A 57,671-nucleotide genomic window follows, 5' to 3' on the forward strand; every position below is an offset into this window, starting at 1 on the left:
AAACAAAAAATTGATATAATTTTGTCTTTACAAAGCATTGGTTCTGTTTATTGGTTCGCAAAACAAATTTACTTAACCTCTGCTTTGTGTTTTTTATGCTTTGCAAACTAGCAACTTGAATTAGTTAAGTAATTTATTTTTTTGAATTTTAGACTTAGTTCCATATCCTCCAGTGCCACGCCTTTTGTCTCGGGCATTAAAAACAAAACAAAGAGCAATTGGAAAACCATCATTACTGCAAAGAATGCAAACATATATCCGGCTCCAAATTCAGAGAAAAAAATCGGAACCAAAGAGGGAATAATGGCCGCCAGCACCCAGTGTACCGAACTTCCAAATGCCTGTCCCGATGCCCTTAGCTGATTTGGAAAAATTTCAGAGATGAAAACCCAGATCACAGCACCCTGGCCTATTGCATGAGATGCAATAAACAAAAAGAGAAAAATCGGAACCAGCATTCCTGTCCAGCCGTAAAAAAAGGCAGCAGAAACTAATCCTAAGGAGGCTATATATCCAATTGATCCAATAAACATTAATTTTTTGCGTCCAAGCCTATCGATTAGAAAAACACCAATAAGGGTAAATATCAGATTGATTATTCCAATACCAATACTACTCAGTAAAGCTGTACTCTGTCCAAGACCTGCTTCCTGGAAAATCCTCGGCGCATAGTATAAAAATGCATTTATTCCGGAAAGCTGATTAAATGCTGCCATCAAAAAAGCTAAAATCAAAGGAAATCTGTATTTGTCCGACAAAATAGTCTCTGTCACTTTTACATCTTTATTCGAATTTTTTATATCTGAAATTATCCTCTCAACATCACTATCAGGCTCAATTTGTTTTAATATTTGTGCAGCTTTCACATGATTATTATTAGAGAGCAGCCATCTCGGACTCTCCGGGATATAAAAAATGAGTAACGTATATATTAGTGCAGGAACAACCTGAATCCCCAGCATCCATCTCCACGCATTCTCCCCTGTATCACTCAACACATAATTGGAAAGAAATGCAATCAAAATTCCAAAGACAATATTAAACTGATAAAGGGATACCAGTCTTCCCCTCTCTTTCGATGGTGCAATTTCAGAAATATAGGAAGGAGCCGCTATTGTCGAGGCGCCAATTCCAAGACCGCCGATAAATCTAAAAAAAGCAAATGTCCACGGATCATTGGACAAGGCCGAACCTAGTGCTGAAATGGTAAATAGAATACCTATTATCATCAATGTTTTCTTTCTTCCTAGTTTATTTGTTGGGATGGCTCCAAAAATAGCACCTATTACGGTACCCCATAATGCCATAGCCATAACTACAGAACCGTGAAAAAAATCACTTGAATTCCATAACTCCTGAAGCGTCTTATCTGCACCTGAAATTACTACTGTATCAAAGCCGAATAAGAATCCTGCTAAAGATGCTATCACGGACCATAAAATAATTTTTTTATTCATTTTTTGTTTAGTGTTAATAAATTGTTAGCCAAACATAAATATTGTTTTAAATAAACATAATTGATATTGTTACAAAATGTTTCAATTTTGATAAACCACCATAAAACACTGAAAAAGTGACTGTTATAGATTTATTTTAATTTAAATTTATTTTGCTTATTGGAAAATGTTGCAGGTAAATAAGACTGTGTTACATTTTTTTTCAGTCCTGATATTTTAAAAGTTAAAAAAAAGGATTAAAAAAAAATACATAGTGAATTTTTTAATCCTTTTAATTTAAATATCAATAATTATTATGCCAAATATTTATAAATATGTATACAAACCTATTGATTTAAATACCAGTTTTTGATCTTTTTTTGAGGCTTCAAACGAAACATTGATATCATTGGAAGGCGCAAAAAACAGATTTGTAAATACATATTTCCCATCGTGAGTAAAAACTTCCATTGAATACTTGTCTACGATAATTCTAACTTCAAATTCTCTATCAGATTTGTCCAATTTTACTCTCTGAATTGTTGGGTATTGCTTGCTGTCTACATTTTTACTTGATTTTGCACGCACCAGAACTAGCTCATTGGCCGCTTTATCATACGTGAAGTTAATAACAGACGATCCCTTTCCTTTAATATTAAATTTTAAAAAATCATGTATCTCCGATGGACTGATAACAAATGAAGTTGAAAATGATAAGCTGTCAGACTTAATAAAGCCACTAAACAATGCATTTGCATCCTGAATTCCAATTGCGTTTTTTTCAACAGATTTTTTCTTATAATTGTCAATTTCCTTAACAGGCTCCTGTTTTAAATAAAAATAGCCATCTTGTTTTTGCAGCCTCAAAGTTCGTGGAACAGACATGGATCCTCGCCATCCATAATATGGCACCTTATCTGCGTACTCCCAGTTATTCATCCAGCCCAGCCATTTTCTTTCTTTTGTCTGGTCAGGAGTTCCCTCCCATACCACCGCGGCATAAAAATCTTTTCCGTATTCAATAAAATTTAAAGGTTCTTTGGTCAATGAAGGATTTACTTTAAACGCTTTTCCATCAAAATCACCCAAAAAGTATTGAAGTCCCGAGCCTCCGGCTATGCTGTGCGTGCCTAAATTAACACCCAATACCCAGACAGACTCATTATTATAGTCTAATTGAAACAGATCAGGGCACTCCCAAATACCAGCCGTTACTCCAGCGGGACCAAACTCACTCATCAGGTCCCATTTTTTCAGGTCTTTGGAACTGTAAAACTGGACCTTTTTTTCCTGTGATAATGAAACTGTCATTATCCATTTTTTATCCGCCTGGTACCAAAAAACCTTTGGATCCCTAAAATCTGCTTTTTTTAAATCGATTACTGGATTTTGGTTATACTTTTTAAAAGTTCTTCCCTTATCATTACTATAAGCTATGCTTTGGCTCTGAAATCCTGATTTTGCATCATAAGCGGTATAAATGGCAACTATAGGCGGCTCATTACCGGTCCCGAAACCACTGGTGTTTTGATAGTCTACCACTGCAGACCCAGAGAAAATCATTACCTTATCTTCTTCCTCCAGCGCCACAGGCAGATGCTCCCAAGAGATCAAATCCTTGCTTACAGCATGTCCCCAGCTCATGTGCCCCCATTTTTCCCCATAAGGGTTGTACTGGTAGAACAAATGATACTCCCCTTGATAAAAGAACATTCCATTCGGATCATTAATCCAGTTTTTTTCAGGGGTAAAATGCAGCACAGGCCTTGCAGGAGTACTGATCTCTGAAATTAATTTACTGCTGCTTTGCTGGGCGGTGCAGCTTGTCAGGACAGTCAGCATAGCTGCTGCCCACATTCTAATATGCTTTTTCATCTATTTTACAATTACTTTGGTTTGAAAAATTTCATTATTTATAATCCCTTTTATCAGGTAAACTCCACGCGGCGCCTTTTGTCCATTATCATAATAGCCATCCCACTGCACTGAATTATTATGGGCATCTGTATTAGAAGCTATTATACGAACCACAGCCCCTGTTATATCAACAACGGCCGCATATACGACAGTCTGCTGGATAAGGTCTGGAAATTGAATATTAAAAACAGAATCAGAAGGATTAGGAAATACACTAAAATTCGCCTCTTTATGCTCCTTTGCCATTTTTTGCGTGGAAACAGTGCCTTCTCCTTCAATATTATATATGGTCAAATCTTTAGCCACGGCAGTACCGCCTTGCGCATAAAGTTCAATTGCATCTGAACCTTTCGAAGGAAAAACCCTAGTTGCAAAAGCCAATTGATCGTCGATAAAAACTTCAATTACCGAAGCATCAACGAAAATCCTCCACTTAATATCCTGCTTAGGCATGATATAAGATGTTGCCAGATTTCCTAAAGGAACCCCTGTAAGTTTGGAAGAATTGCTTCTGTTGACCACAAAATTCTGTGTAGTGTAATCATAGTAAATTATGGTTTCTTCTCCATTTGAAACCCCTTTATTTAATATGAATCCAACTTTGGTGGCATCACCCGGATTTACGGTTGCCTCAATTTCATACTGGGTTCCTTTTGCCCCATTTAAAACATCACTCACACCGGTACTGAAGCTAACATTGGTGAATTTTTGTGATCCTTTTCTGAGCACTGTCAGATTCGGATGCGGTTTTTGATAAATTTTATTATTTACCAGCGTCCAGACACGGGGAAGGCTGAAAATATTTGCCCATCCCTGCTCTTTGTGCTTATCGGATGTAACACCGTCAGGAATGATTCCGATAGCAGTCAGGTTTCCATCCTTATCCTGCTGAATGGTAGGTGAAAGCAGCTGATTTATCACATCCAGCCTCTCGGGAGTTCCATTGTCTTTTACAAATTTGCCATTGCTGAAATTCCCAGTCCAGTACAATGCATTTGCATTAGGCAGCTTATTTATCAGTAAAATTGACTTGCTGCCAAAATTATAGTAAACAGGCATTTCCCAAAAATCACCAGTTCCGTCTGATGCAGGGTTTCCTTCCAGCATAGTTCCCTGGTAGGTCCATTGCTGGAAATCATCATTTAAGGCCTTATACAAGAATAGCCCTCCCCTTGCCGTACCGCTACGCAGTCCTGTTCCAATCATCATATACCAGCTTCCACTTTCATTGAAAACAAACGGATCGCGAAAATCAGCATGTGAAACTCCGGCAGGCGCACTGGTAATAATGGGCGATGCATTTTTAGTCCAGTCAATATAAGGAGAGACGGCTGTGGCCAGTCCTATCCCAGCTTTGTTTTTATCAACTCCAGTGTAAAACAAATAGGGTTTTCCCCCAGAAACTACTGCATGACCTGACCAAATACCAACCTCATCAAAACCAGGCTGCGGCCATAAGGCTTGTTTTAATTCTTCCCAGTTAACCAGATCCTCACTTACATAATGCCCCCAATTAATATGCTCCAGATATGGACCATTTATATTTCGCTGGCTGAATATATGGTATTTCCCATCAAGATAAATCATTCCATGAGACTCATTGGTCCATGCTGCACTGGGCATAAGATGATATTTCGGTTTGTTAGTATCATCGGCAAACCTCGCAGTTGGAATACGTAAATCCGGTACCTTTATTTGTTGCTTTTTATAATTGAGCTGGATTTCATCTGCAGTAAGCATTTTGTCCCATACAGAAACCAAATCAACAGCACCGGTAAGTGCATTGGTGTCAAATCCGGCAAGGGTTTTTACTTTTGATTCTTTTCCAATAAAAATTGTAGCGCTTTTATCCCAGGTAATCGCTCCGGCTGCAAAAGACGACGACTCGATTTCTGTCCCGTTCAAATACAATTTTGCCGATCCTTTTTCAGCATCGATATTTACGACAATAAAACTCCACTCCCTTAGCTTTACTTCTTCATCGGATATAATCTGACGAATATCATTTCCAATCTTAAACTGTGCAATTACTCTTCCATGCTGATTGATTCCAAAAGAAACTCCCGAACTGTTAGAAGTATTTAAATTTGAAAAAACAGCAGCAACTGTATGCTCGGTTATGGGGTCTTGATTTTTTCTCTGTACAGGAAAAACTGCCGGTGCGATCCAGCCTGAAACAGAAATATTTTTGGTCGGATAACTAACTGAAGCATTTCCATATGCCCATCCATAGTATCCATTCACTCGCAATGCGTTTCCTTCTAGTCCTGCAATTCTTTCAGCAGAATCTGCAGGTCCTTCAATAACAAAATTTGAGTTTGATTTTGCTTCAGTAGTACTCTGTCCTGAAGTTTCATTAAAGTTAAATTCCATTATCTTCGAGGCAGTATTTGATCCCGGGTCGGGACCTGGATCTGGTTTAGGATCCTGTTTGGATTTACAGCCTATCAGCAGCAGTCCAATTAGTAAATATTTCTTTTTCATATCTTATAATTTTGATAAAAATAGAAAAGCAAAACAACTTAGACTTCTCAAAATGTTACCTTAAGAATAAAAAATAAATAAAATACAAAATACTGAAAATCAACTAAATAAACACGTTTTTTCAATTGATTATTCTAAAAAAGATGAATATATTTAAAAATGATACATTCAAAGAAAACGATTAAGTTCTAAACTCCTTTGGAGACAAATTATATTTATTTTTAAATGATGTAGAGAAGTAATTCGGCGTCGAAAAACCACAGGAATAAGCAATTTCAGAAATAGTTAATGTAGTATTTTTTAGCAATTCCTTAGCTTTTTCCAGTCTAATATTGTTGATATAATCGCTAATGTTGATATTGAGCAGTGCTTTCATTTTTCGATATAGCTGAACTCTTGAAATATTTAAATGTTCTGCTAATTCTTCTACAGAAAATGATGAATTATCCAAATTTTTAGAGATTAGATCGTTGATTTTTTTAATAAAATCCCTGTCCTGCGCGCCAAATCCAAGCTCTTCAACTTTATTGAGATTGTTGGTATAGTAATACCTGATCTTTTCGCGATTAAAAAGCAGTCCTTTTATTGATTCTTTTAAAACTTTTAAATTAAAAGGCTTGGTCAAAAACAAATCAGCATTGGCCTGAAGTGCTTTCACAAATGAGTTGTCATCATCCTGCGCAGTAAGAATAATTGTCGGAATATGAGATGTACGGGTGTCTTTTTTTAATATTTCGCAGATTTCAAAACCGCTGAGTTCAGGCAGATTTAAATCACAGATAATGATATCGGGTATAAGATCCAAAGCCGTTTCAATAGCTTTAGTTCCATTACATTTTATTACGTTGTAATTGGGTTCAAGTTTTAAAGTTATAAAATCAAGCAGATCAACATTATCCTCTATGATTAATATTGTATATTTTTCTTCATCTGATTTTAGTTCTTCACTACTTTGCAGATCAATATCCAAATACTCATAATCATTGCCAGTGACAAAAGCGGACTCATTATTTACAATCGAATTTGGAATTAAATGGTCTTTCCCCAGCTTGAGGGTTATAATAAACTCTGTTCCGTTTTTAGATGAAACCTCAATTTTTCCATGGTGAAGGTCTATAAAATTTTTGGAAAGGCTCAGACCAATACCCGAACTGTTCTTATAATTATTTGATCCCTGATAAAAAGTACTGAATACTTCCTTGATTTCATTATCAGGAATTCCCATTCCTGAATCCTTAATGCTTATTTTAAAAGAATCATCTTCAGAGCTTTTATAAATCGATACATTAATGCTGCCATTATCAGGAGTAAATTTAAATGCATTGGAAAGCAGATTAAAGTAAACCTTGTCCATTAGGTTTTTGTCTATAAAAGCCTCAATTACTTCATGACTTGATTTAAAAGTGTAATTTATGTTCCTTCTGGTGGCTTCACGTGCAAATTCTTTGAAGATCTGTTTTGAAAAGCTCACCACATTGGTGAGTGCTGGGTTAAAATTGAATTTTTTCTCTTCAATTTTTCTATAATCCAGAAGCTGATTAATTAACCTTAAGAGTCTTCTTGAATTATTATGGATCAAATAGAAATCTTTCTTATTCGTTTCCGCAATTATAGATTTGTCAGAAGTTACCGAATCAATAGCGTTCATGATAAGCGTCAATGGAGTTTTGAATTCATGCGACAACCCGGTGAAAAAATTCAGTTTTTCATCATTACTGATTTTTAGCTCATTGGCAAATCTTTCGATTTCGTTTCTTTGGCTTAGAATTTTTTCGTTTGTGTCTTCCAGCAGTTTCTTTTTCCTTAAAATAGTAACAGCTGAATAAACACTATAAATAGCCAGACTTAAAATTACAAGCAGAAAGAAAGTCAGCAGTCTTGTCAGATTATATTGGGTAGTAAAAGCTATTTCCTGCTTTTTAATGGTATTTTGCTGTAATTCAATATCGGTCTGCTGCTGGGTAATTTTATCAAATTGATTGATCATAATATCAGCGTTGAGCGAATCAATTACAATGGTTGTCAATTTATTATATTTAGGCACTTTTTCTCCTTTAAGAATCGCTAGTGCTGTTTTCAACGCTTCACTTCCGCCTGTAGGATATAATATGGATGCCGCCAGAACTCCGTCTTTTACCAAATGAATACCTCCATTAGGCCCGTTCAAGCCATCTACCCCTATAAATTTTATTTTTTCCTCCAATCCTTTTCGGCGGGCTACTTTCCATGCCTGGTTGGCTATATCATCATTAAATGCAAATACATAATTGATGTCCGGGTTCTTCTCCAGAAGCATTTCAAACTCTTTTTCAGGCAGCCCTTTCTTGGTTCCATCCAAACGGCCTACAACCGAAACTCCCGGAAATCTTTTTATCACTTCATTAAAGCCTTGCGTACGTTCTTTTCCCGGGGAAGTATCCAAATCAGCAAAGACTTCTATTACTCTTGCTTTTCGCTTCGAATTTGAAATTAGATATTTGGCTGCCAAACGTCCCACCTCCAAATTATCTGCTCCTAAATAAGTAGTAAACTGATCTGTATTGATTTTTCGATCCACAAGAATTACAGGAATATTTTTCTGATATGCCTTTTCAATAATTGGAGTCAATGAATCGCTTTCCAAAGGTGAAATGATGATGGCATCCATTCCCTCATCAATCATTTTTTGAATCTGCTGAATTTGTTTTTCCGAATTCCTTTCTGCATTATAAATTGTCAAGTCTACATCTGGGTAAAGTGACGCTTCCAATTTCATAGAATAATCCATAGCGACCCTCCACTGATCTCCACTTATGCATTGTGAAAAACCAATTTTTTTTCTATGATTTTGAGCAGTATCTCTATGACAAGATAAACAAGCGAAAAATAAAAGTAGAACGAGAATATTTTTCATCAAATTCAGCATAATGTGAGTCTTTTTAGACAACAAAAAAGTTTTGTAACAAAAATAAACATAAAGAGCAGTAATTTTAAATAATGCAAAAAATTATAACTATAAAATTTGTAATCATTAATTTAAAGCATTCAATAATTACATTATTCATAGTTTAACGGTTCGAAATTAGTTTTTTTTAACCAGAAAAAAATATAAAATTGATTCAATACTGTATGGTTAAGTTACATTGAATAATCAAGGATACCAATAAAAGTAAAGCTTTAGCAAATTAGTAAGATTATTATATCGGATTTCAAAAATAAAGTGACCACAAAATATTAAAAAGCGAATTAATCAGATTTTTAAATTAATATCCATATTAAATAAAAAGGAAACATTAAACTCTACTCTCTTCCGTTTCTTAATCATCCCAAACATTTTTCAATTAGGCAAAAATCAATTAAAGTAGTTAGCTTTATTGTTTGAAAATGCTGAGTGATTTCACTTTGAATAAAATCAAAACAACAGCTAGTAAAAGATGTCAAATTACAAATGAGAAGGATTATGAGCGAGCAAGTAACAAAAGACGATTTAAGACAATTTATCCAAATGATTATTAATGAAATTCGAAATGATCGTAGAAAAGAAGAAGAATTTATCCCTGAGTGGCTGAAAAGTCGCATTGTAAAAAAGTCATTAAGTATTTCTTCAGCCTCCTTGCAGAGTCTGCGGGTTACCGGTAAAGTTAGATGCCGAAAAATACTTGGTTCTTATTACTACAGCAAAACTGATCTGGCAAATCTTTTTAAAGATTAATTAGTTATGGAAATTTTCAATCTTTTCAACTTTTTGAAAATATGCGAGAAAGATATCAGGTTAAACGTATGGCATTTTTCATTGCTTAATGCAATTTTATATTTAGGATTCAAGCAAGGCGAATCCAAAATCATAAGGGTCAGCAGAAGCAGAATTATGTCATTATCACATATAAAAACGTTGCCTACATATCATAAATATTTTAAAGAGCTACAAGCAATGGGATATATAAAATATACCCCATCTTACGATCCTGGATATAAAAGTGAAGTTGAATTATTATTTAAACAAACAGTAAATCACAATTAGAATGCCTCTAATTGTGATTTACTGAATTTGGCATTAATGCCGCTTTTCATTTCATCTAATTATAACAAAACCCATTCAAACTTAATCGAATGGGTTTTTCTTTTTTTTAAAGTCTATTAAATTCTATATCCGCCCGAAACTTCTATTCGCTGCGCATTAATCCATTTGGAATCATCAGAACAAAGAAATGCTACCACGCTTCCAATATCATCCGGCAAACCGACTCTTCCTAAAGCAGTTTCAGAAGCCAGATGCTTATTCAAATCTGAAATATCCCGCACAACACCGCCGCCAAAATCAGTTTCTATAGCCCCAGGAGCAACGGAATTGACTCTTATTTTTCTGCTTCCCAATTCCAAAGCCTGATATCTTGATAATGAATCGACTGCCGCTTTCATGGCGCCATAAACGGAATATCCAGCAAATGAAAACCTTGCCAAACCAGAAGACGTGTTAACGATGCTGCTGCCGTCTTTGAGTAATGGCAATAATTTTTGTGTTAAAAAGTAAGGCCCTTTGAAATGGATATTTGTCATTGTATCCAAAATTTCTTCTGTTGTTGTTTCAAAACTTTGGTTAATTCCGATACCTGCATTGTTTACCAGCGCATCTAATTTTGCAGAAGAAAATTGAGCATTTAAAACATCTTTTACTTCAGTCACAAATTGGTCAAAACCTGAAGTTGCAGTAATGTCCAAAGACAATGCAAACGCTTTTTGTCCAATAGTTTCAATTTCTTTTACCACCTGGTCCGCAAATTCTTTTTTGGTCTGATAGGTAAGGATGATATCAAATCCTTTTTTCGCCAGCTGTAAAGCCGAATCTTTTCCAAGTCCACGGCTTGCGCCTGTTACTAATGCTATTTTATTTTGATTCTTTGACATTTTTTATTGTTTTTAATTTATGTATTTTTAATTAATCCTTTGTTCAGATCTCTGCCGCAAATTTCTTTTTTTACTTTATTACAATGCTGGTCCAATTTCTTTATACTTTAAATATTAGAAGGCCTCAAGGATTTTTTTTTAAATTCTTAATTCTCAAGAAATAAAATGTGCTTCTGAACTTATTGGGATATTCAACACTTTTGAAATTAAGCAATTCTTTTCCGCATCTTTTGAAATGGCCTCAAATTCATCGGCACTAATTCCAGAGACAGAACCGGTGATGGAAAGATGTATTTTTGTTATCTCAAAGCCCTCCATTGATAAAACAGCTTCAGTATTTAATGATGTTGGATTGAGTCCTTTTTGTGTTAATGCATAACTGACAGCCATAGTAAAACATGCTGAATGCGCAGCCACCAGATGTTCCTCTGGATTTGTACCTTTTTCGTCTTCAGAAATACGGGTTTTAAAACTGAACTTCGTTTGGTTCAAGATTTCACTCTGGGTGGTCAATTCACCGCTGCCTTCATTTATGGTTCCTGACCAATATGCTCTTGCTGTACGTTTCATTTGCTGTATGTTATTTTCAAATTTGATTATCAGAATTCTCTAATTGTATCGTTCTGGTTTAATAAAAACTACACAATGGCTATCACTTACTTTTTTTATGATGTTTACAGCTTTTAATTTAAGATGTTTCCCCTGAATTCATTTGGCGTGCTCCCTACCTCTTTTTTAAAAAGACGTGAAAAATAAGTCGTGTTTTCGAAACCAAGCAGGTGAGAAATTTCAGATATATTCAGTTCACCTTCGGTCAGTAAGTTTTTTGCCTCGCCGATCAAAAAAAGATGAATAAGCTCCAGGGCCGTCTTTCCTGTTTCCTGTTTGAGCAAATCTGTTAGATAACGGGAAGATATATTCAGTTTTTCCGCCATGAGAGATACCGTTGGCAATCCAATATTTTTTGTTTTTCTTTCTTCAAAATTAGCAGCAAGCAAAGCGTTAAACTTCGTGACTGTAGAACCAGTAAGCTCTGTACGGTTTATAAACTGCCTTTTATAAAAGCGCTGTGAATATTTAAGCATGGAATCCAGATGACTTACAATAATGGCTTTGCTGAGTTCGTCAGTATTGTTGTTGTACTCTTTTTCAATATTGAAATACAGATTCCAAATAATGTCCTCCTCTGCAGGTGAAAGATGTAAAGCCTCATTAACCTGATAATCAAAATAACTGTATTTCCTGATTTCGTTGTAAAGGACTGTTCCCGGTAAAAAGTCTTCATGAATCATAATTAGAAATCCCTTTTCCTCTAATTCCACATTTTTAAAGACTACTTTCTGCTGGGGCTTTGTAAAGGACATGGAGCCGCGGTCATGATCATATTTTGTTTTACCATACTGCATGCTTCCAGATTTCAATTTTTTAAATCCTATAATATAAAAGTCAGATGAAAACTCCAGAATAGTATTACCGCTGCAGGTGTCCCGCTCACCATATGCGGCACTAAAGAGCGGGTGCTGGGGAGGTTTGATATCGAGCGCTTCATGCAGATCGCTGATTTTTTTGAAATGTATCATTTTTCTTAATTTTAAAAACAGACCAAAAAAAAATTAGATTCTGTTAATTCAAACGTCTATTAACCATGTGCTGCCACCGACACATCCTGCCATGATTCCCATGTTTTCAGTCTTTCTGAGTAAGTGTGCTGCACCCACGGAAAAGCAGTTTTGCCCAACAGTAATCTGAGTGGCGGATTTTCAGAATAAACGAGTTTGACAATAGCTTTGGCAGTGGCTGCAGGGTTACCTGAATCCTGCTCGCCGGCATGCTGATAAAAATCTTTCCGTACACCGTCGTAAGCCGGTATTGATTCGCTGAGTGCAAGGGAAGTGGTCCCGAAGAAATCTGTAGAAAAACCGCTTGGTTCTACTATGGTAACTTTAATGCCAAATCCGCTTACTTCACCCGCGAGTGTTTCAGTAAGGCCTTCAACAGCGAATTTAGCTGCACTATACAGCCCCATTAGTGATACTGTATTCAAACCCAGCGCACTTGAAAGCTGAATGATATGTCCTGATTTTTGCTGGCGCATGATAGGCAGAACTGCCTGAATAGTCCATAATGATCCCAGTACATTGGTTTCAAACTGGGCCCTTACATCCTGCTCCTTTAATTCCTCTACCGCCCCTATGTGTCCAAAACCGGCATTGTTTATTAATACGTCGATGCTGCCAAAGTGCTTTTTTGCAGTTTCTATTGCCTCAAAACTTTCGTTTCGATCAGTAACATCAAGTTTTAGCACCAAAAGAGATGATGAAAATTCTTTGTTAAGCTTGGTTAGTGTTTCAGGATTGCGAACAGCCGCAACCACATTATCGCCGCGTTTTAAAAATGCCTCTGCCCAAATTCTTCCGAATCCACGCGATGCACCTGTTATAAAAATTGTTTTTGCCATGATATTAATTTTAATATTTTGATATGGACAAAGTTCGCACAGATAGTACAGACGGTTATGATACAAAAGTAGGCAATAATGAAACATTTTAACGAAATTGCTGCAGCTCCGGTTTACTGTTTCAAAGAGGGAATATAAAAAAACAAAATCCCATCTCATATATTGAGAGGGATTTTGCAGTGCAGTCATTATAAATTATCTTGACTTAGGATTTTTTTGAAACAATCCTCTATTGTATTCTACTACCTCCGGATGTGATGGATATGAAGGCAGGGCAGAAAGATCAGCTATGGCCTTATCTCTTAATGACGGCGCTGCTTCTTTTACACCATCAGATAGTGCCTGTTTTAATTCTTCTTCATTAAGTTCCGTACAGTAAGCAGGAGTTCCAGGCTGATGTCTCCAAGATTCAGAAAGTCTGCCCGAGTCAACTGCATCGTAACCGGCATCATTAACTAATGAGGCAATTACTTTTTTAGCCTGTGGATCATCACCCGCTACAGCCATTGCTATTCTGTCTTCAGCACCGCTGTTTTTTCCGCCGTTTGCCAGCGTCTCTGCCAACAAATTATTGAAAGCTTTTACAACAGGCCTTCCCAATTGCTCGGATACCCAGATACTTTCTACTTTTCCTTTTTTGATCTCTTCAATATCGGCATCACGGAATGGATAATAATTTGATGTGTCTACCACAATTACATTTTCCGGAACGCCTGCCAGCAAATCTTTAGGCAAAGTTGGTATTGCTATGGTAGGCAATGATAAAATAATGACATCTACATCTTTTACAACATTCTCTAGTGTTGCAGCTTTAACACCCAACTCCTCAGCACGGGCCTCTAATTTATCAGCCTGATCTGTATTATTCACTTTCACTTCATGACCGGCTTCTGCCATTTTTTTTGCGATCGTACCGCCTATTGCACCGGTACCAATTATTCCTATTTTCATATTCTTTTTTTTATTTTATTAAAATTATTATTGTTTACAATTTCTTGACGGTAAGCCGTTTATTGAACGGTTTATATCTACTGCATGATCAACAAAGTCATCCGGATAGTTTCCGGAAACCAAGGTGTCAAAAAATTCCTGTCCCAAATTTTTCATCTTGCTAAATGACAGTTTCTGCTTATCTGTTAAGGTTTCCCTCACCGCAGACTCCCTTGCTTTCTTCAGGTCGCCAAATTGCAGGTCGGTACAATATGCCGGACCGCAGGCCTGCTGTCTCCAGGACTCCTCCAAGGGGCCAGCATCCAGCGGATCAAATCCTGCATCATCAACCAAGCCCATAACTACATCTATCTCTTTTTGAATATCTCCCGAAACTGCGATCGCAATTCGACCGTCACTGTTTTTTGGTTTTCCTTCAGCTAAAAGGCTGTAAGCTCCAATATTGCTGAAAGCTTTCACCACTGTTCTGCCTAACTGCTGCTGTACCCAAACACTGTTAACCATTCCATTTTCAATTTCTTCTATCAGACCATCTCGATGCGGCCAATAATTTGTTGTTTCTACAACGACAACACGTTCTTCAAGCTTACCTTTCAAGCTTTTTGCTAATTCTGGAATTCTCAGCAGTGGAATTGATAAAATCAAAACATCAATACCCATTACAACCTCATCCAAATCAACTGCTTTCGCACCAATATCGTCTGCTGTCTCCTGTATTTCTGATATCCCTTTTGCATCAGCTAAAAATACTGTATGCATGGATTCAGTGAATTTTCTTGCAAGTATTCTGCCGATCAGACCGGCACCTATTATTCCTATTTTCATTTTCTAACATTAAAGATTTTACTTGGCTGTCATACCTCCATCTACTTTATATTCTGAGGCTGTAATGTATGAAGCCTCATCAGAAGCTAAAAAAAGCACTAGATTGGAAACTTCCTTAGGTTCTCCAAAACGCATCATCGGAATAGGTTCTAATGCTTTTGGATTATCAAACGCAGCAGCTGGCGCAATGCCTGTTATAACGCCTCCAGGATGAACTGAATTAACTCTGATTCCTCGGGTAGCATACTCTAGAGCCACCATTTTTGTTAGCCCTGTAACTGCGAATTTGCTTCCAACATAGGCTGCATTGGGCGAACCGGGTGCAACCTGCAGGCCGGAAACAGAGGAAATATTTACAATAGAACCAACTCCAGCTTTGAGCATTGAGGGTATTACAGTTTTCATTCCTAAGAAAGTACCATCCACATTAATAGCCATTACTTTCTTAAATTCATTATATTCCAGATTGGCAGCGTTTGCAAATGCACCTGCAATACCAGCATTGTTAACCAAAATAGTTACGTGTCCAAAATACTTTTCAGCACTTTCCAATACACTCATCCATCCCTCTTCACTTGTTACATCATGCTTTATAAATATGGCATCATCACCTAGTGAGTCTGCCAAATCAGCACCCTCTTTTTCAAGCACATCTGTGATTAAAACTTTTGCTCCGTGCTCAACAAATAATCTTGCGTGAGCCTCGCCCATTCCTCGTGCGCCACCTGTAATGATCGCAACTTTGCCTTCTAATCTTTTCATGTTTCTTTTATTTTATATTTTTACTTAATTTAAATTTTAATCATCCATTCCATTTCAATATGGAAGCTTAAATGGTCATTTAAGATATATCCTTAATAGGTTATGATTCCTATCAAACAACACGGTGATCAATTCCATACTGATCCGGAACTCCAAGGTGTCCGCGTAAAGTTTTGCTTTCATACTCTTTGTGGAAAAGCCCGCGCTCCTGCAACAGCGGAACAACCTGATCCACAAAGGCATCAATTCCATCCGAATTAACATCAGGTGAAATCCAAAATCCATCTGCAGCACCTGCTTCATACCAAGCCTGCATATGATCTGCCGCTTCTACGCCCGGGCCTGCAACTACAGGATGATAATCTATTACACCGTGAGCAAGAATATCAAGAACGGACCAGCCTTGCCTAGCAATTTTCAATGCATTAGAAGAACGAGGATCATAACGAGATAGACGAGCAGTTTCCAACTGCACTTCCGATAGCGGTTCATTTATTAAGGAAGGATCTAGTGAAATACCCAGCATTTTTTGCAGGTAGTCAAATTTTTGCATAAGTGAACTGCCTCCTAACTGTATTCGGCGATCGAGCGCTGTGCGTCTGTCTTTGGCAATAGTGGTCATCAGTCCGGCAATATATTTGATTTCATCCGGATCACGACCGTAACTTTTTGCTGCCGCTCTAAATGCATTACGCTGCGCTCTTGCATCTTCAATTGTAAATGCTGCACCTATTACCACATTAGCAAAGCGCCCTGCCAATTGATGTGCGTTGGGACTGCCGCCTGCGTGAAAGATGATTGGCTGTCCCTGCTCTGACGGCGGAATGTATAAAGGTCCTCTTGAACCCACGTATTTACCCTGTAAGTTGATTGGAAGAATCTGATCTTTCTTTGCGAACTGACCACTCTTTTGGTCGTGTATCCAAGCATCTTTTCCCCAACTACCCCAAAGTGATTGAATGAGTTGTACAGCCTCATGAGCACGTCCATAACGATCTTGGCTCGACGGAATTCTTTTTCCGTAATTGGCCGCAACATCTTCCCCGCTTGATGTAATTGCATTCCATCCTGCCCTGCCATGGCTCATAATGTCCAAGGCCTTAAATTGTCTGGCTAGATTAAAGGGTTCATTAAAAGTGGTTGACCCGGTAGCTACCAATCCAATATATTGAGTTTCTCTGGCAACTGCGGCCAGGGTCATCATCACATCAAGATTGAAAACGGGGGATTCGGTTTCTATATCTGTCATAATTGCACCGGGACCGTCCGGCAAAAATATAAATTGAAATTTTCCACGCTCTGCAGCCTGAGCCTGCTTTACACGGATGTCAAAACTCGTGTAGCTTTCGGAATCAACACCCGGCATACGCCAGGCTCCCGATTGAGATCCGTATCCATTACCAAGATGAAGTCCGATAAGCATTTTTCCTGCAGCATTCATAAATTGAATATTTTTTGATTAATTATATTGCAAAATTAAACAAAATTACTTTCCTTTGTATAGCTATTTCCCAAAGGAAAGTGAAATAAATAATTTATCATGTCGAAAAAGAAACCTTATTGCGAGTGCCTAAATACCGTTAAGCCAGTGCGGGACACACTTGAAGTAATTAATGGAAAATGGAAATTATCCATCATTATTTCTGTAGGTGTAGGAAACAGCCGATTTACTGAAATTCAAGAGAGCATTCCCGGTCTAACTCCCAAAGTTCTTTCAAAAGAACTTAAGGAACTTGAGCAGCATCAGCTGATCAAACGGATTATAACGAACGATTATCCTGTCAAAATATCGTATTGCTTAGAACCGTATGCAGATACCCTGACCCCTATTATTTATGCTATGAAAGATTGGGGATTAAACCATAAGAAGAAAATCTTTCAAGAAAATCCTTCAGAAATTTAATTACTTAGGCCCTACTCTGTTCCACAAAAAAGCTAACTCTATCTATAGAGTTGATACCTTTTCTTCGACTATAATCAAAGCTTTAAATTCTTAAATCGAAATATCAAGTCTATTACTGGAGTTGCTACTTTTTTTGCGACTGTCACAGAGCTTTAATTTCATATTGCGAAATATTCTGTTTTTTTAATATATTTGTGATACAAAAAAAGAATAATACTGCTGTCTGTTAATTCGTTAGTATTAAAATTTTGTGCATGACTTAATATTGAAATAGTAATAATTTGAATTTGGTGCAGAATCGGTGCATTTAGGTTCAAGACATTTATAAAAACGTAGTAAAGACGGGAGTTCAAAACTAATAGTTCGAATCCTGCTCTCCCCACGGAAAGGCCGAAAAGCCGGAAAACATAAAGTTTTCAATCTTTTCAAAAAGCCATAAAAAATGTCTGAAGACCTGCAAATTCAACGATTTGCAGGTTTTTTGTTTTAATACACTTTTGATATTTTATAAAACTGCACAAAAAGTGATCATAGATCAGTTCTTTTAAAATCCGCTCTCGATTAGAAAATTCCAATGGCGAGACCCAAAACCTTCGAGCTGCTCTAGCACGTCGGAGTCCACATCATTAATTCTCTCTCTGAAATGCCTGTGGATATAATCCGAGTTTAAATAACTATTTTTACTGCCCTGCTACGTATTACATAATCATGCGGAAAACAGACTAATGATGAAGAGATTTAAATTCTTAAAAAACAAATATAAAGCTGAGCTGCTTATCGATACAGGCACTTATAGAGACATTCCTTACTATTTTTTTGAGAGTGAGCTCCACGATACCGATTTCTACGAAATTATTTTTTTCTCTAAAGGAAACGGGGTTTTAGAACTTGACCAGCAGCGAATTGAAATTTCAGACCACACCGTGATTTTTATTTCTCCTTTTCAGAAACGAAAATGGTTTTTGGACAAGACTAAAATTGAATGTTCTTTCCTGTTTTTCCAGGACAGCTTCCTCTCCAGTTTCTTTTCTGACAAGCTCTTCACTTTCAGGCTGCAGTATTTCTACAACAAAACCAAACCGCTCTGTATAAAGGTTAATGAGGACTTCTTTTCTCAGCTCTCCAATGTAATCCGCGAACTGCTCGTCGAGATAAAAACATTCCGGTCAGACAGCGAACATATTATAAGAGCATTATTGTACTTTACCTTAATTAAACTCAACCGGGCCTATGCAGCGCATTACCTTCTCTCCTGCGAAACAGAAAACAACAGCATTTCATTTATGTTCAAGAAGATCCTGCAGAATCAAGTCTGCAGGACAAGAAACATCGACCATTATGCCCGACAGCTGGGCATCAGTAGAGTTACACTCAATAAATGCATCAAAAAGCAGTTCGGGGTTACTGTTTCTGAAATGGTAAATGAATTTATACTCTTTGAAATAAAGTCCCTACTGTGTTATACCAGCCTTAATGTAAATGAAATTTCATATCAGCTGCAATTCTCTCAGGCCAATCATCTGACGCGTTTCTTTAAAACGCAGACCGGGACTTCCCCAAAAGAATTCAGGAATGCTTATCAAAATGGTAGTTCTGTTATCTAACGGGTAATTATTCCCGTTGGGCTGTATTGTATTTTTGGAAATGATTTTTTTTTAAAATAAAAAAAACAGCCTATCATGAAAAAGAGCACCAGACTTACCTTAATGTTTACTTTTGTATTGCTGCCATACCTGCTATCGGGGCAGCGGCGGCAAGAGAGCGATCTTGCTACTCTGTACAAAAAAGGAAAGCTAAAACCGGTAAACAGAGAGATCAAAATTGTTTCAAGTGACGGCGGGACTTATCTAAAAATAGCCCAAGGCAAAAACGAAGGTATTGTATGGCTGCCTTTTAAAGATTTTAAAAACGGCACAATTGAAATCCAAATGCGCGGAAAAGACGTTTTTCAGCGGAGTTTTATAGGTATTGCGTTTCACGGTACCGATGACAGCACTTATGATGCTGTCTACTGCCGGCCTTTTAATTTCTCTGCTAAAGATTCCATACGAAGAATTCATGCTGTGCAGTATATTTCCCATCCCTATTTTACCTGGGATAGATTAAGAAAGGAAAGCAATGCGGTTTTCGAGAAAGAAATCATTAATCCTCCAGACCCCGGCAGCTGGTTTTTAATGAAATTAGTAATTGAGGGGACAACTGTGAAAGCCTTTATAAACAATGTAGCCTGTCCTTCGCTTATAGTAAAAAAACTCAGCAATCCATCACCGGGAAAAATAGGACTCTTTACAGCAGACAGCAGCGGAGGAGACTTTAAAAATATCAGAATCAATTATAAAAATTAAAAACACTCCCGGCTCGATGCCGGCAGAACTTTCCTTTATGATAAAGTTCATTTATTAACTGCCCGGCACCTTATGTCAAGGAAGACCAGTCAAAAACGAACTGATAACACACCAATTAAATATCATGATCAAAAGAACACTTTTAATTATCCTTCTTTCTATTTCCTCTTTCGCCGCACAATCACAGAAGGAAAGCTTCAGCATCTGGGGAAGGATTGTAGATAATGGATTCAGTCCTATTGAATCATTTTGCATTAAGGTTTTCGAGTTGAATGCTTTTACAGATCAGAGAAAAAAAATCCAGGATTTTAAAGTCCGCAATAATAATGGGGAATTTTTAATAAAAAACCTTAACGCAAAGACTTATCTTATTGAAATTACAGTTGAAAATTATACCCGGTACAGCATCATAAAAACAGTGGCAGGTAAAAACGAATCTGCGGGAGAAATCGTTTTACAAAATACCTGGTAAAAATTAATGAAGGCGAAACTATCTGATATATTCTTCTCAGAAACAAAAAACATTTTTTAAACCGATCCAGAAAAGTCGCAACCCCGAAGGAAATGTATTTCAACTCAAGAAAAGCAAAAAACCATTACGAATCAAATTATAACTGATATCAGCTACTTATAAAAATACTAAATCAAGATCATGGTTAAATAAAAAAATCTGCATCAAAAGAAGCAGATTTTATATATATTTTTAAAAAAAACCTTAATTATTGGTCACCAAAAGCTTTACTTCCATATTGGATCTTGTCGCATTGGAATAAGGACAGATCTGATGCGCTTTCTGTGTCAATTCCTGAGCCTGTTCAATAGTAACTCCCGGAATATTCACATCGAGCTCTGCTGCAAGACCAAAACCGCCGTCTTCATTCTGCCCGATGCTCACTTGTGCAGTTACAGATGTTTCACCTGTTTCAATTTTAGATTTACTGATAATCAAATTCAGTGCACTGTCAAAACAAGCCGCATATCCTGCTGCGAAAAGCATTTCAGGATTGGGAAAATCATCATTGGTTCCTCCTAAAGCTTTCGGCATTCTTACCTCGAGATTCAAAACTCCGTTTTCGCTTTTTACCTGTCCGTTTCTTCCGCCTTTTGCAGTAACGTTTGTTGTATATAATGTTTTCATTTTATTTTTGAATTTTATTTAAAATTTTCTGAGCCGTTTCTTTTAGCTCCAATAAATCTTCTGTTGTTAAATTTAGTTTTTCCTGCATTTTTGCCGGAATTTCACACGCTTTCTGCTGCAGATTTCTTCCCTTATCAGCTAAAAAAACTTCAACTACCCTTTCATCTTCTTTTTTTCTTTTTCTGATAATAATCTCCTTAACTTCAAGTCTTTTAAGAAGCGGAGTTAAGGTTCCACTATCCAGATACAGTTTTTCGCCAATCTGATTTACTGTCAATCCATCCTTCTCCCAAAGCACCATCATTACAAGATACTGCGAGTAGGTAATATCAATCTCATCGAGAAATGGTCTGTACAAAGCGATAATTTCCTTTGCAATAACGTAAATCGGAAAACAAAGCTGGTTTCCCAATTGGAGCGGGTGGTGATTTTCCATAATCTATTGACAAAAAAGTAAACAACTATTTTCTGATGATAAATTCCTCCATAGGAATTCTTACTTTCTTCATCTGAGAGAGCCAGTCCTTTTCGATGTCTCTATAACCAAGATATAAAAGCGTAACACTTTTCAAACCTAATTCCTTTAGATCCAAAATCTCATCTACTACTTCATTGCTGAAACCTTCAGCTGGAGTAGAATCAATCTTGAGTTCAGCTGCCTGAGCCATTGCAAGAGCCAATGCAATATAGGATTGTCTTGCAGTGTGGGCAAAATGCTGCTCAGGAGTTTGTGCTCCGTAGATTTGCTTAATCTGATCCGTATAACTGCTGAAACGGCCTCTTGGCAATTCTCTTACATCAGTGTGGTGATCGTAAACTTTATCAATTTTCTCATTAGAATAGCTGTCCCATGCTGCAAAAACCAAGACATGAGAACAATCCCTCATAACTTCCGGATTTAAGGCACCTTTCACCATCTTCTCTTTCAATTCCTGATTTTCTATAACAATTACACGAAAAGGCTGTAAACCAGATGAAGTCGGAGCTAATCTTGCAGCTTCTAAAATTTTATCTAAATCTTCTTCAGATACTTTTTTTGTTGAATCATACGCTTTTACGGCATGTCTCCAATTTAAATCTTCTATTAATGACATTGTTTATTGTTTTATAAATTCTAATTCTATTTTTTGACAATGCAAATATACGTATATTTAAATTGTGTACAATTTAATTATGCGAAATTTTTTAAATAAAAAATTGTATTTCTCCAGAATATAAGCCCAGCTTATACTTGGAACTCCTTTGAAAGCAAACCATCAGCAGCAAGAAAATCATAAATTTCATAATGTTTTTTTTAAACTTTCTAAAATGATCATTTCAGCGCCCCTATACTTAAACGCCACCACGATCTATAAGACCACTATAAGCAGCAGCTCTATTAATTCAAAATTTCTTCTATTTTTTTTCTTCTCTCTTGCGAAACATTTTTTTTCATATTTGATCTTCTAAAAAACACGACAAATTCCCGCTTATATCAGCCTCTTTTGCATAACAGCAAAAGAGGTCTTTATTTGAGCTATTTGTTTAGAATTATGATGCAGAACCGCAATTATTCTCATTGGATACAGTGCGGCTGTCTCTTTTGATCTTGCAAATCGCAATAACGAACATACTCCAAATTATAACAATCGAGTATAGCAGTTATTTCACAGATATAAAGCATACAGTGCGAAATTCTTATTATTTTTAAATCCTCGATAAATTCATATTTCAGGCTTGAACTAATCGCTTCAATATCTTCCCTGAGCCAGAACTCATCATATCTGTCTTTAAATTTTACTTTGAAAAAATAGGTGTTATCCCTTGTTTTCATGATTCTATCGAGCTGTTACCTGTAGATATTTTGTCAACGCAGTTTTATACTGGCTTTTAGCTTCAATAAGCTTATCGCAGGTTTCTATCTTTAAAACCTGTGCTTCCAGCAGATCAGAAAGCTGAATCATGCCATTGTTATAGCTTTTCTGACTTACAGCTAAATTTTCCTGAGTCTGCAGAAGCATTGCCTGAATCAAATGGATTTTTTGATCTAATTCCACTATGTCTGTCCATGCCTTTTCCATTTGCAGCAGCAATAGTCCTTTACTTTCCTCCAAGGAGTTTTTAGTAATGGACTCCCGTAATTTAAGCTCATTTAATTTATGTTTTGCGCCCCACCAGTCAGAAATGGGAACGTTCAGCGAAGCATAAGCCATCCCATTGCCGGCTCCGCTTAGACCGCTTTCAAACTGGTCCATGTAATAAGCAGTAACCCCGACTCCCAGACTGGGCATATAATCAGCTCTTTTAAGTTTTGTTTCCAGCCTTGAAGCCTCAGCCGCTTTCTCAAAAAGCTGGTATTCTGCCCGGTTAGCCAGCACCGTGTTATGCGCAACAAAATAATTTCCCGGTTCAGATAGATCGGCCAGACTGCTGCTGAGGCTAATTTCAGGATTGTACTCTGCTCCTATGGTCTGGCAAAGACGCATCAGAGCAAGTTTTCTTTCATTGGCAAGCTGTATTTTACTTACCTGAAGCTCCTGCTGTTTGATTGTTACTTTGAGAAGATCATTTTTAATTATCATACCGCTTTTAAAAGCAGCGCTGACCTGCCTGTACAATGTATCCAAAAACTGTATATAACCTTCAAGTGTTTTTTGTTTTTCCTGTACAATTACAACCTGCCAGTACTGCTGCTCGGCTGTAAGAATGATTTCATCTGCTGTTAAATGCTGCTGTCTCTCTTTTACCTCAACATTGAGGCTTGTAAGATTGTTGGCTGTTTTAATCTTTCCCCCTGCGTAAACAGGCTGCAGAACATTTAAATAACCTAATCCAACCTGATTAAAGAGTCCCATATTAACATCGGGCATGTAAGCAAATTGGGATGCCCCGGCCAGATTGGCTGGGTTACCATCGTATACAGGCAGGTTTCCTCCTTTCATTTTGATCTCCAAAAGAGGATCTATAGCCTTCATCCCAAGAGCCGAAGCAGTAACTTTTGGAAAATAATTGGTAAACATCTCCTGTTTAGATTCCTTTGCGGCTTCAAGCTCAAGGGTGCTGTTTTTTACCTTACTGTTGTTTTTTACAGCCATGCTTTTAATCTGCTCCACTGTAAGCTGTGTCTGGCCATATCCCGAATGCATAATTGCCAGGATCAGCACTAGTATTTGTAAGTTTTTCATTTTTCCTATTTATTTTTTAAGCAGTTACGCTCAAATCTTCATTTTTATAAGTCATCCAATATAACAGCGGGAGCATGGTAAGGATGAATACCATCGATATTAAAGTCCCGAAAAATATTACCGTTCCCATAGGTCCCCAGAGCGGACTCTTGCTGATAATCATAGGTATAACACCCATTGACGCTGCAAGTGATGTAAGAAGTATAGGTCTCATCCTTCTCTTTCCTGCTTCCACGCAGGCTTCAAGCACTGTCATCTTAGCGTGATTGCGCAGCTCTTCAATATAATCATACATGATAATGCCGTTTCTGACAATGATTCCTATCAGACTCACCAGCCCCAGAACTGCTGTCATGCTGAATTCCATATCCATAAGCCAGAGACCAAATGCCGCCCCGAAGAAACTAAAAGATGTTGAGGCAAATACCAGCGAAGCAAGGCTTACTTTTCTAAAATGAAAAACCAGTATAAAGAAAATAATGGTTATTGAGATCAGAAGACCTGCCGCAATTTTTGGAAGCTGGTCATTGGTATCCTCTTTTATGCCGCCATAGGAAACAGCAATATTCCTGCTGTCAATTTCTTTTGACATTTTCTGCACAATCTCTTCCACTTCAGCTTGTGTAACATTCGCTTTATTTCCCCTCTTAAGATCTACATAAACCGACAGGGTACGGACTCCATTTCTGCGCACAATCTGTCCCTCATTCCATCCGTTTGTAACCTTGGCAACTTGCCTAAGGGGAACAGCCGGTGTAAAAAGTCCTGAAATATATTCATTCTCAACATCGGCCCCCTCAGGGTCTTTGCCCTGCCACTTTGATTTAAGCACTACGGGAACTTTGTAATCCCCTTCCCAGACTGTTGTTATAGGAAGGCCGCCAAATCTTGAGGTAAGACCAATTCCCAAAAGTCCTTCATTGATGCCTAATCGGTTTGATTCTACAGGATCTACGCTAATGGAAATATCAGGAAGGATCTCTTCATAATTAGTATAAACCCTTTGGGGTGCATTTAGTTTTTTGATCTCAGCCTCTAGTTTTGCTGCCGCCGCTTTCAAATCTGAAATGCTGTCACCGCTCAGGCGCACCTCAATATCGGCATCCACACCAGCCTGATAATCCAGCTGTTTGAATTTTATATAAGCATTAGGATAACGTCTTGCATATTTTTCAGAATACTCGTCCAGCAGGGCAATCGTAGCTTCACTTGATACCGTATTTACAATGAACTGTGCAAAATTAGATCCTCCGATCTTAGGAGCGTAAGTGGTATGGAACCTGGGTGATCCTGTGCCCATAAAAGTGGTTATAGATCGGATACGCTTATCTTTTGAAAGTACTTGAGCCAGATCTTTTGCTACGGTTTCTGTCTGGGCCAGCGCACTTGCCTGAGGCAGGAATATTTCTACTGCAAATTGATTCCTCTCTGCTGTAGGAAGTATCTTTAAAGGAAGATTAACAAACATTGCGATCCCTAATGCGACGAAAATAATACCAATGACAAAAGTAATTTTTGGAAAAAGAAATACTCTTTTAAGCACGGCATCATAAAAAGACTGGACATAATCCATAAAGGATTTATGGCGCTTTTTACCTGCCGGCGCTGAATGGATTCCTTTTTTGATAAAAAAGTACTGCAAAAAGGGAACAAACAAAACTGCAATAGCAAGAGAAATGGATAAGGTAATTAATATAGTCCATGGAAAAGCACTTAGAAAATCATACATCATCCCGGTAAAAGTGATCAGAAAAGGAAAAAATGTAATTCCAATGGCAAGTGTAGCTGAGAATATTGCTTTGAAATATTCTTTGGCGCTGTCAATGGCCGCCTTTTTTCTATCGATCCCTTCATCAAGTTTTTCCAGATAGCTGTCAACAATAACTATAGAATTATCTACAATCATTCCCAGCACAACAATAAGTGCCGCAAGAGTCACGGTATTGAGTTCAATGCCTACAGCAAACATGATTCCCAGCGAGATAAATATCGTAATTGGAATCGTCGAAGCTGCAACCCCTGCAACGCGTATGGGAAGAAAAACAACTGTTACCAGTATAACAGCGATAATTGCAATAAGCAATTCTTCTAAAAAAGAACTAATAGAAGCATCAACAACTTGAGGCTGATCTGCAATTCGGTAAATCTTAACGTCAGATGGAAGTGTTTTCTCAAAAGCCTTCAATACCTGATCTACATCTGTTCCATATTGGACAATATTATAGCCCGGACGCATTTCAGTTGAAAGGACAAGACACTTTTTACCATTACTTATGGTATAACTGGATGCTTTAGGATATTCCCGCACTACTTTTGCAACATCTTTCAGCCGTATATGATTCCCCTGCGGATCAGAATAAATAATCTGCTCTTCCAAATCACGCTCTGAAGAAAACGGCCGTGCGATATGAATAGGAACTACCATCTCATCATTGTCAATCACACCTGAGGGCCCAATCATTCCCTTTGTCAAAAGCGTCTGGTAAAGACTGTAGAGATTGATGCTGTAACTGGCCACTTTTTCCTTATCCACATAAATGCTCAACTGCTCGTTCTGAACCCCATACCTCCTTAGATTCGATACAGATTCAACCGATCTTAATTTATTTTCCAATGCTTCAAGATATTCTTTAAGCTGGCGGTAAGTTTTGGTATCCGACTCCAAAGCAATTAAAAGCGCAGAGGTATCACCAAAATCATCGTTTGCAATGACAGCAAGTACCCCCGAAGGAAGCTGCATTTTAAAATTGGAAAGACCATGCTTTATTTTAGACCATACTTCATCCTTATTGGCTACCTCGTCGTTTAGCTCGACAAAAATGTATACCATTCCGTCTCTTGACTGGGAATAGGTTTTTGATTTTTTTACTTCCTTATAAGTAAAAAGAAAGTTTTCAAGGGGTTTGGCAAGCTGGTGTTCAACCTCAGCTGATGTTGCCCCGGGATACACTCCAACAACAACACCCTGTCGTATTGTAAAGACAGGAAATTCCTGTTTAGGCATTTTATATAAGGCAAACATCCCAAATAACACCAGGGTAATGATAAGCAGCAATACAATTTTATTGTATTTAACCGCCGCTGCTATAATTCCATTATTTTTATCCATTTGAACTTTTAATTAATTAGTCGCTTTTACGATGGTTCCCTCACTAATATTCTGATATCCGGCAGTAATTAAATTATCTCCTTCTTGAAGACCATCCATTATCTTAACCCCATTTTTGGAAAGGCCTCCAAGCTTTACTTCCTTGTAAACGGCCTTATTCTCTTTATTCATAAGCCACACAAATCTTTTTCCTGAATAGTCGACCTGCACGGCAGTCATCGGTACAATAATGCTGCTAGTTGAAGCAGTACTCCCCAAATAGGTGCGGCACACCATCCCAGGAACAATTCTCCCTGAAGGATTCTTTACAAGCAGCTTTATATCATAGGTATGGGAAACCGGATTGGCCGTAACGCCTTTCTCAATCAGTTTTCCTTCAAAAACTGAATCTCCGAGAGCAGAAATAATCACTTTCGCTTTATTCCCTTCACGCATATCCGAAATTTCGCCCTCAGGTATCGCAGCCTTTATTTTGACATTATCTATGTTCATAATAGTGTAAACCGTGCTACCCGGCATTACATTGGCACCTGTCTCAAATGATTTTCTCCCAACAACACCGCTTTGAGGAGCATAAATTGTGCATTGCTGCAGATTTTTCCTTGCAATTTCTTCACTCGCCCTCGCTTGTTCTAATTTCGTCTTTACATCGACAAACTGAATTTCGGGAAGACTTTTATCCTCATGCATGGAAGAAAGCCGTTTGTAAGCATCCTGAGCCTGCTTCAATGCTGCCACAGATAAATCATGGGCATTTTTTTGACTCGTAATATTAAGTCTGGCCAGCAGCTGCCCCTTTTTCACGTTCTGTCCCTCAGCAGCATACATCTGTTCGATTGTTCCCGGCAGAATAAAACTGACATCTACTGTTTTATCACTTTCAACAGTGCCAATATATTCCCGTGGATATGAATCAGTGTCCGAACTGATGCTCTGAATTCTCACAGGAATTGCATCAGAGAGTTTCTGGCTGTCTTTAGAAGTACAGGAAGAAAGGATCAAGAGCATTGACAATACTCCTAAAAACGGGAATGGTATAAATTTTAACTTGTTCATTTTCTCTTTTATTAGGTTTAAGTATACCGCAAAGATCTTGGATCAGCAGGCATTACCAGAAATCAATTTTTCCTCAATACTGTTCAAAATGTCGCTTTTTACTATCTTTACACCATAAAAAGTTCAATACCTCATGAATAGAGAACAGTATAGTAAAATCTCCATTGACCATTTTGCAAAGCAGCTTCATGTAGATGTGCTGACCGAAACTGAAGGGTTCATTATTTCAAGAAATTCCACGAAGGTTGAAGAACATGCCATTGATTTCAATCATCCTCATATAGTGGAAGGGATAGCTTTGGTTTTTTGTAAAAAAGGGAACGGTAAAATTCGCATAAACCTACTTGAATATGATGTAGCTAAAAATACGCTGCTGCTGATAATGCCCCAGAATATTGTCCAGATAAATGAACAAAGCAAAAACCTAAGGATAGAGTTCCTCTTATTCACATTCGACTTTATTTCAACTATTAAACTTCCCCTGCCAGTGGGAAATATTGTAAAAATAATAGAAGAAAAAGTGTGCTGGCAGTTAGCTCCCAGCCAGTTTAAAGAATTTCTTTTAGTCCACGAGCTGATGGTTAATCAGTATCAAAAACAAGTTTTGTATAGAGAACATATTATTAGAAGTTTTTTGTCTGCACTTCTCTATCAGATATTACAGCTGTATTCTTCGGAAAACAGCAATACTGTTTTAGAATATAAAAACCGTAAAGAAGAAATTCAGATGAAGTTCGCCAGAATGCTTTATGAGCATTATAAAACAGAAAGAAGTGTTCAGTTTTATGCCGAAAAACTGCACTTGACACCTAAATATTTTTCTAAAATAATAATGGAAGTAAATGGAAAATCTGTTCTTGAACTGATCGACGAAATGGTAATTATGGCCGCAAAGGCACTTTTAAAAAGTTCTAACTTAACTGTATCTCAGATTGCCGATGAATTAAATTTTGCCAATCCGTCTTTTTTTGGAACTTACTTTAAAAAAAGAGTCGGATTTACTCCCTTACAGTATAGAGAGCATTAAGATGTAAATTTCATTAAAACCCCAAAACATCAGACTTTTAAAGCTATCAATACAGAATTGACAGAAATGCGCTGTAAAATATAGAAATACAATTCATTAAAAGATTTGAAGCTCAACATCATATCAGGCTTCTTTCCAATAAAATCTGTGGCGTTAGGACCATAGCAGTCAACGTTGCAAAATCTTCTAATGATTCAATACTGCTGATAGCAACAAATAGTCCCGCAGTCCTGCCCTATATGCTGAACTTAAATCAAAGCAGAAGATTTTTAACAGAGCTAAATATTTCAGGGAATTAAGAGGTATAAATCGATTGCAATATTATAATTTGTTATGATTATAACTATACTTTTGCAAAAAAACCTCATTATAACCACATTAATATTGACTGCAAAGCACTTTAGCGGCAGACTTGGCTAATTTTATTGGTGAAGAACTTTCAGTCGCTTTGCTACGCAGAATTGCGCCTTCAAATAACATCATAATCTGAACAGCCAGCAATTCACTTTCTTTAATTTCTGCCTCTGAAAGATACTTTTCAATCAGCGCTATTAGTGATTTAGTATGCACATCACAGGCTGATTCTATTTCTGCTGCCTTGTGCGCATATTCTGTTTTTGCATTCATTGCAAAGCAGCCGTCAAGATTTCCGGCATCCACTAATTCTTCAAGAAAGTCAAAAATCATTAAAGCCTTATCCACTGGATTGTCTAATACAGGTTTTTCTATATAATCAGATATTGCTCCATACATGATTTGGTGGTAATAATTAACCGCTGCAATAATGAGTCCCTCTTTTGATGTAAAGTGTTTGTAAAGTGTTCGTTTGGATATTCCTGTACTATCAACAATGGCATCTACACCAGTGGCATGAAAACCGTTTTTGTAAAAAATGGCATAAGCACTTTTAATCATTTCCTCCCTTTTTTGGGCTTTTGAAACTTGATTTATTTTTTTTTCCATGAATAAAAAAAATTTATTGCAAATGTAAACAGTTTGGTTTACATTTGCAATATGTAAACAGATCTGTTTACTTAAAAAACACATAATTTAAATATTTTCAAAATGAAAGAAAACAATAAAATGGGAACTGCGGTAATAACTGGTGCCTCATCAGGTTTAGGTAAGGTATTTGCAGAAAGACTGGCACAACGTGGTTATGATTTAAAATTAGTAGCGCGTCGTAAGGATAGATTGGATGCACTAGCTGAAAAACTGGAAAACAGTTATGGAATTAAAGTAACCAACTTAGTTGCAGATTTAGGTTTGGATACAGACTTAGAAAAAGTGGCAGAAGAGTTAAGAAATGACAAGAGTATAACATTGCTTATTAACAACGCCGGTACTTCGACACTTACATCAGTTACTAAGACTAGTGTGGAGAAACAAAAAGAGATGGTGAATGTAAATATCACTGCTCTAATGTTATTATCGAATGCTATTTTACCGCAGTTTTTAGAGAAAAACGAAGGGACCTTAATTAATATAGCTTCAGTACTCGGTTTTTATTCCTTACCTATAAGTGCCATATATAGCGGTACTAAAGGTTTTGTTATTCAGTACACCAAAGGGCTTCAGGAAGAAGTAAAAGGAACAAATATCCATATTCAATTGGTAAATCCTGCTACAACTGCAACCGAAATATGGGAGGTTGGTGGTGTTCCTTTATCTGCACTGGAACAGTCAACTATTATGAAAACCGAAGATTGTGTTGATGCCATTCTTGCCGGACTAGATAAAGGCGAATTACTAACGCATCCGTCTGTAAACGACCAGAATCTAATTGACACTTATGAAGATGCCCGTATAAAATTATTGCAAGCTTCACAAACCGGTCAGCCTGCGCAGCGATATACCAAAAATTAGGAATTTAGACCTTTGGTTAATAGGTTCTTGAAAAAAATGTCCTAAAAGAATTAAACAAATTTTAAAATAAAAATGAAAACAATAATTTTAAACGAAGCAGGAAGTGTAGATAATCTGCAATATATAGAAAGTGCAAAACCAACTATTAAGAGTAATGAAGTTTTGGTAAAAACAATTTCATTAAGTGTAAACGTAATTGATTATAAAGTAAGAGCAAATGAAGGCGCATTGAATTGGATTCTTGGTTCAGAAAGACCAGCTGTTATTGGCTGGGATCTGTCAGGAACCGTGGTGGAAGTTGGCGATGAGGTAACCGATTTCAAAATAGGTGATGATGTTTTCGGAATGGCGAATTTTCCAGGAAAAGGAAATGCTTATGCCGAATTTACTGCTGTTCCATCTGCGCATTTAACCTTAAAACCCAAAAATATTTCTCATCAGGAAGCGGCATCGGCTACACTTGCTGCCCTTACGGCCTGGCAGGCTTTGGTAGAAAAAGCCAATGTAAGCAAAGGAGATAAAGTCTTAGTTCACGCAGCATCGGGCGGTGTTGGCCACTATGCTACACAAATTGCAAAACATCTTGGAGCTTATGTAATTGGTACTTCATCAGCAAAAAACAAAGAATTTGTTTTACAAAATGGAGCAGATCAACATATAGATTATACAACAGAAAATTTTCAGGAAACAGTTTCAGATGTCGATTTTGTATTAGATACTGTTGGAGGCGATACGATTCTAAAATCTTTAGATGTTATAAAACAAGGCGGAACAATTGTTTCAATTGTATCCAGCAGTTTTTCTGAAGATCAACTTGAAAAAGCAAAATCAAAAGAGGTCAATTTATCATTTTTGCTTGTACAGTCATCCGGTGAAAATATGCTACAGCTTGCTCAGCTATTGGAAAAAGGCATTATTAAATCACACGTTTCTAAAACATTTAATTTTGACCAGATGCGAGATGCACATTTATATTTAGAAAAAGGCAGAACCGTTGGTAAAATTATAGTCAATCTTTAAGAGCAGATAAAAATAAAAATCCTTATACTTTTTCGCATATATCTTTACAATGGCTTTTAGTCCAAATATTTAAAAGACAAAATCCAGATATATGCGAAATTTAAAAAAAAAAAAAATGAAATGAGCATAACTCAAAATTTGGTCGCTAACACCATTGTTGATGTGCGAATTACATATGACCGATTAAAAACAATAAAAATCAACATATGAAACAACTAATCAATATTTTAGTAGTACTGGCAATTCTTCCTTTATTGGTTTTAGGTGCAGTAAATGTGTTTGCTCCCTTAAATACTTTTGAATTGTATGGCATTAAGCCATTAGGCATAATGACATACAGTACTTTTAGAGGAGCTATTGGCGGTATGCTCATAGGAGGCGGGTTAATAATGCTTATGGGCTTAATTACCAAAAATAAAACCTGGTATCAAGCGTCTTTATTACTAATAAGTGTAATATTGATTTGCAGAATTATCAGCGTAGCATTTGACGGTTACACAAATGATTTATTACCGGCAGGCATAACCGAACTTTACATTATTATTGTAATGTATTTTGCATCAAAACAACCCGGTCATTCTAAAAATTAAGCTCAATTAAATTGATATGTAATAATTTGAATACTGCACAAACAAAAAGAGGCTATCCAAATGCACTGTCCAAAAAAAGTTAGGCACAATTTGGTCGCAATTTTAGGGAAGGAAAAATCAAGCACAATTATGATCCTGGTTTATTGAAAATATTTACTTATTTTTAATTCTTTAATTAATGACCTGGATAATGTTAAATGACAGCACTTTTAAAACAAAATATAGCTAAACATATTTCTCTTTCTGCAAATGAAACAGAACAGTTTTGCAGTTTGTTTGAACAAAAGTTAATTCCAAAAAAGAGCTTTTTACTTAGAGAAGGCGAGATTTGTAAATTTGAAGGCTTTGTCACCAAAGGGTTGTTTCGCGTCTATCATATTGACAAAAATGGTTTTGAGCAAATACTCTATTTTGCTATTGAAAATTGGTGGATTACTGATATTGACAGTTTTACTACCGAAACACCTTCACATCTTTTCATAGAAGCGCTTGAAGACAGCGAAGTGCTTATAATTTCAAAAAAGGATAAAGAGTTTGCCTATGCTAATTTACCTCAAATTGAAAAACTATTTCGGGTTATGACCCAAAAAACACACGTTGCCCTTCAACGAAGAATGATTGATAATTTAAGTAAAACGGCAGAATCCCGTTATATAGAATTTACAGAAAAATACCCACAGCTTGTCCAGCGCCTTTCTAATATCCAAATAGCTGCCTATTTGGGAATTACCAATGTTTTTTTGAGTAATATTCGAAAGAAAATTGCGGTGAAAAAATAAGATTTCCCTTTATTTATTAAACTAGTTTAATGTTTTGATATCGCATATCATTTCATCTTTGCAGTGTTAATTTAAACCAGCAAAAGAAATGAAACACACTATCTCGACAGTATTTATAACAATTTTAATTTTATTTAATATGGAATCACAAGCACAGAGTTTCAAAACAATTGAAACTAAATATTTTAAACTTCAAATTTACAACGCATCAGAAAACAGCTTTGGTGTAGCATCGGTGATCGTATCGGGAAAAACAGATGCTATTTTGATTGACGCCCAATTTACTTTGGCGGATGCCGAAAAAGTTGCGCAGGAAATTAAATCAAGTGGTAAAAAACTAACCTCAATTTATGTTTCCCACGCAGATCCTGATTATTATTTTGGACTGGAAATATTCAAAAAACATTTTCCGAATGTAGTGGCGTATGCATCACCTGGATCAGTAGAAGCAATTAAGGCTACTGCTCAAAAAAAATTGGACGTCTGGGGCGAACGATTGGGTAAAGTCATTACTTCAAATGTTGTCTTGCCGCAGGTTTTAAAAGGTAACAGTATTGAACTGGAAGGTCAGAAATTAGAAATCATTGGTTTGGAAGAATTTCCGAATAAAACTTTTGTATGGATTCCTTCGATCAAAGCAGTTGTGGGCGGAATCAATGTTTTTGGAACGACTTTTAATCTTTGGATGGCGGATGCACAAACTCCAGAAGCCCGTAAAAACTGGATTGCAGTTTTAGATAAAATCTCGGCTTTTAAACCTGAAATTGTAATTCCGGCTCATGCTAATTCCAATTCTCCATTTGATATTGCTGCTGTAAATCATACCAAAAGTTACATTCAATTCTACGAAGAAGCTTTGAAAACCAATAAAACATCAGAAGCCTTAATTAAAGCTTTGAAAACAAAATACCCAACACTTACTTTTGAAACTGCCTTGCAGATCGGTGCAAAAGTAAATACTGGAGAAATGAAATGGTAAAATTAATTATCTACAGCCTGATGATACTTTTTACATTGTCAGGCTGTTCTTTAAACAAAAAGACAATGACAAATCTAAATATCATAAAAAGCACTTACGAAGGAAAAACTTCGGAAGAAAATGGTAAAAATCTTGCTAAATATGCTGCCGAAGATATTTCCTGGACAGAAGCCAAAGGCTTTCCATATGCAGGAACCTACATTGGATTAGAAAATATAACCAAAAACGTTTTCAGCCGATTGGGGAGCGAATGGATAGATTATAAATTTACTCCAGAAGATTACCTTACCAGCGATGATAAAGTCGTTGCTTACGGAACTTATGCAGGGATCTATAAAACTACAGGCAAATCATTCACAGCCAGAGTAGCACACGTTTGGAAATTGAAGGATGGTAAAATTATCAGTTTTGAGCAATTTGTAGATAGTCAGACTGTAAATGATGCTATGAAATAAAGCGTTTTTTTATACCTTGCATTGTTTTAATGAATCATCAGACGAATGCACGCAAAATTAATAGCCTATATCAGCCAATATGCAAACTTACCGCTTACAAGTGAAGAGCAAGCCTTAATTGTTGCAACTTTTCAACCTAAAAAGTTAAGAAAAAAGCAATATTTTCTGCAGGAAGGCGATGTGTGTAAACATGCTGGTTTTATTGTAAAAGGGGCTATGCGCCAATACAGTGTTGATGAAAAAGGTGCAGAACATATTGTACATCTTTTTATAGAAAATTATTGGGCAAACGATCGCGAAAGTTCAACTATGCTTACACCTTCAAAATACAATATTGATGCTTGGGAAGACACCGAACTTCTTATTATTACAAGAGCTGAAATGTTGGATTTGATGGACAAAATACCTGCAATGGCACAGATGATACGTTTAATGGATGAAAGAAATGCCATTGCCAGCCAACGCAGATTAAGTTCTACCATCAGCAACACGGCTGAAAAACGCTATGAAGAATTTGCTGCTCATCATCAACAATTTATTCAACGATTCCCACAGCACATAATTGCTTCATTTTTGGGTATTACGAAAGAAACGTTGAGCAGGATTAGAAAACAAGGAACGAAATAAACTCTGTTTTAAGTTTTAAATTATAGAAACCGTTGACAAATGTCAACGGTTTTTTTTATCATATCTCATTGTTGTAAGGCTTGTCTTTGATGCAACTTTGCCTTATCAAAATCAATTAAAAAATTATAAAAAATAAAACAATGAATAATTTATCAAAAACATCGAAAACAGTTATTTTCCACGAAGCTGGAGCTCCTGAAGTATTAAAAGTAGAACAAATTGAAGTTGCTTATCCTGGTCCTCAGGAAGTAAGAATTCAAGTAAAATCAATAGGTATAAACAGAGCTGATGCCATGTACCGTCAGGGAATGTACATCGAGAATCCTATATTTCCAGCTCAATTAGGCTACGAAGCTGCAGGAATTATCGAAGCAGTTGGTGCTGAAGTTTCGCATTTGGCAGTGGGCGATGTTGTAAATGTTGTTCCTGGTTTTTCTTTACACAACTATGCTTCTTATGGCGAGTATATTAATATGCCAGCTTATGCAATACACAAATATCCATCAAATTTGTCTTTTGACGAAGCAGCATCTGTTTGGACAAGTTATTTAACAATGTATGGTATGGTGGTACATTCGGGACAATTAAAAGCGGGACAATTTGTGGTAATTAATGCTGCTTCGAGTAGTGCAGGATTGGCTGCCATTCAAATGACTAATTATGTTGGAGGAATTGCAATTGCTTTAACTACTTCGGCAAAGAAAAAAGAAGCTTTATTGAAAGCGGGTGCAGCTCATGTAATCGTAACAGCTGAGCAGGATATTGCAGCTGAAGTTTTAAAAATCACAGAAAATGTAGGGGCGCATTTAATTTTAGATCCTGTTGTCGGTACTAAATTCAGTAACCTCTTAAGTTCTGTTGCAGAAAACGGAAAAGTATTTGTTTACGGTGCATTGAGTCACGAACCTGCCAGTTTTCCAGCATTTGATGTTTTGATGAAAACTCCAACTATTAGAGGCTATTCAGCTATTGAAGTGATGGGTAATATGGAAGTCTTAATAGAAGCCATATCTTTTATTGATAAAGGGTTAACCGAAGAAAAACTGAAACCTGCTATCGATAAAGTTTTTAATATTAATGACATCGTTTCTTCTCATTACTATTTGGAATCTAATCAGCAATTTGGAAAAATTGTAGTGAATATATAGAAAATTAAACATAGAGCGTATATCTTTTCTGCCACAAAAAGCTAAGACGGTTTTAATAAAAAGAGGTACGATTTTGTTTTTTTGTTACCTTCCATAAATCGCTAAAAATTTGTCCATTTGAGATTACCGCATCCAAAAGAGGCTGTCCAAAAAGTAAGGACAGTCTTTTTATCTTAGAAATAACACCTAATAGTGATTAAAATACATTTGAGAAAATTCTAAATCATTTATACTTATGATTTAAATCACTACTGATGAACATTTCATTATTTTCTTCGGAAATAATTTCCAAAAATCTTTCATAATGTTTTAAAACATCAGAAATAAGTTCATTCTTCGTAAATAATTGTACGTCGTACCCTTCTCTATCGTCGCCAAAATAAGATTTCGGAAAATAAGTAACATTGTCGTTTACTTCAGGAAGGTTTTGATCCACCAAAAGATAATCCGAAACCACTCTTGATTCATTTTTGACGCCATAAAGGAAATTATTGACGCTATCGTGCTTAATTTCAATTTCTCTTCTTAGAGGATTTTCATAATAATTGATCTTGGCCACAATATTATTATTGGCAAATTCAGATTCTAATTCCTTAAAAGCTTCATGAATTCTAGTATTGATAAATTCGTCAACATATAATTTGTCATGGAAAGAAACAATCTGCTTTAGACGATCTTTCCAGGATGCTCCTGACCAAGGAACAGTGGTACGCGAGAAATCTTTTTCATAATACTTTCTATCTATAGAGAGCGCTTTCATAAGACTTATGATAAAGAGTAGCATTATAATCGAAAACGGAAGCGCTGTAATGAGTGTCATACTCTGCAGAGCTGCCAACCCGCCGGCATTAAGAAGCATTAACGCAAGTACTGCCAGCAATATGCCCCAACCTATTGTCTGCCATTTTGGAGAATTTTCAGCGTTTTTGGTTGCAATACTGTTCATTACAAAAATTCCGCTGTCTGCCGAAGTCACAAAGAATATAATAATGATTGAAATTACAATGAAACTCAACGCTTTGGTCAGTGGAAGATATTCCAAAAAACTAAACATCAAAACATCTGGATTACCCGCTAATGCACTTAGTGACCCATTGGCTGTATGTAAATCAAACCAAACAGCACTACCTCCAAAAACAGACATCCAGATAAAATTAAACAAAGTAGGCAATATCAAAACTGCTCCAACAAACTCTCTAATAGTTCTTCCTTTCGAAATTTTAGCAATAAAAAGCCCCACATATGGCGACCAGGAAATCCACCATGCCCAGTAAAGAATTGTCCAGTCATAAAACCATGGCTGGGAATTTTCTTCGTAAACATGGGTATTAAATGTAAGGCTGAAAAAATTATTTATATAGGTTCCGATTCCTTCTGTAAAACTACCGATAAGATAAACAGTTGGTCCCAGAATCAAGACAAAAAGAAGCAACACTATTACACTTACGATATTGATTCCACTGAGGATTTTAACTCCTTTATCCAATCCGCTTACAGCCGAAAAAATCGACAAAGAAACCAGTACAGCAACAATCAATACCTGATAAAAAAAACTGTTTTCCGGTACTACATTAAGTGTTTGTAGCCCCGAATTAATCTGCACTACACCAAAGCCCAATGTTGTGGTAATTCCAAAAAATGTACTGCAAAGCGCAAAAACATCAATTATGTTTCCCCACTTCCCTTTTATTTTATCTTTCAATAAAGGATAGAAGCAGCTTCTAAGAGAAAGCGGCAAACGGTATCTATAGGTGAAATAAGCCAAAGAAAGCCCAACCACTCCATAAATTGCCCAAGCATGAATTCCCCAATGAAAAAAGGTGTAAAGCTGGGCATTCTGGGCTCTTTGAACAATAGATTTTTCAGCAAAAATTTCATTGGAATAATGCTGTATGGGTTCTGCAACACTGAAATACATTAATCCTATTCCCATTCCTGCTGCAAAAAGCATTGAAATCCAGGAGAAGAAAGAATAATCTGGTTTGCTGTTATTTCTTCCAAGCCGGATATTTCCGTATTTGCTCGTCATCAGATAAATCAAAAACAGCACAAAAATGGTAACAGACCAAACGTAAACCCAGTTCAGATTTACAAAAATAAAATTTTTGACCGTATTGAGAAGTTCTTCTGTAAAATCTGGTGCAACAGCCGAAAGCACACAAATTCCAATTATAAAAATCAAACTGGGTACGGTAACACCCTTGCTGAGTGTTGTTTTTGTTTTGGAGAAATACTGCATATAATTTTTTTATATTTTAAGTTAAACACAAAACAATCTGATATAAACCTTAAATCCCAAAGAAATAGAAAACTAAATGCAAGGCCGTTATAACCAAAATTTTTAAAGGAAAGATGACACAGCTACTCAAAAACAAATCAAACAGTAATTGAGGTAAATGAGGAAATCCTTCGGTACAGAGCGAGAGCCATAAAAATTTTATGTGTTTCTGCCACCAAACTAAAGCTTCAGTGTCAGTCCGATTCCGGGAGAAAAGCCCGAAACATTACCGCCACCGATCTCCACATAAACGCCCCACTTTTCGTTCCAGAACCATCTTCCGCCTACCTGCAGGCCGACATTGAAATCGCTTCCGTCGTGGCCATTATTGTCATGATCATCCCTGAGATCGAAAGAGTAGCCAACATTGGCTCCGCCATAGACGTCCCATGCGTCATCGGTAATACCAAATACATGATCGAAATAATAATTTCCCTTCACCCCTGCGTTGAGCCAGTCAAGATCCAGAGTCGTGCCTACTCCTGGGGCGATGGTAATATCCCTATGTACAGGGATTTCATAATTGATGCCAACAAGGCCGAAGTTCAATTCCTTTCTGGCCTGTCCGAAAATACTAGTAAAACATAATAATGTAAAAACTGATAGAGTAATCTTTCTCATATTTATCTTTTTTAAAATTTCCATAACTAAATTTAATTAAAATTATTCAATAAAAGCTAAAAAAAATAGCATACAACCCACAATATCAGACAATTGATTAATTTGAAGTTAATCCCTATTTTATGACTATGCAATAAAGCTTTTAATCTCTTGATCGAAAATAATTAGTTAGTCTTTTAAGTTTTGTCCATGATTTCAAAGTGAAACAACAAAATTGAATTTGGTGCAAAATTGATCCACTTTGGTAAAAGACATAAAAAATGTCTGAAGACCTGCAAATTCAAGGATTTGCAGGTTTTTTATTTTAGGCTAATCTTAATATTTATAAATCTTCAAAAAATGGTGTTTAATCTGTGTATTGGGCCCAGTCTGCAAATAGTTACCGATTTTTTTTTTTCAATCCTATACGGCAGGATCAATTTAAATTGTTTTAAACCATATTTCCCTAAGAAGATTTTAATTTTAAAATGCTCATAGAGATCAAAATACTACTTACATCGGAAGATACCATCTAAAACCTAATCTTACTCCAAAATTAGCAGAGTTTCTTGGATAACCATCAGATCTGTAAGCCATAACCTCCGGCTCGATGTAGGCATTATATTTTAGTTTGCCCGACCATATATATCCTACTCTGAAATCCATAGGAATGGCTACTTTTCCTGTTTTATAATCAATCTGCCATTCCGGTTCAATCCCGGCATAGACGCCATTAGACCAAGTATAGAAAACATTGGGCTGTAAAACAGCATAAGCAGATGAGCCGTACTTATCATTTTCGGATATTGAGAAAAAGTTCTCCCAGATCCAGTACATCTGCCATTTTCCCAGATTCGTGAAAGTTACTGTAAAAGCCGGACCAAGACTCCATTGAGGAGAACCAAGCTGATCGTCAGTTCTTGTGGGAATCTGTATGTTCCAGCCTGCCCCAAACTGTCCCCAGTCTTTCTTGCTGAGAATAAAAAACTGGTTTAAGGTAACATCACCCAGTCCTGTTCTGCCATCGGGTGCTGTATTAAAAAAAGCAATCACTCTTATCAGCTGCGGCACTTTAATTAAAAATCCTTCTTTCACCGGAATAATCCCTCTCACACGGAAGTTCTGTGCAAAACCATCCTGTCCCTCAGTTTTAAAAATGGCAAATTCCTCTAACTGCAGCTGCCAGGCTAAAGTGGTGGGATTCATTACTTCCTGTGATAATTTCACAGAAGTCGAACCGCTTTGTGGTTCCTTGTTCTCCTCAGTTTCCTGGGCGAAACCCGAAAAAAATCCAACAAATAAAAGCAGTAGGGCTGCTGTATTATCTCTAACGGTTTTTGTTGTTCCTTTTTTAAGCATTTTTAATTTCATAGTGCGCGATTTTGTTATTTAATTGCCGGGAAAAATCACTTTCCAGTCGTTTTTCATGTCAGCAAAAGCCCAATTTTTGGCCTTCCCTTCATCAAGTCCTTTGTTCAGCGTGCCAACTGGAGATTTCCTGTCGTAAGCCCATTCACGAACAGAATCTGTGTGATGAACATACAATTCAAAATTTTTGTATTTATTGGAAGCAGCCCATTGCAGCATCTGAAGGTCGCCGTCTGAGTTTCCGGCGGCAAACACCGGTTTTTTTCCAATGTATTTTTCTATTGCCACAGGTTTACCTTCTTTATCATCATTAAAGTCCAGTGCTGGCAGTTTAGTGATAAAAGGCTTGCCGTTATTATAATCGTATTTTGCCTGAAGTGTGCTTCCTACAATCTGGTCTTTTGGAATTCCGTAAACATCTTCTGCCCATGCGCGCATGAAGTCAATTCCTCCTCCTGATACAATGAATACTTTAAACTGATTGTCCTGAAGGTATTTTACCAGCTCTAGCATAGGCTGATAAATCAGCTCTTTGTAAAGCTTTTTCTTTATGGGATGCTGAGCGCTGTTAATCCATTTAGTGACATTGGCTTCAAACTCATCAGTAGACATTCCTGCATGGCTAACGGCTACGATCTGCAAAAGCCCCGGTTTACCCTGCTTCATCAGCTCTTCCATATTATTTTCAAGCACTGCTTTAAAAGGCTGTTTGTCTTTCCATTCAGGATGTTTGGGAGCTAAAGCTTTCACCTGGTCAAGGGCGAAAAACAGCTGAAAATAGAAAGGCTGTTCTGACCATAAAGTTCCGTCATTATCAAAGGTTGCAATACGATCTTTTACCGGTATAAAATTAGAACTTTCGCTATTGGTGACATCTTTTACATAAGCAATGATATCCTGTTTTACTTTTGTATCATTCCACGAAGCAAGAGGAGTCTTATCTTCCGGCGATGAATTTTCTGTATTGTCTATTTTGATTTCTGTTTTTTCATTTTCTTTTTTACAGCCAATAACCATAATTAAAAAAACAAAAAAAACTGCCAGTTTAAGTCCTGCTTTTTTTATTGTCTTTTTCATAATATTTCTATCCATTTTTCTGATTAAAAACACTTAATCCAAAAAAAGGTGAAATATTTAATCTCACCTTTTTTGCAGCTAAGTTTTAGTAGTGAATTAATATTTAACGTCTTCAGGCAATTTCATGCCTTTTTCTTCCATCATTTTTTTTGCGTCCTGAACAGTTCTGAATCTTGTTATTGTTTCATTACCCAAATAAACTTCTCCCTGCATCGGTCTTGGCGGATACTGTATATATGTTTTCATGAGATCCTGAATAGCTTTATTGAAAACCGGAAGAGTCCATGTTTTTTCTGTAAAACTGTTCATAAACAAATCATAACGCTCCTGTGGATCCTGCCATAAATCATAAATAGCCGGAACGGTTGCCACATAGGTTTCGTCTCCTCTCCATCCAAGCTGCTGTCCTGGCGCATCACTTCCTGCCTGTGCCCCGTTGTCACCTCGTGTATTATAAACTGCTTTAAAATGGCTTACACGTACTGCTCCAGGAGACAGTTCGGCTTCTGTAAAATAAAACCAGTTATTGCGAAGCGGTGTACCTTTCTGGAATAATACATTTGACATATCATAACTGTCAAAAACCATCGGTTTGCCTTCACGGTCATTCTTTGGAAGCTCAACCCCTGCAAGACTGGCAAATGTTGCCATAAGGTCAAGTCCTCCTACAATATTATGATTCTGCTTTCCGGCTTCGATCTGCCCAGGCCACCAAGCAATTGCAGGTACACGGCTTCCTCCCTCTCTGTCGGTTCCTTTAGAACCTCTGAAAGGCGTGTATCCAGCATCAGGATGCACATCCTGCCATGCCCCATTATCTACAGTATAAATTACAATTGTATTTTCAGATATCCCAAGCTTTTTAATTTCATCCATCACTCGCCCTACATTGTAATCCATCTCCACCACACAATCTGAATATTTGCTGGCACCAGGAGATTTTCCTTTAAACTGTTTGGAAGGCAGGTTAGGCTGGTGGTTTTTAGCAAAATTCACACACATAAAAAACGGATCTTTCGCTTTTGCATAATCATTGAGTTGTTTTAATACATTATCGGTCATCATCATATCCAGCTCAGCAATATTCTCTTCAGTAACTTTAGAAACTTCTCTTACTTTTCCTCCTGCTTCACCTTCTAATACTCCTGTGGTAACTTTCTTAAAGAACGCCAGCATCTCAGGAGTCATATCCGGATTCCATGACTGAAATGCATAAGTATAAGCGTTTAAGTGATACAATACCACATTCTGCATTTTGTCAAATCCGTGTGCGGTAGGCATTGCATAATCTGCTTCGCCTAGATGCCATTTCCCTGAAAAAAACGTTTTATAATTTGCTTTCTTTAAAACAGAAGCCAGAGTCCACTCTCCTGCCGGCAGACCGCCTCCTTGTCCCTGGAAAGCCACGGTTGTCATACCGCTTCTGTTTGGAATACGTCCTGTTAACATTGCCGCTCTTCCCGGCGTGCAGCTAGGCTGTCCGTAAAACTCCCAGAACTGCATTCCTTCTTTGGCCATCTTATCAAGATTTGGCGTAGGCATCCCGCGAGACTCTCCTCCTCCATAAACCCCAAGGTCACCCCATCCTGTATCATCAGAAATTAACATAATAATGTTAGGTTTCTTTTTTGACTGTGCTTCTAAGCTGAAAAACAGCAGCATCATTAAACTAGTTAAAACAATTGATAAGGCATTTTTACTCATAATTACAATATTTAAATTAGCATTGTAATAAAATTAAAAGGTTATGATTAGAGTTAGCCAAATTTGCACTGTTTTAATGTTGCAAATTGTAATCTGCAACCAAATTTTAAAAAGTGAAACATGTTCGGCTTGATAAATTATTGAAAATATACCCCTCGTAACGATTATTTGTAAAACTATTTTTTGTAATCGCACGGGATATATAATAAAGGGTTATTCTTTGTGTACTGTATATTTTTTACAGCTGATATTTGTTTTGATGTATTATTTGAGTGTAAAACCAATTAACAAAAAAACCACTCCTTTGGGGAGCGGTTTTAAAAAAGACATGAAGTTGTTACTAACTCTACTTAAAAAAATAACCTACTGTTATTTGAAAAATTCTGTTCTTCATATCACTGTTAATAACATAATTTGTGTTTGCTGTTACGTCTTTAAAGACATTGTTGTAGGACATATTGTATCTTGCATCAACATATAATTTGTCAATAAACTGATAACCAATTCCAAAATTTACAGAAGCATCAATCCCATTGGAGTACTCTTTTAAATCCATTTTTTCATGGTTATCATAGCCTAAAAAATTGTCCTGATATTTATTGTTCGCTTTTAGCAGAATTCCAACTTGTGGTCCTGCCTGCAGGCTCAAACCTTTCACTACATAATATTTAAGCATTACAGGAATGTTTATATAATTTAAGGCAATAGTACTTTTGTAATGAGAATTCTCTACCTCAGGATCTGAATAAGATAGTTTCATTCCCTGCTGGCTGTACAAAAGCTCTGGCTGAACTAAAAAGTTTTTTGCCAAGGGAATTTCTGCCATTAAACCTGCTGTAAATCCATTTTTACTTGATGAATCCAATTCATTTTCATCAAATGTAAGGCTCGAAACATTTAATCCTGCTTTTACTCCCAGTTTAACCTTTTCAGTCTGAGCCATTACACCTGCACACATTAATAGTGCGCATACAATTAGCTTTGATTTTTTCATCGTATTGATTTGTTTTTAAGAAGGGCAGTTCTAATTTAAAGAACTGCCTTTTCTATCTGTAATTTGTTACTTTTTAATAATCTTAGCAGTGTACTTTTTACCTTGTACCGAACAGTCTAAAATGTAAACTCCGGTAGTCAGCTGGCTTACATCTACACTCGAAGGGACAGCAGAATATGTTTTACTCCAAACTGCATTACCATCCGTAGCATAAATTTTGATTTCAGCTTCGCCTTCAACCTTATCAGCCAAAAAGATGTTTACATCATCTACAGCAGGATTTGGAAACACTCTGAAAGAATTTGTTAGTTTTCCGATAATAAGACCTTTAGAATCAATTGGAGCCGACATGCTTGTACAACCGTGTGCATTTGTTACCTGAAGACTATAGCTTCCTTCCCAGATTGTAGCTACCATTTTTTCAGTCGCATTTGGCAAAGGTCTTCCGTTCAAATACCATTGATATCCTGCCGCATCAGCAGAAGCTGTTATTTTGTTTCCTTCTAATTCCTGAATTACCGGAACTGTATTTTCAAGAATATGGATAGTACTAGTGAAAATTTTACCTAATCCATTTTCATTATAAACAGTTACGTAATATTCACCACTTTCAGTTGCCGTAAAAGATGGATCTGTAGAACCGTCAAACCATTCGTAAGCAGCATAATTCCCCGGATTTAAAACTACTTCAGGACCGCAGACATCGCCGCTCACCAGTTCAGACTGGAAGGTATCAAATGTCACAGAGACTTTTTCTGTCAAAGTACATCCGTTTTCAAGAACAGCTGTCACAATATAATCACCAGGATTAGTCACTTCAATTGCGCTGGTAGTTTCTCCAGTGCTCCACTTATAAGAAACCGCCTCTAATTCTTTACTCAATATGTTAGCTTCTGCATTAATATAGACGCTTTTGCCAGCATATCCATGAATTGAAGATTTGTCAAATAATTTAAAATCACCTGAAACTGCCTGATAAGTATAGTTCTCAATAATATTATTCTGATCAATAATATCACCCTCCAATTTCGCACTAAAATTAAATACATGCGAATCTTCATTGTCATCAAGTTTTGGCTGTTTTTTAAAGGTATATTCTATGCTTTCACCAACTGCAATACCAGTTTCAACACTTTCAGAAATAGTTTCTGAAGTATTTAAATAATCTAACTGCAATTGAATTGCATTTTCTTTTATAGCAATCTGACCTTCATTAGTCAGTTTTACTTTGTATTCCTGACTGCCACAAACATCTTTCGGAGATATAATCTGCAGGGCAACATCTGCCACAGCATCGTTAAAGATTTTCAAATCATCTAAAACCATATAAGAATATCCGGCAGCTTTTGCGTGCCTAAAACGGAACATTACTAATTTTCCTTTGTACTGACTTATGTTTAATGCAGCCCTTTTCCACTCTGTATCAACAAAACTTCCTGTTCTGTTTGTTCTCCATAGTTCTGTCCATTCACCACCTGCAGGTTTAATATCTACTAACAGGATATCATTAACATTACTCTGCATTGCATAATAAAACTCGACCGCAGAAGCATTGTCAGACAATTTATACATTGGTGTGTTTAATTCTCCATAGTAAGATAAATATTCCAACGGGCTGTACAGCATTTTAGCAGAAGTATCTCCCGTATGGTCTTTTTTAGGAACTGTTAAACTTGTATTATCTGGTGTAGTTACAATTTTAAATGGATAGTTTTCATCACTTTGGCTTGAAACAAATCCTTTTGTCCCCAATAATGAACCTGCCGGAGTATTAGAAAAACTTTCGATATTTAATTCAGATGCTTTAGCAATGACCTGAAAAACTCCTTTTATTACCTGTGCCTGATCTTTTGGTTCATCTGCCGTAAATGCTTTTACAGCAATTTCATAATTTCCTGCAGCTAATTGTGGTAAATTGTCGATTTTGTAAACGATAGTCTGCCCTACTAATACTTCGTCATTTTTTTCAAAAGAAACCGGAGCTCCAAGAGCATTTCCGTTTTGAGAAATCTGGTATTCAATAGTTACTTTATTTAAAGTGTTATAACTTGAATTTCTCGCGCTTACAGCAAATTCATGTGAAGCCGAATTTTCATAAACATCTTCTGCAACACTTAAATTAGACAGTCTTATATTCGATTTTGTTTCTTTAATTTCGATATTATCCACCGCAAAACCATTTGCAAAATATCCATTATCGTTGTGTTTAAAAGCTATCATTACGCAAGATTTACCTGCATAAGCAGTCAAATCTACACCATATTGCCACCAGCCTCCATAATAAGGCATATGAAATACTTCTTTCCAGGTCTGACCGCCATCTGTACTTACGTTTACATAGCCGTCTGAAAGCTGCTGCGTATCCCCAAAACCATCAAAAGTTAAATGTGCTGATTTGTAATTTGTCAAATCGAACACAGGAGAAACCAGCATGTCGTTTGAAGCATCACAATTACATTTGTCATCGTTGCTTGCCATAAATTTAGTATGATCCTCAATAAACCATCCCGGTGATCCTAAATCTGCACGTAATCCTTGCTGCCATCCTGCAGCTCCTTTGTTCTCAGAAGTTCTCCATCCTTTGTATTTAGAAACATCTTCAAAATCCATTTTATACGGAAGAACATTCACTTTCATGTCATCATTGTTCCAGTTATCATACGTTAGTACATAAGAATTATTGGCTTGTTTTACATCAGTAGTGATATTCTCAGGGAAAACAGAGAAAGTCACTGTGTGTTCGCCGGCACTTTTAAGACTAATATTTGGAACCGTATAACTTATAGTATCCTTAAACTTGGCAAAAACCAATGTTGTTTTTTCAGTTTTAGAGAAAACTTCATTTTTAGCCGCATCAAGAATTTTGGTCGTCACATTCACTACCTGATTTGTAGTTGCGAAATTGTTTGTAATTCTGGCGGTAAACGAAGCATTGGTGTTATCGATAGTACATTTACCTGCCTCTAACTTTGCAGTTAAAACTTCTAAATCATAAGGTGCATCGCTTACACGAATATTATCTACAAATGCTCCTAAGAAACCGTCATTATAATCATCTGTTCTGACACGGAAACGAATAGCTACTTTTTTTCCAGATAAATCATTTAAACGCATTTGAAATGGATCTTTTTTAAGATTCGTATTTACAGCAGTAAACCAGCCTCCCTCGGTATCATCATAATGCAATGTCTGCGGATAATTCAGAGTTTCAACTTTTTTCCAGTTTTTGCCCTTATCTTCCGAATATTCTACAGTTAATCCATCATAACCAGCGTGGAATAAATAATATAAATCAAACTCGATGTATGGAGACGCAACATTTGTAAAATCAAAGATTGGAGATTCCAGTACGAAGTCAGAGTTAAGTGCCATTCTTTCTGTTCCTCTAAAATCTACCGTTGCCCACATATATTGAGATTTAATATCTCTGAATGATACTGGAAAATTCTGGAACAAGAACTTTTGATTGCTTGCATTCAATGATTTAGTATTCCATCCTCCAGGAGTTTTTTCGAATCCTTCAAAATATGGAAGCTGTGTTACAATACCGCTGTATGCCGCATTTAAAATACTATTATTGGTTGTAATTGGATCCTGAGCCAATGTAACATAACCCTCATAAGTATGCAGTCCTGCTCCTGATAAATCGAAAGTATTATCAAAAGCAATTGTCATTTCTGAATTTCCTTTAAAATCTGTTGCTAAAGTCACATCTTTCCACACAGCTGTACTTCCTGCAGCTGTATCAGAATAACCCACTTTTAACACCGTCCCAGCCGGAATATCCAGACATCCTAAATTGAAAATTGTAATTCCTGATTGATAACTTGAAGAAAGCACATCTCCTGTATAACTTGGCATGCTTAAACCTGTTACTTTAAGGTCGTAATCTCTTTGAGCTGTCGGAACAGTTATCTTCGAAATAAAAGTATAACCTTCTTTTGCTCCAAATTCAGTTATAGGATTCAGATCTACTTTTACTTCAACATAATTTATAGCTCCTCCAGTCTGATATGGAATTTTACTTTTCAGTGCCATAATTGCTTCTTCACCCGGATTTAAATCTTTTTCAAAAGCAGTTTTACCGTCATAAGTATAAAAAGTAATTAATCTGCCAAAAGCATTTGCCATTGCTCTTAATTTAAAATTTAAATTATCGCCGGATTTAATTACAGTACTTCCCGTATTTTTAATTTTAACATAAAAAGGCTCTTCTCCTTTTAATGGACCACAAGGAACAGAAGGATTCTCATAAGAAACTAAAAGTATTTGTCTTTCTCCATAAGCAGGTCCAACGCCAATAGCATACCAGGCGTTAGTAACAGCTATATATTCAGGAGAAGCTAATCCATATAAATCTTCTGTAGCCATCAAACTTGCCTGGCGCATTGCCATAAAATTTGAAGAAGGAGATAAATATTCTGTAAGCGTTGCATAAGCAATTTTTTCAGCTTTCTCAAGACCTATTGCCTTTACATCATAGCTTTCGTTAAGATCATTTATACCCTGACCTCCTTCGGCCAGAAGATAGTACCAGTAATTGGTGATACCGCTATTCTGGTGAACACCACCATTGTCATAACTAATATTTGCAGGATCTGCCCAAAATTCTCCACCATAAGTATCTGGCTGACCAGCTGCTTTAGGATTAGACATACTTCTTAAACTTCCGTGAGAGTATAATTCGTCTCCCAGCATCCAGATATCTTTTTTAGTATCTTTTCCAGCATAAAGTTCTATCGAAATTCCGAAAATATCACTGAAAGATTCGTTCATTGCACCAGATTCTCCCTGATAAATTAAACCGGCAGAAAATTGTGTTAACGCATGAGTCATTTCGTGTCCGGTAATTCCTAAACTTACAAATGGTCTATTGTCTCCATCACCAAACTGTGCCCATCCACCTGTCCAGGAAGCATTCTGAACATTGGTTCCTAAATGCGCCAGTCCAAAAATGGTCATCCCTTTATCATCAACACTATTTCGGTCAAACTTTTCTTCAAAATAGTTTAGAGTCTTTTGTAAACCCCAATGAATATCAATGGCTACCTCATCGTGATCTTTATTGTATAAATCATTCCAGTTGTTATCTTCATCGATAAATTCAGTAAGCACTTCATCAGATGCACGCTCTGCATGATTCATATTTAAAGTATACATTGGCACTTTGTACTTTCCTACTAAATCCTCAAGTCTGTAACCATCTGCATACTGGGTTGTTCCAAAAGTAACATCACCGGCAAATCTTGATTTACCTTTACCAATTGCACTTCTTCCATCAGCAAGAGGCAACACAGACGAATGAAGATCTCTGCTCAGATCAATTTTCAGGATAATTTTACCTGTATTGGCATCCACATAAATAGTGTGGCTTGACTGCGGATTTATTGCTAAAATGTCAAATTTCCAAGCCAGATGATATTCTGTCAATTCAGACGAGAAATTTGGCCCAACATACACTAGCTCACCTTCCGGCTTTTTGCTTATTTTTTTATGAACTAAAGCCGATAATTTTTTACTCTCCCAAACATATTCTTTTGCATTCACAGTATTCAAAGCATTTTGTAATGCAGCCGATGCATTTACTTTATAACTGCTGTTTGCAGGCAGTTTTTTACTAATGTGCCCAAATGCCTCAATTTTCTTCTTATTATCTCTAACCTTATAAATAGCTCCTTCAACAGGAACAGAATTATGCATCTGCTGATAGGTTGCCAGACTTCTGCCGTGTTTATCTGAAACTGATTTTAACTGCATCTTATCTGCATTTGAAAGTTCAAAATCTGCTTTTTTAACTTCAAATACGTTACGAATCGTTAAATTAGACGATTTAGCAAAAGACCTCACTTTTGTACTATCGGCACTTTGAATACTTCTGGCCGTTGAACCGCTTAGACTTTTATCAAAAAATTTCTGACTTGCTTTTAATCGCTCATTAACAGCATCTGTCTCTTCCTGCGAAAGTGTGGTTCCATTTATACTCTTTTGTGTTAAAAGAATATTAGAATCATCGTCCTGATTGCTATTTTGATCAGTCGCTTTCTGAGAAACTTGATCTTTTTTCTGAAATGCTGCAGGCGATTGTATGGCCGACTGCGCATTGGATGTTTTGTTTTTTTGTAAAGGTGACTGAGCCATTCCTGCGGAACAGACCAAGAAACCTAACAAAAGAAACAAATACCTGGGTTTGGAGTAAATCTGGTTCATTTTTTTAAATTTAAAAATTAGTGTTAAGCCTGCCTGAGTAAATAGGTATACTCTCAAATGGTTAGCAGAAACCACAAAAAGGCAAGCCCTAAAAATCAATTCGGCGGTTGATTCTTAGAACTTGCCTTAGTTATTTTTTGCAAAATTTTTAAAAGTGCACTCTTCTTTGTTTTTGTTTCCTCTAAAAGTTCTTCAAGGCTTTTAGAAGGTTCTTCCTTTTTCTTCGTATTCATCAAACTCATTGTTACAATCGTTTGGTAAAAATAGACGGCCTTTGTAAGGACAGAAAAAAAAGGACTAATGCAAAAACACTCTCAGGTAAAAAAGCATCACCCAAAAAACACTCATTTCATTTTAAACTTAACTAAATCAAAACGTTATGATAACATTTTTTTTACATGTTTTCTGGTTTAAAAGAATTTAAATAAGTAGACAGATTTACTTTTTCGTTGGTTAAATCGAACTTTTTACGGAGTCTGGTACGAGCATTTTCGATCGATTTAAATGATTGTCCTGTAATTTGGGAAATCTCTTTTGTAGTTAAATCTAAATAAAGCAATGCGCAAAGTCGTCGCTCTTTTGGAGTAAGTGTAGGGTAATCAATAATGAGTTTATCGAAGAATGATTTATGAACCTGCTCGAAACTAATTTCAAATTCTTTCCAGATATCTGTATTTAGATCTTTTTCCAGACGCTTTAAAACGATGTCAATTGCCAGATGCATTTCTTTATTGACTGTTTTTAGCTTAATCTTTTTAAGATCGGTCAAAATTTCGTTGATATTATCGGTTCGATGAATTTCGGCCATAGCCTTGCCAACCAAAACCATATTTTTGGCTTCAAGGCTTTGTTTGAGTTCCTGTTCTTTTGCTTTTAATTTTTCTTTCTCCAGCTGATTGATAATGTTTCGGTTTCGATAACGAATCAACAAAAGAATTAAAACCAATATCCCGACAACCAATATTAATCCGACAACATAATATTTAAACCTTGTTTTCTCTTCGACCAGTGTACGTATCTGACTCCGAACTTTATAGTCTTGTTCAAGTCTTATTCGTTCTAGATTTACCGCCTTCTGTTCAATGTTTATACTGTCGCTGATCTGATTGTATTTTTGAAAATAATGAACTGCTTTTTTATAATCTTCTTTTCGTAAATAGGCTTCATAAAGAATTTTATTTAAACGCATGCCCGAAAAACCAAATAATTTGTCTTTGTTAAACTCTAAAGCCTTTTCTGCATTGGTGATTGCATGATCCAGATGGTTTTTTTCAAGTTTATATTCTGAAAAAGACTCATATACAAATACCTTTAATGAGTTATCTGTAATTGTATCAATTAGTGAAAAAGCCTTTTCAAAGTAAGAATCAGCATTTTTACTGTCTTTTTTTAAAATGTATGCTCTTGCTAAATTGGTATAGACATAAATCTTCAGTTTATTATCTTTTAGTGTCTTAGCAATCAGATCTGCTTTCTTAAAATAATACAGCGAAGAATCTATGTTTTTATGTAAGTAGATTGTCCCGATATTATTCAAAATTTTTACAAGCTTATCAGAATCTTTCTTGGAATTTTGGTAACGATAAACATTCAAAAAATATTTTAGTGCTTTTTTTTCGTTATTTGTTTTCGCATAAATAATTGCCAAATTATTCTCTATCCTGACTATATCCGCAATACTTTTGTTGCTTTTATATATATCATACGCTTTTAAATAATACTGCAAAGTAACATCAATAACATCTTTTGAGTCATATAAATTACCGGTAGCAATATAAACTTTGGCTAAAAACAAATCTTTATTTTTTGTTTTTTTTGCTTCGGTTTCTGCCAGTTCTATATATTTTACGGCTCTGTCCCAATCAGAATTTTGAAGATTTGAAGCAATCTTTATCGCAATCTCAACTTTGTCTTCATGATTGTTTATAGTATTAAAACTATCTATTAATTCTTTTGTCGAAGATTGAGAATAAAGGAGAAAAGAAGAAAAAAAGAAAATTATATATAGAAATCGTATCATTATGTTTGAAAAATCTTTAAAATTCATACAAATTTAGAGAAAATAAGTAATGCTAACAGATTAAAAAACATACAATCTTTATATACAAAATTCTAAGCAGGGCTAATTTTCAATCTACAGAAAAGCTCTGCCTTTTTTTAGAGTTTTTCAGGTATATTTTATTTAAAAATTCTTCCGATGATTTTACCTATTTCTGCAAAATCTTCCAGATTATTTACTGATCTTTTTTCGCTGACGGTATTATTTTCCTCAGAAGAAGGAAAAACCAGTATATAGTTGTTGTTGTTAAGGTTTTTGTTTAAAATTTCAGGCAATTCGCGTATTTTAGAAAAATACGGATACATATCCCTGTCAGCCATCAGAATTATCAAACCTTGATCTTCCTTTAGAGTAAAAGCTGTTTTTTGAGCTTCCTGCCAGTTTAGAACCGTATTATAATCTGCTTCAATATTTGATTTTTTTGCTATTCTCGTTAAAATTCGGATTGCTTTCTCATCTGCATAAAAATTCATCTTAGCGCCGGAGTTTTTTGCAAGGTTCCATATTTTTAATAACGAATGAAAGAAACCGTTTTCCTTTTCTGCATTTGCTGGAATAAAAACTACATATTCTTTGACTGTTGAAACAGGCTGCACTGCATGATAAACAATTACATTGATTTGCTTGTTTGTTAGATAACCTCTGTAAAGATTGTAAATGAATGAGGATGAAAATCCTTTTTCATTCTCAATACCTATAATAAGATCTGTTATATTCTGTTCTTTTACTGCATTATTTATACCTGCAACTACATTATTGTCGTAACGTGTTATCGGATTTAATACAACGTCTGCTCCTGAGGCCAAATCTACAGCAGTGCCAAGCAGTTTTTCAGCATTTTTGGAAGAAGATTCGCTTTTGTCTTCATTAATGACATTAAGCGCAAAAAGTTTGTGGCTGCTGCTTTGGTTTCTTATTAAAAGCGAAAGATTAACCATTTTCTCGACAATATTTTCATGATTCAAAGCGAGGAGAATGTTTTCGTCTTCATCACTAACTCCAGTAGCTGTCTCTTCTTTGTCTGCCTCAGCAATTCGCTGTGCACTGGCCATAGCCACAAAAGATGAAATTGTGCAGGATACTAAAATCAACAGAATACTTCCGTTAAGTACATGTTCATTTAAAAGTCTGACCGGCTCCCCTGCTTCATTTTCAGATAAAATAATATTGTATCCTACCATTACAGAAGCTAAAGTTGCCGCTGCTGAAGCTGTACTCATTCCAAAAATAAGTTTTCCTTCGTCATCTGTAAACCGAAATGTCTTTTTAGTACAAATCGCTGCTAAATACTTTCCGCCAATAGAAGCCACAAGCATAACCGCAGCAACACCCAGCGTTTCCCAGCTTTGAATAAATGCATTAAAATCAATCAGCATTCCGACACTAATAAGAAAAAAAGGAATAAAAATAGCATTTCCGACAAATTCTACCCGGTTCATAAGTGATGACGTATGCGGTATAAGCCTGTTGAGCGCAAGACCTGCAAAAAAAGCTCCAATGATCGCCTCGATACCTGCTAATTCTGCCAGTAACGCTGCGAGATATATCATTACGACTACAAAAATGTATTGTGAAATTTTATCATCAACATTCTTAAAGAACCAACGTGCTATAATTGGAAAAACCAGTAAAACAATCAATGCAAATATGAGCATAGATACCGATAATTTTATCCAGAATGCAGTTCCTACTTCGCCCTGTGACATCCCCACTATTACAGCCAAAACCACAAGTGAGAGAACATCTGTTATCATCGTACCTCCTACCGTAATATTTACCGCAATTTTTTTGGCTATCCCAAGTTTGCTTACCATAGGATATACAATAAGAGTGTGTGATGAAAAGAGACTAGCAAACAACACTGTAGTCAATATCGAAAAATGTAGTATAAAATGCGCTCCAATAAGTCCGAGTACAAAGGGTATCATAAAGGTATATAATGAAAAAGTAATGCTTTTCCATTTATTTTTTTTGAAATCTCCCATATCGATTTCCAGTCCCGCCAAAAACATGATGTATAAAAGCCCTGTAGTACCAGTTACAACAATACTGCTGTCCCTCGCCAGTACATTAAATCCGTTTGGTCCTATTACCGCTCCGGCTATTATAAGTCCCAAAAGGTGTGGTACTTTTATTTTATTCAGCAAAAGCGGAATGCATAGAATTATTATTAACTCGATAAGAAATTTTAGCAGCGGGTCTTCAATAGGAAGGCTAACATGTTGTATACTTAGTAACATACATTATTTTTTTTGAGGAAGTGTAAGCTCTACCGAAAATCTTGCAGAGCAGTTGTCTTGTCCTGTTATTGTCTGTGTACCTTTAACAACATTTTCATTAATATCGTCAAGAACCACTTTCATTTTTACTTTATTTTTTGAAATACTATCACTGTCGAATTCAAGTAATATTTTATCCCCATCATATTTTGCTTTAAAAACACGTATGAGCTTTTTGTTGTTTAAAACATTAGTATAAAGTCCGGTAGAGTCAGACAAAAACTGCCAGACTTCGTTGCCCTGATCGCCTATCACATAATTATTACAGTTTGATTCTCTGCATAGCCATTTACTATTCCAGATACCACTAAGGTCTTTTGGCCATTTCTTTATAGTTACCTCTTTTTTTAATGTATCTTTTTTAGCAGCAATTATACTGTCGCACATCAGCAGAAGTGAATTATAGTCTGCTTCTTTCTCTGACAGTTGTTGTTCTCTTAAAATTAAGGCATCTTCTCTTTTCTGCAGATCAAGTTCTTTTTTGTTTTCACATGAAATAAATACGCCTGCAGTTATTAATGATAGGAACAGCTTTTTCATAAATTATTTTTTGAAACTACAATTTAAGGAAAATATAGCTCTGCACAAAGAATTGAGTCATAAAAGTCGTACAAACAAAATAAAACCCTATCAGAAATTGTTAGTTTCTAATAGGGTTTAACAAAAAAAGTACTTAAGCTTGTAAAAATTATTCTTTGATAATGGCTCTGTTTATAACGCCCTTATCAGTCAGTATCTTAACTATATATGTCCCTGTATTAGCATTTATATTCACTTTTACGATTGAATCTGTAATTTCACTTATTTCGTGAATTTGTTGTCCAAGCATATTAAATACCGAAATTTGTTTGACATTTCCAATAGTGCCAAGATCTACATAAAATTCATCTTTAAACGGTACAGGATATATTTTGACTTCGGACTTAACCTCCTGAACAGTTACATCAAGTGTACTATCAGAAGTAGTATTTTTGGACGTACTGCTACAACTAACTGCGGTAGGATTAATTCCTTCTACCTCTATTTTATCAATGTTAGCCAAGCCCGATGATGTCGTAGCTTCTAATCTGATGGTGTGAGTTCCTGCAGAAAGTGGTATTGTAACTAAAGAGCTCGAATTTTCGGCCCAGGTTGTCCAATTGGTCGTTACATTAAAAGCTGGGGTAGCCACGGTAACACCATCTACAATTACTTTAGCATTTCTTGAAGTAGTCCCTCCATTAGAATATCTCCATCGAAGTATATAATTTCCGGAAGAAGTATTCACAGACCATTCAATTCCTGCACCCACTGCATTATTCGCATTTGCAAAACCAGCACCTTGAAATCCGGCATTATTACTGTCTATTGTACCTTCAACAAAACAGAAACCCGCTTCATTTTCATTGATAGAAATTTCAGAATTTCCTGCAACTGGATCTGTATAGTTAGCTGTTCCGTTTTGATTTTGACTGGCAGTAATTGCTGCTACTAATCCATTAATATATACCTCTAAATTAGTATATACAGAGCTAAGTGTGTAGGCTGTTCCGTCTGAAATATTGTTACTATTCAAACCGTTGGCACTTTCCCAGCTATTTGGCATTCCGTCATTATCTGTGTCTGTAGGTGCTGTAGTCGAATTGTAGGCTGGCCATCCGCCAACATCAGATTGTGTGTCTATTAAACCTTTAGTACTTCCGTTTGATCCGTTATATGTAAAAGTTCCATTAGTTGCTTCTGAAACTATTCTGCTGTCTACTACATCACGTTTAAGGCTTGCTCCTACGTATGCTAACACTCTGTTATATGCATTTGTCGCAGAATGTGTAGTCATTTCACCAAAATTAAATTCAGTGTTTACACGAAGTTCAGCCTTGCTTTTTGAAGACGGATTCGGATCAACTCCATTCCAGTTATCTCCTGAAGTAGTTGAATTTGCCGTAGTATGATTACCATTCACATAAAAACTACCCCAAACACCAGCGGGTTGAGAGTTAGAACCATTGTCCGGACTTGGAGAAATAATTCTGTCATTTACACCCGAAGCTGTTGCAGGACCAGCCTTGTAGTAATTATTGGTAAGGTTGTACGATCCTCCCTCGGCAGCATAAGCGCTATTACCACCCCAGTTATAAATAACATTATTTCTAAAATCAACCATTTCAAGATTAGGAAGTGCTGAGTATCTGCTTCCGCAAAA

General features: G+C 36.4%; 44 protein-coding genes (1 of these 44 running past the window's edge). 14 read left to right on the plus strand and 30 right to left on the minus strand.

What is annotated here, in order from left to right; all coding sequences use genetic code 11:
- Positions 1-107: 107 nt before the first annotated feature.
- The 4 genes from AAEO57_RS07370 to AAEO57_RS07385 all read right to left on the minus strand — a co-directional run bounded on the left by AAEO57_RS07370 (position 108) and on the right by AAEO57_RS07385 (position 8,730).
- Complete coding sequence (locus AAEO57_RS07370) at positions 108-1,457, minus strand: sugar porter family MFS transporter (RefSeq protein WP_341691118.1); 1,350 nt, start codon at positions 1,455-1,457, stop codon at positions 108-110.
- Between the two features lie 306 nt (positions 1,458-1,763).
- Positions 1,764-3,311, minus strand: a complete 1,548-nt coding sequence (locus tag AAEO57_RS07375; RefSeq protein ID WP_341691120.1) for a glycoside hydrolase family 32 protein — start codon at positions 3,309-3,311, stop codon at positions 1,764-1,766.
- Positions 3,312-5,837 carry a GH32 C-terminal domain-containing protein gene (locus AAEO57_RS07380; RefSeq protein ID WP_341691122.1) on the minus strand — a complete coding sequence of 842 codons (2,526 nt, stop codon included), beginning with the start codon at positions 5,835-5,837 and terminating at the stop codon, positions 3,312-3,314.
- Between the two features lie 181 nt (positions 5,838-6,018).
- Positions 6,019-8,730, minus strand: a complete 2,712-nt coding sequence (locus tag AAEO57_RS07385; protein ID WP_341691124.1) for a hybrid sensor histidine kinase/response regulator transcription factor — start codon at positions 8,728-8,730, stop codon at positions 6,019-6,021.
- Between the two features lie 546 nt (positions 8,731-9,276).
- Between AAEO57_RS07385 and AAEO57_RS07390 the strand changes: the two genes are divergently transcribed.
- A complete protein-coding gene (locus tag AAEO57_RS07390) occupies positions 9,277-9,528 on the plus strand; it encodes a DNA-binding protein (RefSeq protein WP_341691126.1) in 252 nt (83 codons plus the stop codon).
- Positions 9,529-9,953: 425 nt separating this feature from the next.
- Here the strand turns inward: AAEO57_RS07390 and AAEO57_RS07395 are convergent, their stop codons facing one another.
- The 8 genes from AAEO57_RS07395 to AAEO57_RS07430 all read right to left on the minus strand — a co-directional run bounded on the left by AAEO57_RS07395 (position 9,954) and on the right by AAEO57_RS07430 (position 17,158).
- Positions 9,954-10,721, minus strand: coding sequence for an SDR family NAD(P)-dependent oxidoreductase (locus AAEO57_RS07395; RefSeq protein WP_341691128.1), 768 nt, complete (start codon positions 10,719-10,721; stop codon positions 9,954-9,956).
- 153 nt (positions 10,722-10,874) lie between these two features.
- Positions 10,875-11,291 carry an OsmC family peroxiredoxin gene (locus AAEO57_RS07400; protein ID WP_341691131.1) on the minus strand — a complete coding sequence of 139 codons (417 nt, stop codon included), beginning with the start codon at positions 11,289-11,291 and terminating at the stop codon, positions 10,875-10,877.
- 113 nt (positions 11,292-11,404) lie between these two features.
- The gene (locus AAEO57_RS07405; protein ID WP_341691133.1) at positions 11,405-12,301 is read right to left on the minus strand and encodes a helix-turn-helix domain-containing protein; all 897 of its coding nucleotides are present in this window, start codon (positions 12,299-12,301) and stop codon (positions 11,405-11,407) included.
- Between the two features lie 59 nt (positions 12,302-12,360).
- Positions 12,361-13,179 carry an SDR family NAD(P)-dependent oxidoreductase gene (locus AAEO57_RS07410; protein ID WP_341691135.1) on the minus strand — a complete coding sequence of 273 codons (819 nt, stop codon included), beginning with the start codon at positions 13,177-13,179 and terminating at the stop codon, positions 12,361-12,363.
- 195 nt (positions 13,180-13,374) lie between these two features.
- Positions 13,375-14,130: an NADPH-dependent F420 reductase gene (locus AAEO57_RS07415; RefSeq protein WP_341691137.1), complete on the minus strand. Its 756-nt coding sequence runs from the start codon at positions 14,128-14,130 to the stop codon at positions 13,375-13,377.
- A gap of 27 nt (positions 14,131-14,157) precedes the next feature.
- Entirely contained in the window at positions 14,158-14,955 is a 798-nt protein-coding gene (locus tag AAEO57_RS07420; RefSeq protein ID WP_341691139.1) for an NADPH-dependent F420 reductase, read from the minus strand.
- Between the two features lie 18 nt (positions 14,956-14,973).
- Complete coding sequence (locus AAEO57_RS07425; RefSeq protein ID WP_341691141.1) at positions 14,974-15,717, minus strand: glucose 1-dehydrogenase; 744 nt, start codon at positions 15,715-15,717, stop codon at positions 14,974-14,976.
- 112 nt (positions 15,718-15,829) lie between these two features.
- Complete coding sequence (locus AAEO57_RS07430; RefSeq protein WP_341691143.1) at positions 15,830-17,158, minus strand: NtaA/DmoA family FMN-dependent monooxygenase; 1,329 nt, start codon at positions 17,156-17,158, stop codon at positions 15,830-15,832.
- A gap of 99 nt (positions 17,159-17,257) precedes the next feature.
- Here AAEO57_RS07430 and AAEO57_RS07435 point away from each other — a divergent pair, with 99 nt between their 5' ends.
- The 4 genes from AAEO57_RS07435 (at position 17,258) to AAEO57_RS07450 (ending at position 20,437) form a co-directional block, all read left to right on the plus strand.
- On the plus strand, positions 17,258-17,620 hold the full coding sequence (locus AAEO57_RS07435) for a winged helix-turn-helix transcriptional regulator (RefSeq protein ID WP_341691145.1): 363 nt from the start codon (positions 17,258-17,260) through the stop codon (positions 17,618-17,620).
- Between the two features lie 725 nt (positions 17,621-18,345).
- Positions 18,346-19,224 carry a helix-turn-helix domain-containing protein gene (locus AAEO57_RS07440; RefSeq protein WP_341691147.1) on the plus strand — a complete coding sequence of 293 codons (879 nt, stop codon included), beginning with the start codon at positions 18,346-18,348 and terminating at the stop codon, positions 19,222-19,224.
- 75 nt (positions 19,225-19,299) lie between these two features.
- Complete coding sequence (locus tag AAEO57_RS07445; protein ID WP_341691149.1) at positions 19,300-19,965, plus strand: 3-keto-alpha-glucoside-1,2-lyase-like domain-containing protein; 666 nt, start codon at positions 19,300-19,302, stop codon at positions 19,963-19,965.
- Between the two features lie 124 nt (positions 19,966-20,089).
- On the plus strand, positions 20,090-20,437 hold the full coding sequence (locus AAEO57_RS07450) for a hypothetical protein (RefSeq protein ID WP_341691151.1): 348 nt from the start codon (positions 20,090-20,092) through the stop codon (positions 20,435-20,437).
- 243 nt (positions 20,438-20,680) lie between these two features.
- Here AAEO57_RS07450 and AAEO57_RS07455 read toward each other — a convergent pair whose 3' ends face one another.
- The 6 genes from AAEO57_RS07455 to AAEO57_RS07480 form a co-directional block, all read right to left on the minus strand.
- Positions 20,681-21,103 carry an organic hydroperoxide resistance protein gene (locus tag AAEO57_RS07455; RefSeq protein ID WP_341691153.1) on the minus strand — a complete coding sequence of 141 codons (423 nt, stop codon included), beginning with the start codon at positions 21,101-21,103 and terminating at the stop codon, positions 20,681-20,683.
- A 1-nt stretch (position 21,104) separates the two neighbouring features.
- Complete coding sequence (locus AAEO57_RS07460; protein WP_341691155.1) at positions 21,105-21,539, minus strand: MarR family winged helix-turn-helix transcriptional regulator; 435 nt, start codon at positions 21,537-21,539, stop codon at positions 21,105-21,107.
- 25 nt (positions 21,540-21,564) lie between these two features.
- The gene (locus tag AAEO57_RS07465; RefSeq protein ID WP_341691157.1) at positions 21,565-22,197 is read right to left on the minus strand and encodes a nitroreductase family protein; all 633 of its coding nucleotides are present in this window, start codon (positions 22,195-22,197) and stop codon (positions 21,565-21,567) included.
- 723 nt (positions 22,198-22,920) lie between these two features.
- Positions 22,921-24,267, minus strand: a complete 1,347-nt coding sequence (locus tag AAEO57_RS07470) for a TolC family protein (protein ID WP_341691159.1) — start codon at positions 24,265-24,267, stop codon at positions 22,921-22,923.
- Between the two features lie 16 nt (positions 24,268-24,283).
- Positions 24,284-27,376, minus strand: a complete 3,093-nt coding sequence (locus AAEO57_RS07475) for an efflux RND transporter permease subunit (protein ID WP_341691161.1) — start codon at positions 27,374-27,376, stop codon at positions 24,284-24,286.
- Between the two features lie 12 nt (positions 27,377-27,388).
- Positions 27,389-28,432, minus strand: a complete 1,044-nt coding sequence (locus tag AAEO57_RS07480) for an efflux RND transporter periplasmic adaptor subunit (RefSeq protein WP_341691164.1) — start codon at positions 28,430-28,432, stop codon at positions 27,389-27,391.
- A gap of 133 nt (positions 28,433-28,565) precedes the next feature.
- On the opposite strand from AAEO57_RS07480, the gene AAEO57_RS07485 reads away from it, so the two are divergent.
- Positions 28,566-29,459 carry a helix-turn-helix domain-containing protein gene (locus tag AAEO57_RS07485; RefSeq protein ID WP_341691166.1) on the plus strand — a complete coding sequence of 298 codons (894 nt, stop codon included), beginning with the start codon at positions 28,566-28,568 and terminating at the stop codon, positions 29,457-29,459.
- A 378-nt stretch (positions 29,460-29,837) separates the two neighbouring features.
- Here the strand turns inward: AAEO57_RS07485 and AAEO57_RS07490 are convergent, their stop codons facing one another.
- Positions 29,838-30,422 carry a TetR/AcrR family transcriptional regulator gene (locus AAEO57_RS07490; RefSeq protein ID WP_341691168.1) on the minus strand — a complete coding sequence of 195 codons (585 nt, stop codon included), beginning with the start codon at positions 30,420-30,422 and terminating at the stop codon, positions 29,838-29,840.
- 102 nt (positions 30,423-30,524) lie between these two features.
- Between AAEO57_RS07490 and AAEO57_RS07495 the strand changes: the two genes are divergently transcribed.
- The 8 genes from AAEO57_RS07495 (at position 30,525) to AAEO57_RS07530 (ending at position 36,923) form a co-directional block, all read left to right on the plus strand.
- Positions 30,525-31,325 carry an SDR family NAD(P)-dependent oxidoreductase gene (locus AAEO57_RS07495; protein ID WP_341691170.1) on the plus strand — a complete coding sequence of 267 codons (801 nt, stop codon included), beginning with the start codon at positions 30,525-30,527 and terminating at the stop codon, positions 31,323-31,325.
- A gap of 72 nt (positions 31,326-31,397) precedes the next feature.
- Entirely contained in the window at positions 31,398-32,345 is a 948-nt protein-coding gene (locus AAEO57_RS07500) for an NADP-dependent oxidoreductase (protein WP_341691173.1), read from the plus strand.
- A 206-nt stretch (positions 32,346-32,551) separates the two neighbouring features.
- Positions 32,552-32,935 (plus strand): DUF4345 family protein, encoded by a 384-nt coding sequence (locus AAEO57_RS07505; RefSeq protein WP_341691175.1) that lies wholly within the window; start codon positions 32,552-32,554, stop codon positions 32,933-32,935.
- A gap of 197 nt (positions 32,936-33,132) precedes the next feature.
- Positions 33,133-33,714 carry a Crp/Fnr family transcriptional regulator gene (locus AAEO57_RS07510; protein WP_341691177.1) on the plus strand — a complete coding sequence of 194 codons (582 nt, stop codon included), beginning with the start codon at positions 33,133-33,135 and terminating at the stop codon, positions 33,712-33,714.
- 139 nt (positions 33,715-33,853) lie between these two features.
- Positions 33,854-34,693 carry an MBL fold metallo-hydrolase gene (locus AAEO57_RS07515; protein WP_341691179.1) on the plus strand — a complete coding sequence of 280 codons (840 nt, stop codon included), beginning with the start codon at positions 33,854-33,856 and terminating at the stop codon, positions 34,691-34,693.
- A 65-nt stretch (positions 34,694-34,758) separates the two neighbouring features.
- A complete protein-coding gene (locus tag AAEO57_RS07520) occupies positions 34,759-35,148 on the plus strand; it encodes a nuclear transport factor 2 family protein (RefSeq protein ID WP_341691181.1) in 390 nt (129 codons plus the stop codon).
- 45 nt (positions 35,149-35,193) lie between these two features.
- Positions 35,194-35,775 carry a Crp/Fnr family transcriptional regulator gene (locus tag AAEO57_RS07525; protein ID WP_341691183.1) on the plus strand — a complete coding sequence of 194 codons (582 nt, stop codon included), beginning with the start codon at positions 35,194-35,196 and terminating at the stop codon, positions 35,773-35,775.
- 140 nt (positions 35,776-35,915) lie between these two features.
- Positions 35,916-36,923: a zinc-dependent alcohol dehydrogenase family protein gene (locus AAEO57_RS07530; RefSeq protein ID WP_341691185.1), complete on the plus strand. Its 1,008-nt coding sequence runs from the start codon at positions 35,916-35,918 to the stop codon at positions 36,921-36,923.
- 223 nt (positions 36,924-37,146) lie between these two features.
- Here AAEO57_RS07530 and AAEO57_RS07535 read toward each other — a convergent pair whose 3' ends face one another.
- The 11 genes from AAEO57_RS07535 to AAEO57_RS07585 form a co-directional block, all read right to left on the minus strand.
- The gene (locus AAEO57_RS07535) at positions 37,147-39,162 is read right to left on the minus strand and encodes a BCCT family transporter (protein WP_341691187.1); all 2,016 of its coding nucleotides are present in this window, start codon (positions 39,160-39,162) and stop codon (positions 37,147-37,149) included.
- Between the two features lie 219 nt (positions 39,163-39,381).
- Complete coding sequence (locus AAEO57_RS07540) at positions 39,382-39,822, minus strand: hypothetical protein (RefSeq protein WP_341691189.1); 441 nt, start codon at positions 39,820-39,822, stop codon at positions 39,382-39,384.
- A gap of 492 nt (positions 39,823-40,314) precedes the next feature.
- A complete protein-coding gene (locus tag AAEO57_RS07545) occupies positions 40,315-41,172 on the minus strand; it encodes a transporter family protein (RefSeq protein ID WP_341691191.1) in 858 nt (285 codons plus the stop codon).
- 18 nt (positions 41,173-41,190) lie between these two features.
- Positions 41,191-42,246, minus strand: coding sequence for an HAD family hydrolase (locus AAEO57_RS07550; RefSeq protein WP_341691194.1), 1,056 nt, complete (start codon positions 42,244-42,246; stop codon positions 41,191-41,193).
- A 96-nt stretch (positions 42,247-42,342) separates the two neighbouring features.
- On the minus strand, positions 42,343-43,950 hold the full coding sequence (locus AAEO57_RS07555) for an arylsulfatase (protein ID WP_341691196.1): 1,608 nt from the start codon (positions 43,948-43,950) through the stop codon (positions 42,343-42,345).
- A gap of 346 nt (positions 43,951-44,296) precedes the next feature.
- Entirely contained in the window at positions 44,297-44,944 is a 648-nt protein-coding gene (locus tag AAEO57_RS07560; RefSeq protein WP_341691199.1) for a porin family protein, read from the minus strand.
- A 66-nt stretch (positions 44,945-45,010) separates the two neighbouring features.
- Positions 45,011-51,151, minus strand: coding sequence for a M4 family metallopeptidase (locus AAEO57_RS07565; RefSeq protein ID WP_341691202.1), 6,141 nt, complete (start codon positions 51,149-51,151; stop codon positions 45,011-45,013).
- 394 nt (positions 51,152-51,545) lie between these two features.
- A complete protein-coding gene (locus AAEO57_RS07570; protein WP_341691204.1) occupies positions 51,546-53,171 on the minus strand; it encodes a tetratricopeptide repeat protein in 1,626 nt (541 codons plus the stop codon).
- Between the two features lie 158 nt (positions 53,172-53,329).
- A complete protein-coding gene (locus tag AAEO57_RS07575) occupies positions 53,330-55,450 on the minus strand; it encodes a cation:proton antiporter (RefSeq protein WP_341691206.1) in 2,121 nt (706 codons plus the stop codon).
- A gap of 3 nt (positions 55,451-55,453) precedes the next feature.
- On the minus strand, positions 55,454-56,029 hold the full coding sequence (locus tag AAEO57_RS07580) for a hypothetical protein (protein ID WP_341691208.1): 576 nt from the start codon (positions 56,027-56,029) through the stop codon (positions 55,454-55,456).
- Between the two features lie 148 nt (positions 56,030-56,177).
- Positions 56,178-57,671: the 3' portion of a pectinesterase family protein gene (locus tag AAEO57_RS07585; protein WP_341691210.1), read on the minus strand. It continues 1,902 nt past the right edge of the window; only the last 1,494 of its 3,396 coding nucleotides appear in the window; the start codon falls outside the window, past its right edge; its stop codon occupies positions 56,178-56,180.

The organism is Flavobacterium calami (assembly GCF_038290035.1).
Classification (GTDB): domain Bacteria; phylum Bacteroidota; class Bacteroidia; order Flavobacteriales; family Flavobacteriaceae; genus Flavobacterium; species Flavobacterium calami.

What these genes read in the sequence shown, in the direction of transcription:
- AAEO57_RS07370 (WP_341691118.1), bottom strand. Translation starts at nt 1,457, where the DNA reads ATGAATAAAAAAATTATTTTATGGTCCGTGATAGCATCTTTAGCAGGA.
- AAEO57_RS07520 (WP_341691181.1), top strand. Translation starts at nt 34,759, where the DNA reads ATGACAAATCTAAATATCATAAAAAGCACTTACGAAGGAAAAACTTCG.
- AAEO57_RS07410 (WP_341691135.1), bottom strand. Translation starts at nt 13,179, where the DNA reads ATGGCAAAAACAATTTTTATAACAGGTGCATCGCGTGGATTCGGAAGA.
- AAEO57_RS07445 (WP_341691149.1), top strand. Translation starts at nt 19,300, where the DNA reads ATGAAAAAGAGCACCAGACTTACCTTAATGTTTACTTTTGTATTGCTG.
- AAEO57_RS07540 (WP_341691189.1), bottom strand. Translation starts at nt 39,822, where the DNA reads ATGAGAAAGATTACTCTATCAGTTTTTACATTATTATGTTTTACTAGT.
- AAEO57_RS07550 (WP_341691194.1), bottom strand. Translation starts at nt 42,246, where the DNA reads ATGAAAAAGACAATAAAAAAAGCAGGACTTAAACTGGCAGTTTTTTTT.
- AAEO57_RS07480 (WP_341691164.1), bottom strand. Translation starts at nt 28,432, where the DNA reads ATGAACAAGTTAAAATTTATACCATTCCCGTTTTTAGGAGTATTGTCA.
- AAEO57_RS07470 (WP_341691159.1), bottom strand. Translation starts at nt 24,267, where the DNA reads ATGAAAAACTTACAAATACTAGTGCTGATCCTGGCAATTATGCATTCG.
- AAEO57_RS07460 (WP_341691155.1), bottom strand. Translation starts at nt 21,539, where the DNA reads ATGGAAAATCACCACCCGCTCCAATTGGGAAACCAGCTTTGTTTTCCG.
- AAEO57_RS07505 (WP_341691175.1), top strand. Translation starts at nt 32,552, where the DNA reads ATGAAACAACTAATCAATATTTTAGTAGTACTGGCAATTCTTCCTTTA.
- AAEO57_RS07510 (WP_341691177.1), top strand. Translation starts at nt 33,133, where the DNA reads ATGACAGCACTTTTAAAACAAAATATAGCTAAACATATTTCTCTTTCT.
- AAEO57_RS07485 (WP_341691166.1), top strand. Translation starts at nt 28,566, where the DNA reads ATGAATAGAGAACAGTATAGTAAAATCTCCATTGACCATTTTGCAAAG.
- AAEO57_RS07530 (WP_341691185.1), top strand. Translation starts at nt 35,916, where the DNA reads ATGAATAATTTATCAAAAACATCGAAAACAGTTATTTTCCACGAAGCT.
- AAEO57_RS07405 (WP_341691133.1), bottom strand. Translation starts at nt 12,301, where the DNA reads ATGATACATTTCAAAAAAATCAGCGATCTGCATGAAGCGCTCGATATC.
- AAEO57_RS07560 (WP_341691199.1), bottom strand. Translation starts at nt 44,944, where the DNA reads ATGAAAAAATCAAAGCTAATTGTATGCGCACTATTAATGTGTGCAGGT.
- AAEO57_RS07535 (WP_341691187.1), bottom strand. Translation starts at nt 39,162, where the DNA reads ATGCAGTATTTCTCCAAAACAAAAACAACACTCAGCAAGGGTGTTACC.
- AAEO57_RS07435 (WP_341691145.1), top strand. Translation starts at nt 17,258, where the DNA reads ATGTCGAAAAAGAAACCTTATTGCGAGTGCCTAAATACCGTTAAGCCA.
- AAEO57_RS07555 (WP_341691196.1), bottom strand. Translation starts at nt 43,950, where the DNA reads ATGAGTAAAAATGCCTTATCAATTGTTTTAACTAGTTTAATGATGCTG.
- AAEO57_RS07440 (WP_341691147.1), top strand. Translation starts at nt 18,346, where the DNA reads ATGATGAAGAGATTTAAATTCTTAAAAAACAAATATAAAGCTGAGCTG.
- AAEO57_RS07420 (WP_341691139.1), bottom strand. Translation starts at nt 14,955, where the DNA reads ATGAAAATAGGAATAATAGGTGCCGGTCTGATCGGCAGAATACTTGCA.
- AAEO57_RS07390 (WP_341691126.1), top strand. Translation starts at nt 9,277, where the DNA reads ATGAGCGAGCAAGTAACAAAAGACGATTTAAGACAATTTATCCAAATG.
- AAEO57_RS07415 (WP_341691137.1), bottom strand. Translation starts at nt 14,130, where the DNA reads ATGAAAATAGGAATAATTGGTACCGGTGCAATAGGCGGTACGATCGCA.
- AAEO57_RS07430 (WP_341691143.1), bottom strand. Translation starts at nt 17,158, where the DNA reads ATGAATGCTGCAGGAAAAATGCTTATCGGACTTCATCTTGGTAATGGA.
- AAEO57_RS07545 (WP_341691191.1), bottom strand. Translation starts at nt 41,172, where the DNA reads ATGAAATTAAAAATGCTTAAAAAAGGAACAACAAAAACCGTTAGAGAT.
- AAEO57_RS07455 (WP_341691153.1), bottom strand. Translation starts at nt 21,103, where the DNA reads ATGAAAACATTATATACAACAAACGTTACTGCAAAAGGCGGAAGAAAC.
- AAEO57_RS07575 (WP_341691206.1), bottom strand. Translation starts at nt 55,450, where the DNA reads ATGTTACTAAGTATACAACATGTTAGCCTTCCTATTGAAGACCCGCTG.
- AAEO57_RS07400 (WP_341691131.1), bottom strand. Translation starts at nt 11,291, where the DNA reads ATGAAACGTACAGCAAGAGCATATTGGTCAGGAACCATAAATGAAGGC.
- AAEO57_RS07515 (WP_341691179.1), top strand. Translation starts at nt 33,854, where the DNA reads ATGGAATCACAAGCACAGAGTTTCAAAACAATTGAAACTAAATATTTT.
- AAEO57_RS07580 (WP_341691208.1), bottom strand. Translation starts at nt 56,029, where the DNA reads ATGAAAAAGCTGTTCCTATCATTAATAACTGCAGGCGTATTTATTTCA.
- AAEO57_RS07570 (WP_341691204.1), bottom strand. Translation starts at nt 53,171, where the DNA reads ATGATACGATTTCTATATATAATTTTCTTTTTTTCTTCTTTTCTCCTT.
- AAEO57_RS07375 (WP_341691120.1), bottom strand. Translation starts at nt 3,311, where the DNA reads ATGAAAAAGCATATTAGAATGTGGGCAGCAGCTATGCTGACTGTCCTG.
- AAEO57_RS07425 (WP_341691141.1), bottom strand. Translation starts at nt 15,717, where the DNA reads ATGAAAAGATTAGAAGGCAAAGTTGCGATCATTACAGGTGGCGCACGA.
- AAEO57_RS07475 (WP_341691161.1), bottom strand. Translation starts at nt 27,376, where the DNA reads ATGGATAAAAATAATGGAATTATAGCAGCGGCGGTTAAATACAATAAA.
- AAEO57_RS07380 (WP_341691122.1), bottom strand. Translation starts at nt 5,837, where the DNA reads ATGAAAAAGAAATATTTACTAATTGGACTGCTGCTGATAGGCTGTAAA.
- AAEO57_RS07490 (WP_341691168.1), bottom strand. Translation starts at nt 30,422, where the DNA reads ATGGAAAAAAAAATAAATCAAGTTTCAAAAGCCCAAAAAAGGGAGGAA.
- AAEO57_RS07525 (WP_341691183.1), top strand. Translation starts at nt 35,194, where the DNA reads ATGCACGCAAAATTAATAGCCTATATCAGCCAATATGCAAACTTACCG.
- AAEO57_RS07465 (WP_341691157.1), bottom strand. Translation starts at nt 22,197, where the DNA reads ATGTCATTAATAGAAGATTTAAATTGGAGACATGCCGTAAAAGCGTAT.
- AAEO57_RS07395 (WP_341691128.1), bottom strand. Translation starts at nt 10,721, where the DNA reads ATGTCAAAGAATCAAAATAAAATAGCATTAGTAACAGGCGCAAGCCGT.
- AAEO57_RS07565 (WP_341691202.1), bottom strand. Translation starts at nt 51,151, where the DNA reads ATGAACCAGATTTACTCCAAACCCAGGTATTTGTTTCTTTTGTTAGGT.
- AAEO57_RS07500 (WP_341691173.1), top strand. Translation starts at nt 31,398, where the DNA reads ATGAAAACAATAATTTTAAACGAAGCAGGAAGTGTAGATAATCTGCAA.
- AAEO57_RS07385 (WP_341691124.1), bottom strand. Translation starts at nt 8,730, where the DNA reads ATGAAAAATATTCTCGTTCTACTTTTATTTTTCGCTTGTTTATCTTGT.
- AAEO57_RS07450 (WP_341691151.1), top strand. Translation starts at nt 20,090, where the DNA reads ATGATCAAAAGAACACTTTTAATTATCCTTCTTTCTATTTCCTCTTTC.
- AAEO57_RS07495 (WP_341691170.1), top strand. Translation starts at nt 30,525, where the DNA reads ATGAAAGAAAACAATAAAATGGGAACTGCGGTAATAACTGGTGCCTCA.